This is a genomic window from Pseudomonas sp. MAFF 730105, assembly GCF_055380705.1.
Genome location: NZ_AP018438.1, coordinates 5,126,206 through 5,181,253 on the forward strand (window position 1 = coordinate 5,126,206; position 55,048 = coordinate 5,181,253).

Sequence of the window (55,048 nt, forward strand, 5' to 3'; positions counted from 1 at the left end):
TTATGCCAGCCTGAAAACTCCGACAAGCCTGGAGACGGACGCGTCGGAAGCGGATGACGGTCGGGAGGAACACTTTCCTTCGGAGCTGTTACTGACCGGGCGCGAGTATGTGCGCAAGCCTTCCAGACCGGCAGTGGCGGCGGACGTGACGCGCGATGAGCGAGTGCCTTCAGCCGCCAGACATGGCGAGCACACCAGCCGTGATTCGGCGCCGGACAAAACCAGTGTCTTCGCCCATCCGGTGGAGTGCTTTGTATCGAACTTCGCGGACAAGGACCTGCTCAAGCGCATGCCGCTGAAGATTGGCGAGCACACGGCGCCCTATGCATCGTTCTTCAAGAAGATCGAATACCTGCTGGACAACAAGGGGCTGATCTACTGGGGCAAGATCAAGAAGATCGAGGATTATCACAGCGCCAGTTTTCGTGTCGACTTCGAGCAAAAGGTCTGGGTCAAGTTACCGGGCGAAGCGAAGAAGCGGCCCTATTCGGTCAACGTTTACCTGAGCAAGAAGCTGATCGATCAGTACCGTAAGCGCAAAGCGTTTCTGGAAGAGATCAAGCATGCCGCCGAGAGCGAGCGGGATCTGTACTGCTTCTTCTATGGCGTGACGCCGGAGCTGAAACAGGTGCCAAGCAAGAAAAACCCCGAACAGACGTTCGGGGTGTTCAGCGCCCAGATCGAGAACCTGGATCACTTCATCATTCGTGAAGCGCCGGGGTTGGCCGATAGCTGATCTCGCCTTGGGCTGACAGCAACCCTGCACGCGTCGGTATTCTGTTCATAGTGCATCTTGGGCAAGTTGCCGCTCGAATGCCCACATTTCCCGTTTCACTTCCATACGTCGTGCACAGGCTTTCTGGAGGCTGGGCTCATCCAGGCCACCATAACGCCGCAACCAGTGAATGATCATTTCCTCATCGGGGAAGTAATAGTCCTTGTGCCCCTTGCTGCTTCTCGGCGTGTTGTTCATATCACCATCAAAGCGGCCTGCGGAGAATTCATCAGAAGGCAACGTTCCCCACTCTGCGGCGCAGTCCTCGAAAACCCAGGAGATTTCGTTGATGTGCTTTTGCGCACCGCGATGGCCGCGCTTGTAAAAAACGTACTCATGACAACTTTCCTGGAAGCGGGCCATCATTGGCTCGTCATCGATCCAGTGCAAAAGGTCATATTGCCCGGCGTGGCGCATCAAGCCATTGATCCAACGCTCGGAAAACCGATGAATAAAACCTTCCACGTCAGCTTTTTTGGCGTCAGCGAAGATCATGCAATAACGTGTATGCACGTGGATGACGAACAATACATGCTTGCGTTGCACAGTGATGGCATGGACCAGCCACTGTTCGGCGAATTCAACCACCTCATCGTCCTCGATAACGGGTGACGGTGGCTTCTCCATGGGAGTGATTTTCTTGCCTTTGTGCACGCGGCTAAAGAAGTTACAAGCCGCTTCGGTGCAATTGAAGATCAACATGCTGTTCTCTGCTTGAAAAGGACTATGCGTCTGTGACCCATTCGATTTCATAGGGCTGACGAACAGCGTCGGAAATCCGTTCTCGTAACTCGTCGCTCAGAACCATCAGCTCCTGATCGCTCAGCAGGTCATAGGCGACCATCAGCCTCAAAGATAGCGAAACTTCTTTGCGTCGACGCCCGTTGAAGGCCATCGCCAGGTCCTTGTCTCGATTGCGTATGAGGCCATACAGCGTTGCGTATCGAGCGTGGGCCGATAGAGTTTCGTTCTGAGCGATCGTCTGGGCATCAGCAAGAACTCCTTGGCAGAAGCGGTCCAGTGCCAGCTTGTAAAGCTCATTGTAATTTTTCCAGTCACTGTCGGAAATCGACATACCACCCTCCTTCGCTAGACACCAGGGTACACCGAGCGCTTGGCTGGAGCAGGCCACTGGTCACCCATCAAAAAAATGAGATTGATCCGGCTTCAAAACAACTGTACAAAAACACAGTATTTTTGAATCCACTGCTTTGGAGAATCCCATGGCCTCTCTCGCAATCAAAACCACCCTGGAACGCATCGCTGTCTATCAATTCACTCCTGCCCACAGCGCACAGGCCCGAGCCATGCTCGGCTGGAGCGTCGAGGAACTGTCCCGGCAGTCCGGGGTTTCGGTCAAGGCTATCCGGCGCTTCGAAGCGGGAGGCGAATTGCTCGATGTGACACGCCTGGCGCTCGCGTTCTGCCTTGAAGCCGAAGGCCTGGTGTTCTTCCCCGGCTTTGCACCGGGGCGTGGCATGAACATCAAAGGCGCCACACCGGATCCGGCGGGACGGCCCGACTACGCGATGATCGAATAGCGGGATCGTTGCATCAGGTATCAGGCCGCGTCAGCCTGGCTCTCATAGGCCGAGGCCTCCACATCCAGCCACCAGGCACAGCCGCGTTGGGGATGGGTCAGGGTGAAGGCTTCGCCCATTTGCGGCGTGGTAATGGACACGTTGCGCTCCCAGGCCAGGGCCAGGATGCGGTCGAAGGGTTCAAACCAGGCATGCATCGCCAGGTCGAAGGTGCCATTGTGAATCGGCAACAGCCAACGGCCCCTGAGGTCGATATGAGCCTGGAGGGTCTGCTCCGGCTGCATGTGGACATGGGGCCAATCGACGTTATAGGCGCCGGTTTCCATCAGCGTCAGGTCAAAGGGACCGTATCGCTCGCCGATGCGTTTGAAACCGTCGAAATAACCCGTGTCGCCGCTGAAGAAGATCCGCGTGCCGCCGTCGATCATCACCCATGACGCCCACAGCGTGCTGTTGCCATCGAACAGACCGCGACCGGAAAAATGCTGCGACGGCGTGGCTATGAACTCGATGCCGTCCACTTCGGTACCTTGCCACCAATCCAGCTGACGAACCTTGCTGGCCTCGATGCCCCATTTGACCAGGGTGTCACCCACGCCAAGGGGCGTCAGGAAGTGCCGGGTCTTGGCGGCAAGCTTGAGGATGGCCTGGTGGTCGAGGTGGTCGTAATGGTCATGGGAAAGGATCACCGCCTCGATCGGTGGCAGATCCTCCAGGCTGATGGGCGGTTGATGGAAACGCTTGGGACCGGCCCATTGCACGGGCGACGCACGGTCAGAGAAAACCGGGTCGGTGATCCAGAATTTGTCGCGCAGCTTGAGCAGAACCGTGGAATGGCCAAGACGGAACACACTCTGGTTCGGTGCTGCCAGCAACTCGGCGCGTGTCAGCGGCTGAACGGTGATGGCGCCCGCCGGACGGGTGGTGCGCGGTTTGTGGAGCAGCATGTTCCAGATGATACGCAGCATCTGGCCGAACCCTTCTCGCGGGGTATGGGCGTGATTGCGATACTTCCCTTGTTCGTGTCGGGAGGCAGGGCTGGCAGCCGTACTGTCGGTCGAGGAAGCAGGAATGCTCATGGTGCGATAACTCCAAGGGCGTCGCCGAAAGTGCGCTTCGCCGTTGCGGGACATGGGTGGCTGCGAGGTTTACGCTCAGCCGCTCACACTAAATCTACACCACTCGGTGTAGTTTCTAGATTGCATGAATCCTGGAGGCAAGTAAACTACCGAGTGTAACTCCCCCTTTTCAACCGACGAATGCCCATGACCGTACCGCAACGCCTTACCGAACGAAAACGCGAGGCCATTCTCCAGGCCGCGATTGCCGAGTTTCGCAGCAGCGGTTTCGAGATCACCAGTATGGACAGGATCGCGGCGACCGCCGGTGTGTCGAAGCGTACGGTGTACAACCACTTTCCCAGCAAGGAAGAGTTGTTCGCCGAAATCCTGAATCGTCTATGGAACAGCATCACCGCTGAGCAGGAGATGGCGTACAACCCGTTGGAGCCTTTGCGTGAGCAATTGCGCCGGTTACTGCAAGCCAAGCTGCGGCTGATGTCGGACGAGAACTTCCTCGATCTGGCACGAATCGCCATCGCTGCGACCATACATTCTCCCGAGCGGGCCCAGAACATGGTTTCGCGTATGGGGCAGCGTGAAGAAGGCCTCACCACCTGGATTCGCCAAGCCCAGATCGATGGACGACTGAAGCCCGTGGAGCCGATATTTGCTGCCCAGCAAATGCACGGGTTGATCAAGACGTTCGCATTCTGGCCACAGATCTCCATGGGGCAACCGAGCCTGAGCCTGGATGAACAAGTGCAGGTGATCGAATCGGCTCTCGATATGTTCCTGATTTGTTACCAGGCTTGAGCGCCCCGCCACGAACACGGTATGAGGATTACCGCCCCGGGGGCGTGTTGACAAATTTCTGGTGCATTTCTGTGGTCAGGCTGTCGATACGCTCGGTCAGTGCCTTGGTCATTTCCGTCAGGCGGGTGTTCTGCTCCAACAATTCGAGTAGTTGCGCCGTATTGTGCGCGGCCTGGGCTTGACGCTCAGTGTTGGCAATGGCCAGGGCTTCACGGTGTTGTGCATCGGCTTCCGCCTGGGCTTTGTCCCGAGCGGCCTGGCGGGTTTGCGCCAGCAGGATCAGCGGGGCGGCGTAGGCCGACTGCAGACTGAACGCCAGATTGAGCAATATGAACGGGTAAGCGTCGAAATGCACGACGCCCGACAGGTTCAAGCCTATCCAGATCAGCACGATCAGGGTTTGTGCGCCGAGGAACATCGGCGTGCCGAAAAAACGCGCGAACGCCTCCGCTCGCAACGCAAAACGATCATTGCCGAAGGTGGGTCCCAGATGCGCGTGAGGCCGATGAAAACGCAAGTGATCAACGGGAGCTGTGGGGGTGGGTTGGTAAGGGGTCGCCATGATGTTCTCCGCCTGGGACTGGTGCTAAAGGCACTATAACCGCTGGACGACCATCATCTAACCCAGCGCGCTCCGCTGTTGAAACATCAGCGCTGCCGCAAACTACGCCCCAACTCGTCGAACAGTGTCACCACCGAACGCAAGGCGCGGCAGTCTGGACGTGTCAGCAGCCAGAGCGCCGTGTCATATCCCTCCAGCGGTTCGCCGAAGGGGATCAGGCCCTGGTCTTCACCGATCAGAAAGTCCGGCAACGCGGCGACACCCAAACCGGCCCGCGCCAACTCGGCGACTGAGAGCATGCTGTTGCAGCGATAGGCTGGCATCACCGCGGGTAGATGTTGTCGGCGCCAGGCCACGGTGGGGTGATCGGGGAGGAAGTCGTCCGGCGCGATCCAGGTCAGGGACGCCAAGTCATCCAGATTCGCGCCGGGCAGGTAGGCCGGACTCCCGCAGACTCGGTAGACGACATCGCCCAGGTACCGACCCACCAAATGTTCCGGCGGCGTACGGGTCAGGCGCAAGGCGATGTCGGCATCGCGGCGACTCAGGTTGGCGAAGTCGTTCGAGGTACTCAATTCGAGGGTCAATGCTGGATAGGCCGGCATGAACCGCGCCAGCGCGGGCAGCAGCAACGCTTGCAGGACCGAATCGGTACAGGTCAGACGCACGGTGCCAGTGACCACCTCACCGCCCTGCTCCACACCGATACGTGCCGCCTCCAGAGCCTGTTCGGCGCGCTCGGCCTGTTCGGACAGCGTCTGGGCCAGGCTCGTGGGCAAATACCCGGCACGGCTTTTTTCGAACAAGGGTTGGCCCAGGGCCGCCTCAAGCCGGCGCACCGAGCGGAACACCGTAGACACATCCACGCTCAGCAACCGCGCCGCCCGAGCCAGCGAGCCGCCACGGACCAACGCCAGGATCAGGGAGAGATCGGGATAGTCCAGACGATAGTGCGTCGCTGCATTGATCACTTGGTTAAACGCCAATATTGAGTGCACGAACGCCAATCTATAGTGGCGGCCAGGAATCAACAAGCGGCGAGCCCTCCATGAAAATCCAGCGTCCTTTGCACATCGCCCTGATCGGCGACTACGATCCGCAGATAACGGCCCATCGGGCTATCCCCATTGCACTTGAGCTAGCCAGTAGGCAAACCGGCCATGACATTGGCCTTCAATGGTTGGCAACGGATCTGATCACCGACGCTACCTCTCTGGACGACTTCGACGGCATTTGGTGCGTACCCGGCAGCCCCTACCGAAACGAACATGGCGCCTTGCACGCCATTCGCTTTGCCCGCGAACAGCGCCGTCCGTTCCTCGGCACCTGCGGTGGGTTTCAGCACGCCGTGCTGGAATACGCGCGCCACGTGATGGGCTGGACCGATGCCGCTCACGGCGAAACCTCCCCCGAGGCAGAACGGGCGCTGCTGACGCCGCTGAGTTGTGCCTTGGTCGAAACCATCGACAGCCTTCAGCTGGATGCGCAGTCGTTGATGGCCGAAGCCTATGGCCGCCGGACAGTGTTCGAAGGTTACCGGTGCCGCTTTGGGGTCAACCCGGCGTTTGAGCGGGATCTGCTGAGCGACCGCCTGCATGCCGTCGCCCGGGACTCAGCCGGCGAGCTGCGGGCCGTGGAACTGCGGGATCATCCATTCTTTGTCGCAACCCTGTTCCAGCCCGAACGCGCAGCGCTGGAAGATCGCGTACCGCCGCTGGTCAAAGCCTTTGTCCAGGCATGTGCGAGGGAGATGCCATGAACGGTCAGTATTACGCCGTGATTTTCACCTCCCTGCGTACTGCGGGAGATCAGGGGTATGCCGAAGCGTCCGAGCGCATGGTGGCGCTGGCGAGAGAGCAGCCAGGATTTCTCGGCATCGAATCGGCCCGGGGCGAAGAAGGTCTGGGTATTACCGTGTCGTACTGGAGCAGCGAGGCGGCGATTCTGGCCTGGAAGCAATATCCCGAACACAGCGCAATCCGCGAGCGTGGCCGTTCTACCTGGTATGCCTATTGCCATACACGGGTGTGCAAGGTCGAACGGGACTACGCGTTCCAACGCCAGCCCTGACACCCACCACAAATCCCCTGTGGGAGCGAGCCTGCTCGCGATAGCGGTGGGCCTGCCTGCATCCATGCCGACGGTGCCGACGCCATCGCGAGCAGGCTCGCTCCCACACTTTTTTCAGCGTCGTGCACCCGAATCATGTCCCGCCACACATCCCCTGTGGGAGCGAGCCTGCTCGCGATAGCGGTGGGCCTGCCTGCATCCATGCCGACTGTGCCGACGCCATCGCGAGCAGGCTCGCTCCCACAGGATTTGCGGCAAGGAGTCAGCCCTCGACCAATTGCCGCATCGCCACGATTTCCGGCAGATCGCTGCGTGCCATGTATACCCGCAGAGGTTCGGTGAGGTTGATGCGGTCGTCGACGTTCTGGTCCAGCAGCAACTGGATTCGCTCGCGCTTGAGGGTCATGGTGCCGTCCGTGGCGGGCGTCCAGACGAATTCGCAGGTAGGAATGATGCCGTCGTCGGCCACGTCCATGCCGAAGGCGTCTTCGCTGAAGCGCACGATGTATTGGCCGGTCTTGCGGTTCAGACCGACAAAACCCTTGAGTTGGTCGGCGGCCTGGCAGATGAAGGTTGAAGTGGTGCGCATGGTAAACCTCATGGATGCGTCCCGCGGGACGTCTGATCGATGGTTTACACGCAGGGCAGGCAAATGTTGGTTCCGGTTTCCCTCTGCCGGGGAAACTGCTACGACCAAGGGTACTGCAAACCTGCCCGCAAAGGCGTGGGAAAAATCTGTTTCCCACGGTTTTATATCGGTTTGGCGATAGCGCTCAGAGCATTCAGTTGTTAAAAGATAGGTTTTGCACAACGACGAAAGGATCTCGAGCATGCCCGTCACCTTCACCCGTAGCGCGTTGATGCTGAGCCTGTTGCTCGGCTTCGGTCAGACACAGGCCGCCGAGGCGCCGAACCCCAAGGCCTTGGCCGCCCGCCAAGGTATCCCCCATCCGGCGGTGATCGCTCACCGTGGTGCTTCGTTCGATGCACCGGAATCCACCGCCGCGTCCTACAAGCTGGCCCGCGACCTCGGCGCCGATTACCTGGAGCTGGACCTTCAACGCAGCAAGGACGGTGTGCTGTTCGTCCTGCACGATGACAGCCTGCTGCGCACCACGGACGTCGCGACCAAGTTCCCCGAGCGCAAGGACAGCAGCGCCAACGCATTCACCATGGCCGAGCTCAAGACCCTCGATGCCGGCAGCTGGTTCAACACCGCCTACCCGGACCGCGCGCGCCCCGGGTTCGCGGGGCTGAAGATCCTGACCCTCGATGAAGTCATCGACATCGCCGAGAGTAATCCGCAACACAAACCGGGCCTGTACATCGAAACCAAGGAGCCGAAACTGTTCCCCGGCATCGAACGCGACCTCAAGGACAAATTGCAGGACCGCGGCTGGCTGAGTCCGGCCGGTTCCAAGTTGGCCAAAAGCGCTACCGGCGTAGGCCAAGGCAAGGGCAAAGTGGTCTTGCAGACCTTCGAGAAGAGCAGCCTGGAACTGCTGCACAAAGAAATGCCGAAGGTGCCAAAGGTCCTGCTGTTGTGGGTGGGCGAAGGCAACATCGAGCCCAAGTCCAAGGTGACATTTGCCGAGTCCGGAGAAACCGACAAGGCGGCCTACTACGCCAAGCAGCAACCCAAGGACCGCGCCGAGTTCGAGAAATGGGTCCAGTACGCCAAGGCCCAGGGCGCCATCGGCACCGGACCGTCCGCCGCGCTGACCCATGGCGGCAGCCAGAGCTATGCAGACCTGGTGCAGCCATGGATGAACCAGTACACCCACGACCAGGGTTTGCTGGTGCATGTCTACACTGTGGATGAGCCGGTGGACTTCAAGAAAGTGATGGATGCCGGCGTGGATGGCATTTTCACCAACCGGGCCAGTGAATTGCTCAAGTACTTCAAGCGTCCCGAAACTGGCAGTGTGACGCAGTTGCTGGAAAAGAACGGTTATTGATCAACTGTGGGAGCAATGCTTGCTCGCGACGAAGGATAATGCGGCTGTACTGAAGCCACACTGCCCGCATCGCGAGCAAGCTTTGCTCCCACAGGCGTTCACTGTTCTTGTCCCAACGAACCTTGCTTCAGCAGTCCCGGGCAAAGGTTTTTTCGAATTAAGGGTGAATTAAGTTGCCACAGTTAATCTGGTCCCACTTAAACGACACACCCAAGGAAAGACCTTATGAAAACTTTGACTGCCCTGTTTACCGCCGCCGCCCTGACCCTGACTGCCGGCCTTGCCCAAGCCGACGTGCGGATCGACCAGATTCCCCAGTTGGTCAAGGAAGGCAAAATCAAATCCCTTGAGTCGATGAATGCAGAAGCCCTGAAGTTGCACCCGGGCGCGACCATCACCGATACCGACCTGGACAATCACTTCAACGGTTATGAGTATGAAGTTGAACTGAAGACCGCTGACGGCAAAGAGTTCGATGTCGACTTCGACGCCACCACCGGTAAAGTCCTGAGCAACAAGCAGGATACTTGATTCATCGGCCAAAAAAGAGCCGCGCAACTTTCTCGTTGCGCGGCTCTTTTTTTTACCTGGAAGAAATCCGCTGGCCACCCACAACTGTCACAAAACCATCAAGAAAGCTTGCGATGATGCCACTCAAGTGAACCTGTAGCCGCGACAGGCACTTCCCGCCAGCGAGACTGCATGAACCACAGCATTGACCAAAGCCACCGCGACCCGGACCTGTTCGGCCTGCTCTACGGATTTCGCTTCCGTCCTGGCGAGCGTGGACAGGAGCTCGATTCAGCCCAGGCCTTGCGACGCCTGCAACAGCCGCAAGATGAAGATGAATTTCTCTGGCTCCACTTGAATCTGGCCCATGCCGCCTGCGAGCGCTGGATGAAAAGTCAGCTGGCCTTGCCACAGGAGTTTTTCGAAGCACTGCACGAAGGCTCGCGTTCGACCCGCATCGAGCATGTGGACTCGGCATTGCTGGCGGTGGTGAACGACGTCGTGTTCAACCTGAGCAACATGGTGTCTTCGGACGTCTCCACCTTATGGGTCTGCGTCCACAGTCGATTGATTGTCAGCGCACGGCTGCAACCCCTGCACTCGGTCGACAAGCTGCGCTCATCGGTCAAGGCCGGCGAGTGCTTTCGCTCCCCATTGGAATTGCTCGTCCATCTGCTGCGCGACCAAGGGGAAGTGCTGACCCAGATCGTGCGCAAGACCAGCCTCAGCGTCGACCAGATCGAGGATCAGTTGCTCTCTTCGCGACTGTCTACCAATCGCGCCGAGCTCGGCGCCCAACGTCGGGTGCTGGTGCGCCTGCAACGCCTGTTGGCGCTGGAGCCGGGCTCATTACTGCGTCTGCTCAACCGCCCGCCGCAATGGCTGCAAAAAGAGGACGTCAAGGAGTTGCGCAAGTCCACCGAGGAATTCGCCCTGATCATCAACGACCTGACCGCGCTGGGCGAACGGATCAAGCTGTTGCAGGAAGAAATCGCCGCCAACCTCAACGAACAGACCAACCGCACCTTGTTCACCCTGACGGTGGTCACGGTACTGGCCTTGCCCATCAACATCATTGCCGGTTTCTTTGGCATGAACGTCGGCGGCGTACCATTGGCCACTGATCCCGAGGGTTTCTGGATCCTCGTGGCCCTGGTGGCGACCTTCACCCTGATCGCCGGCCGCTGGGCATTTCGCAAGCGACGCGATTATTGAGCCTGTGGCGAGGGAGCAAGCGCCCTCGCCACGATGCATCAGGCACTCAGCCGCGCCGTCACTTCATTCAACTGTCCCGACAGGCTGTGCAAGTTCCCGCTGGCCGCTTCGGTGCGTTGCACGTTGTCCTGATTGGTGCTGGCGATACAGGTGATTTCAGTCAGATTGCGCGAAATGTCTTCAGCCACCGACGTCTGTTCTTCCGCCGCCGTCGCGATCTGGCGGTTCATGTCCCGGATCGCCTCGACTGCCTGGGTGATGCGTTCGAGCATCGCGCCGGCCTGGGTCACCTGCTCCACGCTCTCTTCGCTGCGCGACTGTCCGCTCTCGATGGCCTGAGCCGCGTCCACTGCACCGGTTTGCACCGTCTGGATGATCTGGTTGATCTCGATGATGGACGAGGCCGTGCGCTGGGCCAGGCTGCGCACTTCATCGGCAACCACTGCGAAACCGCGTCCGGCCTCACCGGCACGAGCCGCTTCAATGGCAGCGTTGAGGGCCAACAGGTTGGTCTGCTCGGCGATTCCGCGGATGACTTCCAGCACCTTGCCGATGCGTCCGCTGTCGGCTTCCAGACGGCGAATCACCGTGGCCGTGTTAGCGATTTCCCCCCGCATCCGGGTGATGGTGTGGATGGTTCCCTGCATGACCTTCTCACCCTGTTGTGCCGACTGGTCGGCATCGTCGGCCGCCCGCGCCGCATCGGCGGCATGGCGAGCGACTTCCTGGGCCGTGGCGGACATTTCGTTCATCGCCGTCGCCACTTGATCGGTCCGTTCGAACTGCTCGTGGGTGCCCTGGCTCATCAGGCTGGCGATGGCATTGAGTTCACCGCTGGCGCTGTCCAGTTCCGTGGCACTGCGTTGCAGGCGAGTGAAAGTCTCGGCCAGAAAGTCACGCAGGGTATTGGCCGCGAGGGCCAGGTCACCCAACTCGTCCCGGCGGTTGCTCACCACCCGATCGGCGAAACGCCCGCGACTCAGCTGGGTAACGTATTCGATCAGGCTGCGGATCGGCTGCACCAGATTGCGGTTGACCAGCCAAAGGCTGAGCAACCCAATCAACAGGCCAGAAACCAGCATGACCGCGATGCCCAACAGAATCGTACGATCGGCACCGGCACTGATCAGCACCGATTGCTCGTTGCCCAACTTGTGCAACTCCACCACCAGCTCGCTCATCTGGTCGCTGGCCGCGCGGTCCACACCCTTGACCGCCGCATCGCCCACCGAGGCATCGCCGCCTGCCGCCACGAATGCATCACGTCCTTTCTGGTAGGCCGCCCCCAGTTGAAGATGTTCGTTGCGCAGTTGCTCGATACGCGTCCTGATGTTCGCGGGGACACCCTCTTCACGCGCGATCAATGTACCCAGGATGCCCTGGACTTCACGCTGGCGCTCCTCGAACTGCTTCCAGTATTTCTCCAGATCCGCCGGTTGCTTGCCGCGAAGCAGGACGTTTTTCCACTCCTGGACCTGCACCTTGAATTGCAGGTTGGCTTCGTCGATCAACTGCGAGGCATGCAAAGGCCCATCGATCAGGCGCCGATAGTCCTGCAGGCCATTGGAAAGGAAATGAAAGGAGGCCAGGGCGATCAGCAGCATCGCCAACAGGCTGCCACCTAGCAAAGCCAGGATCTGGGCTCTCAGGGATTTTTGCAGGAACATGGAAGTAAATCTCCGGGAATGATAAAGCCGGGCCCACGGCCCAGTACGTCTAGACCGTCCATGTCTCAAGCAACCGGCGTCACGGCATGCATGCGGGAATACTGTCTTTCGCATCGGCCTGCTGGCCCCGTTCTTGAGCCTTCGCGAGCGCCGTTTATCCGATTATCGACAGCTTTCGCAGGGCCATCGATGAGCTTGCCTTGACCTGTCCAGACAATCCCATTTGTCGGTGCAACGGGATTTAAAAGTCTTTTTGTCATCTCTCCTGCGGTATCCTGCCCGGGCTTTACAAAAGCGAGGATCTACCAGATCTACCAACAGACTTTGCGAGGAGCGCGATATGCACGAGATTCCTAATCTCCCCTTCCCAAGCCTGCACGACACTGAGCAGACGACCACGCTACAGGCCGGAGGGCAACCAGACGCCCGGCAGCCCGAGCCCAAAGAAGCCACTGAACGCCGCCAGGCCGACAGCGAAGACTGATCCACCCGCACCACCAGACCGTGTGGAAAGCGCAGGCTCTGGACGAAAAGCCTTGATACTCGTTCATGCTGCGTTGAAAACAGCCTCGGAATGCTCATGTACTCCAGTACACTGCGCTTCCTCGGCTGTTTTCGCCTTGCCTGACCTTCGTCTCAAGACTTTTCGTACAGAGCCTAAGATGCGCTTTCCACACTGCCTGAATCCCGAGCCCCGACCATGACCGATGACACCTCCAACTTCAGCGAAGCCCAGGCCAGTGTGCTGATCGGCACCACTGAAAAAATGGTCGAGATCTGGATGCGCCTTTCACCCGAGAAACAAGCCGCGCTGCTCGCCCGTTTCGGCACCGAGGAAAATGCCCTCGCCGCGCTGGTCACCACACACCTGGTCGCTGGGCAAAACGACGGCTGACCGGCAAATAGTTTTACTTTCCCACGCCTCATCCCCGCGCGCGCCGTTATCATAAGCAGCCTATCTATCCTGCTGCTCCGTGGACCTTTTCCCATGTCAGATTCCCAGCGCCCCCTGGCGGTCACGCTGCAAGTCGTTTCCATCGTCCTCTTCACCTTCATCGGCTACCTGAATATCGGCATCCCCCTGGCCGTGCTGCCCGGGTTCGTCCACAGCGAATTGGGTTTTGGCGCGGTGATCGCCGGGCTGGTGATCAGCGTCCAGTACCTGGCCACCCTCCTCAGCCGCCCTTACGCAGGCAAGATCATCGACAACCTGGGCAGCAAGCGCGCCGTCATCTTCGGCCTCGCCGGATGTGGGTTGAGCGGCGTGTTCATGCTGGCGTCCGCCTGGACCCATGAGCTGCCGACCCTGAGCCTGATCAGCCTGTTGATCGGTCGCCTGGTGCTGGGCAGCGCTGAAAGCCTGGTGGGTTCGGGTTCGATTGGCTGGGGCATTGGCCGGGTCGGCGCAGCGAATACGGCCAAGGTGATTTCCTGGAACGGCATTGCCAGTTACGGCGCGCTGGCGATTGGCGCGCCGCTGGGGGTATGGCTGGTCAAGTCCCTGGGACTATGGAGCATGGGCGTCAGCATCATCCTGCTGGCCGTGCTGGGGGTCGCGCTGGCCTGGCCAAAAACCGCCGCCCCCATCGTTGTCGGCGAACGCCTGCCATTCATGCATGTGCTGGGGCGCGTCCTGCCCCATGGCTGCGGCCTGGCTCTGGGCTCTATCGGTTTCGGCACCATCGCCACCTTCATTACCCTGTACTACGCGACCCGGCATTGGGACAACGCGGTGCTGTGCCTGAGCCTGTTCGGTGCCTGCTTCATCGGCGCGCGCTTGCTGTTCGGCAATCTGATCAATCGCCTGGGGGGCTTTCGGGTCGCGATTGCCTGCCTGTCGGTGGAAACCCTTGGCTTGTTGCTCTTATGGCTGGCACCGGATGCGCAGTGGGCATTGGCGGGCGCAGCGTTGAGCGGCTTCGGTTTTTCGCTGGTATTCCCGGCACTGGGTGTCGAGGCCGTCAACCTGGTGCCGGCTTCCAGCCGTGGGGCGGCGGTGGGCGCCTATTCGCTGTTCATTGATTTGTCGCTGGGGATCACCGGACCGTTGGCCGGTGCGATTGCGGCAGGGTTTGGCTTTGCCTCGATCTTCCTGTTCGCGGCCTTGGCAGCGATCGGCGGCTTGGGGTTGAGCATCTACCTGTACCGGCAGGCGCCGAGGTATCGCGAGGAAAGGAGCAGAAGCTAGTGGCCTGTACGGTTAATTCGAGTACGCGAATTAGCCACACAGGCCACTAGAAGTCTACTTTGCCCCGCCCGGCCTTGATCGAGCCACGCTTGCTCTTGGATTCCAGGCGACGCGTCTTCGACCCCAGGGTCGGTTTGGTCGGGCGGCGCTTCTTCTCAACCTTGGTGGCACTGAGGATCAGTTCGACCAGGCGCTCCAATGCATCGGCCCGGTTCTGTTCCTGTGTCCGATACTGCTGGGCCTTGATGATCAACACGCCGTCGCTGGTGATGCGGCTGTCACGCAGGGCCAGCAACCGCTCCTTATAGAACTCGGGCAATGACGAAGCCGGGATGTCGAAGCGCAGGTGCACGGCGCTGGACACCTTGTTGACATTCTGCCCCCCGGCACCCTGGGCGCGGATGGCCGTCAGCTCGATCTCGGCATCGGGGATGTGCACGTTGTTGGAAATCGCCAGCATGAAAAGTGTCCGGTATCAGGCCCCACAGAATACTCCGAATCCCAGGGACAACGCTCAATCCCTGTGGGAGCGAGCCTGCTCGCGATTGCGGTGTGCCAGCCACCATTGACGCTTATGACCCGACGCCATCGCGAGCAGGCTCGCTCCCACAGAGGGTGAATCAGAAAAAACAAACCCGGCACTCGGCCGGGTTTGGGGTATTTCAAGGATGCTTACTTGGCAGCCGCCACGGCCAACTCATGCTGGGCACTACGCTTGTTCTTGATCACGTAGCACACCCACATGAACACCAGCCACACCGGAATCGCGTAAACCGAAACCTGGATGCCGGGAATCATCAACATCACGCCCAGGATGAACACCACGAACGCCAGGCAGATGTAGTTGCCATAGGGGTACCACAACGCCTTGAACAGCGGCACCTGGCGCGTCTGGTTCATGTGCTGGCGGAACTTGAAATGCGAGTAGCTGATCATCGCCCAGTTGATCACCAGGGTCGCGACCACCAGCGACATCAACAGCTCCAGCGCATGTTGCGGGATCAGGTAGTTCAGCAAGACCGCCACCAGCGTCACCGCCGCCGAAGCGAGGATCGAACGCACCGGCACGCCACGCTTGTCGATCCGGGCCAGGGCCTTGGGCGCATCGCCCTGCTCGGCCATGCCCAGCAGCATGCGGCTGTTGCAGTAGGTACCGCTGTTGTACACCGACAGCGCGGCGGTCAGCACCACGAAGTTGAGGATGTGCGCCGCCGTGTTGCTACCCAGCATCGAGAACACCTGCACGAACGGACTGCCGCTGTAGGCATCGCCGGAGGCATTGAGGGTGGCCAGCAGGCTGTCCCAAGGAGTCAGGGACAACAGCACCACCAAGGCACCGATGTAGAAAATCAGGATCCGGTAGATCACCTGGTTGATGGCCTTGGGGATCACGGTTTTCGGCTTGTCGGCCTCGGCGGCGGTGAAGCCGAGCATTTCCAGACCACCAAAGGAGAACATGATGATCGCCATCGCCATCACCAGGCCGCTCACGCCATTGGGGAAGAACCCGCCATGGGACCACAGGTTGGTCAACGACGCTTGCGGGCCGCCGTGACCACTGACCAGCAGGAAGCTACCCAAGGCAATCATGCCGACAATCGCCACGACCTTGATGATCGCGAACCAGAACTCGGCTTCACCGAAGACTTTGACGTTGGCCAGGTTGATGGCGTTGATCAGGATGAAAAACGCCGCCGCCGAAGCCCAGCTCGGAATGTCCGGCGCCCAGTAATGGATGTACTTGCCCACCGCCGTCAGCTCGGACATGCCCACCAGGATATACAGAATCCAGCAATTCCAACCCGACAGGAACCCGGCGAAACCGCCCCAGTACTTGTGGGCAAAATGGCTGAAAGAACCGGCCACCGGCTCTTCGACGATCATTTCGCCCAACTGGCGCATGATCATGAAGGCGATGAAACCGCAGATGGCGTAGCCCAGGATCATCGACGGGCCGGCTGATTTCAGCACCCCTGCCGAGCCCAGGAAAAGGCCGGTACCGATCGCGCCGCCGAGGGCGATCAATTGAATATGTCGATTTTTCAGGCCGCGTTTCAGCTCGCCTGTATTTACACCGGTCATGCGTCACCTGTTTGTTTTTATCTGTGACGAAATCGAACCCGACACGCTTGTGACGTGGCGGAATGAGCAAGGCGGATAACCTTGAAGGTGCGTGGGTACGCGAAGGGTCACAGTAAAACGCGGCGCATTGTACACCGCCGACCCTTGGCTGCCAGACACCCTGACAAGGTATGAGGCGCATCTGACCCTCCTCATCGATTGGAAACAAGCCGGCCAACACCCTCTGACACAACGCGTGGAAGGCCGGCTGGAAGGTTTTTCTTACATTCACATGAAGGAGAATTTCTAACCGGGCGCCCGCCTCCTTTTCGTCAGCTTTTCTTTACGATGCGTAACGAATTTTTTCCATGTAGGAATTTTCTGTAAGCCGTCTGCAAATTGACGGTAGGAAGCTTCCTATTCAATAAACCTTGCAGGTGGCTGTTTTAAATAGGTAAAAAAATCCGCTAAAAATAGAACAAAAAGTTCATATCAAAAAAATAAAATTATTTTTTGCATTCCAAAAACCCGTCGACTAGGTTTTAGCGACTTGCCCAGGCATCGTGCCGGCAAGCCTCTGCGGTGCTATCTACGGTCAGCTTTCACTCACCGGATTGCCCGCAACTTTCCGTAAAAGTCATCTAGGAGATTCACTATGCAAGCACTGGACAAAGACTTGGAAACCGAACTGCAACTGGACGAATGGTTTGAAGCGCCAACCCATGAAGCCGCCGTAGAAATGATGCAAGCCGATGCCGTCGTTCCATTCGGCACGGCGATGTGGCCTCTGTAAGCGCAACCCGGCGGAGTTGATCCGGCCGGTCGGCTCCGCCACTTTTAGCAGGTTGTCCGGGACGCTAATCGATCAGGGAAGAAAACAAGTATGGACACACAACGAGCCATCTCTCATTTCCTTTACTACCTCGAACACCACCCTGCCCTGGCCGGTATCCAGCCCGCCAAGGTACTGCTCGGCCATACCGCCGACTACGAAGCACTGACCGGCGCCATCGCCGAACAGGCAGGCAGCGGCTCGCCCTTCCGGTTCAGCGCCATGCGCCTGGACCTTGAACCCACCGAGCGCTTGTCCAAGGCCATCGCCGACAGCGATCTGTATATTTTCTTCTACGACTCTTCCACCCTGCCTAATCCACGGCCTGACGGCCCGGACTTTGTCCGCGCCCTGCAAGGCGTGATGGCGGACAACTGGAAGAAATCGCTGCTGTTCAAGGACTACGGCGATTATTTCTACGATACCTTCAGCGTCATCCCGCAACGTATCGCCGGGCTCAACAGCCATCTCATCCAGCGCATGTCCCAAGCCAGCACATTGAGCTTCCAGGACCAGCACGGCTCGTACTTCGACACGTCCCTGGACAGCGTCAAGAAATGGACCGACATCAACGGCCTCGGCAACTACGACCTGGCCCCCGGCGAAATCGCGACCCACAGCGACACCATCAATGGTCGGGTGAGTTTCGTCGGCACATTCCTGAGCACCATCCCGTTCGCCCGCAAATATGGCGTGCTGCAGTCGCCGCTGGAACTGTGGATCGAAGACTCCACCATCCAGAAAATCGCCACCGAAGTGCCGGGCCTGGAACATGACTTCAACCGATACCTGGACGCCAACCCATCCAACCGGCGCATCGAGGAGTTGGGGATTGGCACCAACGAAGGGGTCAAGAGCCTGTATGCGCGAAACGCCGGGTTCGAGGAGCGCCATTGCGGCCTGCACCTGGGACTGGGTGGCGGCGCCAAGGGCAGTCATCACCTGGATCTGATTTTCGAGAGCGGTGTGCTGGCGCTGGATAATGAGCCGATGTTTGATGGGCGGTTTGTGCTTTAGTCCGCTGGGGATTGTGGTTGGTGATGCCGGCCTCTTCGCGAGCAGGCTCGCTCCCACAACTGAATGGAAAACTTGTGCTCGTCACCATTCCCCTGTGGGAGCGAGCCTGCTCGCGATGGCGGTCTCAGCTACACCCCATCACTAAAGCCAGACCAAAAAAAACGCCAACCCTAGGGTTGGCGTTTTTTCTTGCCGCTTGCCGCTAGAAACTCAAAGCGGCCTCATTCCGGCTTACGACGACCAAACCCCGGACGCTGCCCCGAGCCCGCCGGTGCACCACGACGCTTGCCCGACGGCGCATCGCGATCCACCAAGGTAATGGCCGGGCGTTTCTTCGAGGTCGGCTTGGCCGGACGCTTGACGTCGGCCGGACGTTCAGCCACCGGCGTACCGCGACCGTCGCCACGCTCAGTCCGGCCGTTGGCCGGGCGTGGCGTGCGTGGGCCGCGTTCGCCATCCTGACGTGGGCCCGGCTTGCGGGCCGGACGTTCGCCTTCGATCTGCGGCTGGCGGGGAGCTCGTGGACCAGGCGCCGCGCCCTCAGCCGCTGGACGCAAAGTCCGCACGCGCTCGGTCTTGCCCATCGGACGCGAGGATTTACGCTGCATCCGCTCCAGCTTGTCCTTGCTCTTGGCGGTCATCTGCGGCATTGCCACAGGCGCAAGGCCCACCTCGGCCGACAGGATGTCGACTTCCTGCTGGCTCATTTCGCGCCAGCGGCCCATCGGCAGGTCGGAGTTGAGGAACACCGGGCCGAAACGCACGCGCTTCAGACGGCTGACCACCAACCCCTGGGATTCCCACAGACGACGCACTTCACGGTTACGGCCTTCCATCACCACGCAGTGGTACCAGTGGTTGAAACCTTCACCACCCGGCGCCTGCTTGATGTCGGTGAAACGCGCCGGGCCGTCTTCCAGTACGACGCCGGCCTTCAGGCGCTCGATCATCTCGTCGTCGACTTCACCGCGTACACGCACGGCGTACTCACGGTCCATCTCGTAGGACGGGTGCATCAGGCGGTTGGCCAGTTCACCGTCGGTGGTGAACATCAGCAGACCGGTGGTGTTGATGTCCAGGCGACCGATGTTGATCCAGCGACCTTCTTTCGGACGCGGCATCTTGTCGAACACGGTCGGACGGCCTTCCGGGTCGTCACGGGTGCAGATCTCGCCATCGGGCTTGTTGTACATGATCACGCGGCGCACCGTTTCGGCGGCCTCTTCGCGCTTGATCACCTTGCCATCGATGGTGATGGCGTCGTGCATGTCGACGCGCAGGCCCAAGGTGGCATCTTTGCCGTTGACCTTGATCCGGCCCTGAGTGATCCAGGCTTCCACGTCACGGCGCGAGCCGACGCCGATACGGGCGAGGACTTTCTGCAGTTTCTCGCCTGCGGGGCCGATTTCGTGGCTGTCGTTCTGGTCTTGGTCTTTCATGCTGGGCACCTCCCGGTGTGGTCTTGAAAAGGGTCGTTTGGCGAAGGGTTCGCCAAAGGGTCGCGAATCATACGCCCGTTGAGGGGTTTGCGCATCAGAGACTAGTTGATCGATGGGTGCTCAGTGGTTTTTCCGCCGATCGGTGGTCTACCGTCCCTGCATTCTCCTGTGGGAGCGAGCCTGCTCGCGCTGGCGGCTGCATGTCCAACGTTGATGCAAGCTTAACGACCGCAATCGCGAGCAGGCTCGCTCCCACATGGGGGGCGATGTCAGCTGGATCAATCCTCAAACTGGCGACGTTCGTTTTCGATCGCTTCAGCCAGCGCCCGGGCTTCGGCTTCTTCGTCGCTCAACTCAGGCTCGGGTACGTGCGGCTCAAGGGCAGCAACAGCAGCCAACAGTTTTTCCCGGGCTTCGGCAACCCCGAGAATGTCCTCTTCGGGTTCAGCCTCGGCCGCGGGTTCAACTGCATGATCAGGCGCCTCGCCTTCAGGTTCCGGACCGTCACGCAGCAAGTCGTCGAAATCGGTCTTGAGCCCCTCCTCCATGGTGTCCAGTTCCAGCAGCAACGAATGAAAGCTGGTTTCTTCCTTGGGCTCCTCCGGTTCGGCACTGGCGTCGGCCAGGTCTTGCAACCCCTGGGGCACCGGGGCGTCGTCGAACTCGAGCATCGGCTCGGGCTCCAACTCCCGCAGTTCGGCCAGCGGCGGCAGGTCATCGAGGTTTTTCAAGTTGAAATGATCGAGGAAAGCCTTGGTGGTGGCGAACATCGCCGGTTTACCCGGCACGTCGCGGTAGCCGACGACTCGGATCCACTCGCGCTCCAGCAACGTCTTGACGATGTGGCTGTTCACCGCCACGCCCCGCACGTCCTCGATCTCGCCACGGGTGATCGGTTGGCGGTAGGCAATCAAGGCCATGGTTTCGAGCATGGCGCGGGAGTAACGCTGGGGCCGCTCTTCCCACAGACGCCCGACCCAGGGCGCGAATTTCTCGCGGATCTGCAGGCGATAACCGGAAGCCACTTCCTTGAGTTCGAAAGCCCGCCCCTCGCAGGACTTACCCAATAGGGTCAGGGCTTTCTTGAACACGGCCGGCTCCGGCCGCTCGCCTTCTTCGAAAAGCTCGAACAGACGCTCCATCGATTGCGGCTTTCCCGAGGCCAACAGGAAAGCTTCAAGCAAGGGGGCCAGCTCGCGGGGTTCAGTCAGATTCATTGATTTGCTCGTTATTCGGCTCGTGCCCGCACGTGAATCGCTGCGAACGGCTCATTCTGCACCAGCTCGACCAAGGATTCCTTGACCAGCTCCAGGATCGCCATAAACGTGACGACCACCCCCAACCGCCCTTCCTCGGCGGTGAACAGCTCGACGAACGGTACAAAACCGCCGCCCTTGAGCCGTTCCAGCACATCGCTCATGCGCTCGCGGGTGGACAGCGCTTCGCGGCTGACCTGATGGCTTTCGAACATGTCGCCCCGGCGCAGGACTTCAGCCATGGACATCAGCAACTCTTCCAGGCTCACGTCCGGCAGCAACTTGCGTGCCCGAGCCTCGGGAGCATCGAGCTTGGGCACCACCACGTCGCGCCCGACCCGGCTCAAGCCATCGATGCCTTCGGCAGCACCCTTGAAGCGCTCGTACTCCTGCAAGCGACGGATCAGTTCGGCGCGGGGATCGTCCTCTTCCGCCTCGACCTCGGCCGAACGCGGCAACAGCATCCGTGACTTGATCTCGGCCAGCATGGCCGCCATCACCAGGTATTCGGCCGCCAGCTCAAGGCGCACCGACTGCATCAGCTCGACATAGCCCATGTACTGACGGGTGATTTCCGCCACGGGGATGTCGAGGATATTGATGTTCTGCTTGCGGATCAGGTACAGCAGCAGGTCGAGCGGGCCCTCGAAAGCTTCGAGGAACACTTCCAGGGCGTCCGGCGGAATGTACAGGTCCAGGGGCATTTCGGTGACCGCCTGGCCATAGACCATGGCGAACGGCAGCTCCTGCTGGGCGCCGGCCTGACTGTCCACACTGTCCACCACGGTTTCCACGGCGGACATTCAGGCCTCGACCAGGAACGGCGCCGGATCGCCGCAACCGACGCGCACCACCTGCGGTTCGCCGTCGGCCAGGTTGATCACGGTGGAGGCCTTCATACCGCCGTAACCACCATCGATGATCAGGTCGACTTGATGTTCGAGCAACTGACGCATTTCGTAGGGATCGGTCAGGGGATCGGTTTCACCGGGCATGATCAGCGTCACGCTCATCAGTGGCTCACCCAGTTCCGCCAACAGCGCCAGGGCAATCGGATGGCTCGGCACCCGCAGGCCGATGGTGCGTTTCTTCGGGTGCAGCAACAGTCGCGGCACTTCGCGGGTGGCGTTGAGAATAAAGGTGTAGGGGCCCGGCAAATGGGCCTTGAGCAGCCGGAAGGTGCCGGTGTCGATCTTGGCGAACAGGCCCAGTTGCGACAGGTCACTGCAGATCAGCGCGAAGTTGTGCTTGTCGTCCAACTGGCGCAGGCGCCTGACCCGCTCCACGGCATTCTTGTCGCCGATCTGGCAGCCGATGGCGTAGGAGGAGTCGGTGGGATAGACCACCACACCACCACCTCGAATGATTTCCACCGCCTGTTTGATCAGGCGCGCTTGCGGGTTTTCCGGATGAATCTGGAAAAATTGACTCACGTGTTCTACCTGTTCAGACGGCGTCGGTAACAAGATCATGTTTGAATCTACACCAAAGCGGTGGCAGATCTTCGGGCAACGGGCGGTACTCGCCGATCTCGGACCAGCCTCCAGGGCCATGGAAATCACTGCCGGCCGTAACCAGCAGGCCAAACTCCCGGGCCAGAATCGCCAGGCTGCCGACCTGCTCGGCCGGCTGATGGCCATTGACCACCTCAATGGCGTGGCCCCCTGCTTGAATATAGTCGGCTATCAGGCGGCGACGTTTGCTGCGGGTGAAATCATAGTGCCACGGATGCGCCAGGCTGACCCAGGCCCCGGCGGCCCGCAGGGTTTCAACCGTCTGCTCCAGCGTAGGCCAATGCTGCTTGACGTCCCCCAGCTTGCCGGCCCCCAGCCATTTGCGAAACGCTTCAGCACGGTCCTTGACGAAACCTTCGCGCACCATCCAGTCGGCGAAGTGCGGCCGGGCCGGCGCATTGCCGCTGTCTCCCAGCTCCTGCTGGATCTGCCGGGCGCCCTCCAGCGCACCGGGCATGCCCTTGAGGGCCAGCTTGCGGCTGATTTCCTCGGCACGCAGCCAGCGACCGTCGCGCAATTCGGCGATGGCCTGGACCAGCGGCGGCGCATCGACATCGAAACCGTAGCCCAGCACATGGATGGTTGCCCCACCCCAAGTGCAGGACAACTCGACCCCATTGACCAGTTGCACGCCCAACGCCGTCGCCGCGCAGCGGGCCTCGTCGAGGCCTTCGAGGGTGTCGTGATCGGTCAGGGCCAGGACTCGCACGCCGTGCTCGAACGCCCGCGCCACCACAATTGCAGGCGCCAGGGCGCCATCGGAGGCCGTGCTATGGCAGTGCAAATCAACATTCACGGGGGTTTGTTACCTCAAATCAGCTGGCCCTATCGCGGCCTGGGATGTTTGTTATTATGCCGTCACATCCTGCTTCTGGCTGCCATTGTGAAACAATTCATCGACTTCATCCCGCTTCTGCTGTTTTTCATCACCTATAAACTTGACCCTCGCACCGTCGACATTGCCGGTCAGACCCTCACAGTAGGTGGTATCTACAGCGCCACCGCGGTGCTCATCATCAGTTCCCTGGTGGTCTACGGCGCGTTGTTCATCTCCCAGCGCAAGCTGGAAAAAAGCCAGTGGCTGACCCTGATTGCCTGCCTTGTGTTCGGCAGCCTGACCCTGGCCTTCCACAGCGACACCTTCCTCAAATGGAAAGCGCCGGTGGTCAACTGGCTGTTCGCCCTGGCCTTTATCGGCAGTCATTTCATCGGCGACAGCCTGCTGATCAAGCGCATCATGGGTCATGCCGTCAGTCTGCCGGACGTGATCTGGACCCGCCTGAACATCGCCTGGATCGCTTTTTTCCTGTTCTGCGGCGGCGCCAACCTGTTCGTCGCGTTCACGTTCCAGGACTACTGGGTCGACTTCAAGGTCTTCGGCAGCCTGGGCATGACGCTGCTGTTCCTGATCGGCCAGGGCATCTACCTGTCCCGTCATCTGCACGATGCCGACACCCCCACGCAAAAAACCGAGGACTGACATGCTCTACGCAATCATTGCCACCGACGTCGCCAACTCCCTGGAAAAACGCCTGGCCGCCCGCCCCGAACACCTGGCGCGCCTGCAGCAGCTCAAGGCCGAAGGCCGTATCGTGCTGGCCGGCCCGCACCCTGCGGTGGACAGCAATGACCCTGGCGCCGCAGGGTTCAGCGGCAGCCTGATCGTCGCCGAGTTCGACTCCCTGGGCGCCGCACAAGCCTGGGCCGAGGCCGATCCGTTCGTGACCGCCGGCGTCTACGCCAATGTCGTGGTCAAGCCGTTCAAGCAAGTCCTGCCGTAACCCGCGGAGCAATGAGCCTTCATGGCTCATTGCTCTCAACTGCTCATTGTTCCCGTTTGCCTGCCGACAACCTGTCTAATCTGTCTAGTCTCGATTGGAATTCAGGAGTGACAATGCGCAAAGGTCCGTTGTGCCTGTTATGGGTCATGTTGTCGATCGGGGCACCTGCCCATGGCGAAGAAAGCACCGAGGGCAGTCATTCGACCCCCTTGTCCCTGAGCGCAGGCGGCCAGATCACCGAGCTGCAGCAACGTTTGAAAGACAGCGAACGCCTGCGCGAAGAACTGACCCAACAATTGCAGAACGCCAACGGCGAGCGTGAAACCGCACTGGTGAGCCGGTTGCGCCAGGAGAACCAGCGCCTGAAGCTGCAACTCAAGGAAGCCCAGTCAAGCCCGCTGCCGCGCCTGTTGACTGATCAACAGCAATGGTTCGTCATTGGCGCCGGGGTAGCGCTATTGGCCCTACTCTGCGGTATCTTTGCCAGCGGTGGACGTAGACAGCGTCGGCAATGGCTAAATTGAGTGATTCATGAGCGAGCTGTTACTGATTGATGATGACCAGGAGCTGTGTGAGCTCCTCGGCAGTTGGCTGGGTCAGGAAGGTTTCCAGGTACGGGCCTGCCACGATGGCCAAAGTGCCCGCAAAGCCCTGACCGAAACCGCTCCGGCGGCGGTGGTGCTGGATGTGATGCTGCCCGACGGCAGTGGCCTGGAATTGCTCAAGCAATTGCGCAACGACCATCCGGAACTGCCGGTGGTGATGCTGTCGGCCCGCGGCGAGCCGCTGGACCGCATCCTTGGCCTGGAACTGGGCGCCGACGACTACTTGGCCAAACCCTGCGACCCACGGGAACTGACCGCCCGCCTGCGCGCCGTGCTGCGCCGCAGTCATCCGACGGCGGTGTCCAGCCAGATCGAACTGGGCGACCTGACCTTCAGCCCGGTACGTGGTGTGGTCAGCATCGATGAACAGGAACAGACCCTCACCGTGTCCGAGAGCCGCCTGCTCGAAGCGCTGCTCAAGCAGCCGGGCGAGCCGCTGGACAAGCAGGAGCTGGCGCAGATCGCCCTGGGCCGCAAGCTGACCTTGTACGACCGCAGCCTCGATATGCACGTGAGCAACCTGCGCAAGAAAATCGGCCCCCATCCCGACGGCCGCCCGCGCATCGTGGCGTTGCGCAGCCGGGGTTACTACTACAGCCTCTAACCCCCTGTGGCGAGGGGATTTATCCCCGCTGGGGTGCGCAGCAGCCCCCTTAAGATCTATCTGATGTCACGCGGTGGCAGACAGACTTGGGGGCGCTTCGCACCCCAACGGGGCGGTGCGACGTTTCGCTAAATCCCCTCGCCACAAAGAAACCATTCACTTCACTGACTTTTTGTCAGGATCGCGCCAAAACCTCTTTACCCAAGCTTTACCCACCCCTGACCGCCGCTGACCTTGATCTCCGTAATCTGCACACATCCGGAATGACCGGGAACGAGACAAGGAGACACACCATGCGCAAGACCCTTACCGCTCTGATGTTCGCTGCCGCCCTGCCAACCGTGGCCATGGCCATGCCGGAAGGCGCTGGTCCGATGGGGCCGATGGACGGCCCGCGTCACGGCGGCCAGATGCACGACAGAGGCCCGTACAGCCAACTGGACCTGACCCACGAACAACGTCAGCAGATCCGCAGGATCATGGGCGAACAGCGCCATGAACGTCAGGAGCTGGTAGAAAAATACCTGGCGAAACTGTCGCCGGCCGACCAGAAGGCCATGCAGGATGAAATGGAAGCCCGCCATCAGAAAGTCGACGCCCAGATCCGTGGTCTGTTGAAACCCGAGCAGCAAAAAGAGTTCGACGCGATCCAGAAGAAACAGGCCGAGCGTCGCGCCGAGTGGGCGGAGTTCAAGGCCTGGAAGGCGCAACAGCCGCAAAAAGCGCAATAATGCGCTGATCCCCCCAGCCCAGCGGCTGCGCGCCGCTGGGCTTTCCCTGTTTTCGAGGATTTACCGTGCGTTCATTGTTCTGGCGCATCCTGGCCAGTTTCTGGCTGGCCATCACGCTGGTTGCTGGGCTCTCCATCCTGCTGGGGCACATGCTGAACCAGGACGCCTGGATTCTCAGCCGCCATCCGGGGCTCAACACCCTGCCCGAAGAGTGGACGCAAACCTACGAAAGCCAGGGCGAAGACGCCGCCCAGGATATTCTGCAGCAGCGCAAACGCCAGTATCACATCGACGTTCAGGTGTTCAACGAGAGTGGCGACCCGGTGGTGCGCGGCACGTTTCCCCATCGCGCAGCCGCCTTCGAGGCACGACAGAACAACGACGACCGACGCCTGCCCTGGCGGCGCCTGACCGACGAGTTCACCAGCGCCAAGACCGGCGACACTTACCTGTTCATCTACCGCATCCCCCATCCCGAGCTGGACGCCTGGCACCGTGACAGCCTGCTCTGGCCCCTCAGTGCCCTGGGGATCGCCCTGGTGGTACTGACCGTGTTCAGTCTGCTGGTGACCCTATCCATCACTCGCCCGTTGAACCGACTGCGCGGCGCCGTGCATGACCTGGGACAGACCACCTACCAACAGAACAGCCTCGCCAAACTGGCCAACCGCCGCGACGAATTCGGTGTACTGGCGACAGACTTCAACCGCATGGGCGCGCGCTTGCAAAGCCTGATCGGCAGCCAGCGACAGTTGCTGCGGGACGTGTCCCATGAACTGCGCTCGCCCCTGGCCCGCCTGCGCATCGCCCTGGCATTGGCGGAGCGGGCCGGCCCCCAGGAGCGCGAAGCGCTATGGCCGCGCCTGACCCGCGAATGCGATCGCCTGGAAGCGTTGATCAGTGAAATCCTGGTACTGGCCCGGGTCGATGCCGACAACGCCAGCGCCGAAGACGTGGACCTCAATGGCTTGCTGGTCACCCTGCAAAAAGATGCGCAATTGGCCTCTCCCGAGCAAAGCGTACAACTGAACGCCGAGCCGAACCTGACCCTAAAGGGCTGGCCGACCATGATCGAGCGAGCAGTAGACAACCTGCTGCGCAACGCCCAGCGCTTCAATCCCGCCGGACAACCCATCGAAATGCGCGCGGTGCGCCAGGGCGAACGAGTCATGGTGAGTGTGCGCGACCATGGCCCGGGCGTGGAAGCCGAACACTTGGGCCAATTGGGCGAGCCGTTCTATCGTGCGCCGGGCCAGACTGCCGCCGGTCATGGCCTTGGTCTGGCCATTGCGCGCCGTGCCGCCGAACGCCACGGTGGTACGTTGATACTGGCCAATCATCCCGGGGGCGGGTTCATCGCAAGCCTGGAACTGCCGTTGGTGCCGGGGGCCGTTGTCCAACCTTAAGCCCATGCCCGCAGTCACCGCAAAACAATTGTGGGAGCGAGCCTGCTCGCGAAAGGGTCGTGTCAGTCAACATCATCATCGACTGAACCATCGTCTCGCGAGCAGGCTCGCTCCCACAGGGATTGTGGCGACAGGACTGCCGCCCCAAAACCAAACGATAATTCCTCTTATTCAAAGTCCCCCATCCTGTTAGACTTTGCGCCCTCGTTTCACTCGTCTTCCGGGATGCTCGATGCCGTCGTTGCCTCTTCTATGCGCGCTGTTCATGGCACTGGCCACGGCCATGGGCCTGAGTGCCTGCGACGATGCGCCGCGCTTTACCCAGGCCGAGCCCGGTGAAGCCCGGTCTGGCGGCGCCGCGACGGTACGCAAGGCCGACCAGAACGCATTCTCCCTGCCCTCGGCCAACCTCCCGCCTTCGCGGCGCGTGGACTTCAGCGTCGGCAACAGTTTTTTCCGCAGCCCCTGGGTGATCGCACCGTCGACCACCACTGCCCGGGATGGCCTCGGGCCGCTGTTCAATACCAATGCCTGCCAGAACTGCCATATCAAGGACGGTCGCGGCCATCCGCCAATGCCGGACGCGGCCAATGCGGTGTCGATGCTGGTGCGCCTGTCGATCCCCGATGCGCCGCCCTACGCCAAGGTCATCGAGCACCTGGGCGTGGTGCCGGAGCCGGTCTACGGCGGGCAGCTACAGGATATGTCCGTCCCCGGCGTCGCCCCGGAAGGCAAGGTGCGGGTTGACTACGCGCCTGTCCCGGTGCGTTTCAACGACGGCACGGTGGTGGAACTGCGCAAGCCGAGCCTGCAGATCAGCCAGTTGGGCTACGGTCCGATGCACCCTGACACACGATTATCCGCCCGGGTCGCGCCGCCGATGATCGGCCTGGGATTGCTGGAAGCCATTCCCGATGAAGCCATCCTGGCGAACGCCGCGGCCCAGGCGCGGGAGAAGAACGGCATTGCCGGTCGACCGAATCAGGTCTGGGACGATGCCCAGCAGAAAACCGTCATGGGACGTTTCGGTTGGAAAGCCGGACAACCCAACCTCAACCAGCAGAACGTCCACGCGTTCTCCGGCGACATGGGCCTGACGACAAGCCTGCGGCCGTTCGACGACTGCACCGAGGCCCAGGTCGATTGCAAGCGCGCGCCCAATGGCAACGGCCCGGACGGCGAACCAGAGGTGAGCGACAACATCCTGCGGCTGGTGCTGTTCTATAGTCGCAACCTGGCCGTACCGGCGCGCCGGGACGTGGGTTCACCCCAGGTGCTGGCCGGCAAGAATCTGTTTTTCCAGGTCGGTTGCCAGTCCTGCCATACACCGAAATACACCACGTCCCCGAACGCCGCCGAGCCGGAGCTGGCGAACCAGGTCATCCGTCCTTACACCGACCTGTTGTTGCATGACATGGGCGAAGGCCTGGCCGACAACCGCAGCGAATTCAAGGCCGGTGGCCGTGACTGGCGGACCCCGCCGCTGTGGGGTATCGGCTTGACCGAAACCGTCAGCGGCCACACCCAATTCCTGCACGACGGGCGCGCCCGCAACCTGCTCGAAGCCGTGCTGTGGCATGGCGGTGAAGCGCAAGCGGCACAGCGCCAGGTTTTAGCATTCAATGCCGAGCAACGCGCCGCGTTGCTGGCTTTCCTGAATTCCCTTTAAACAATTTTCCGAAACGGGAGTCCGACATGTTCCGTCCCAAGCTGTTGTTCACCAGCCTCGCCGCCATCGCCCTCGGCGCCTGCTCGCCGCAGGACCCGCAAGCCGTCACGTCGGCCGCCATCGCCAAGCAAGTGATCCTGCCGACCTACAGCCGTTGGGTCGATGCCGACCGGCAACTGGCGAGCAGCGCCCTGGCGTTCTGCCAAGGCAAGGAAAACCTGGACACCGCCCGCGCCGACTTCCTCAAGGCACAAAAGGCCTGGGCCGAGCTACAACCGCTGCTGATCGGTCCGCTGGCCGAGGGCAACCGCGCCTGGCAGGTACAGTTCTGGCCGGACAAGAAAAACCTGGTGGGCCGTCAGGTCGAGCAACTGGTCGAAAGCCAGCCACAGATCGACGCCGCCGCCCTGGCCAAATCCAGCGTCGTGGTCCAAGGCCTCTCGGCCTACGAATACCTGCTGTTCGACGCCAAGATCGACATGGCCGACAGCGCGCAGAAAGCCAAGTATTGCCCACTGCTGATGGCCATCGGTGAACGTCAGAAGCAACTGGCCGAAGAGATCCTGTCGCGCTGGAACACCAACGACGGCATGCTCGCCCAGATGAGCAAGTTCCCGAACCAGCGCTACGCCGACTCCCACGAAGCGATCGCCGATCTGCTGCGGGTCCAGGTCACTGCTCTCGACACATTGAAGAAGAAACTCGGCACCCCGATGGGCCGTCAGACCAAAGGCGTGCCGCAACCTTTCCAGGCCGACGCCTGGCGCAGCCAGTCGTCGCTGCAAGGCCTGGAAGCCAGCCTCAGCGCGGCGAAGACGGTCTGGGTCGGCGTGGATAACAAGGGCCTGCGCGGTCTGTTGCCAAGCGACCAGAAGCCCTTGGCCGACAAGATCGACGCCGCCTATGACGCCTCATTGAAGCTGTTCGCCAGCACCCAGCGTTCGCTGACCGAAATGCTCAACGACGACGCCGGGCGTCAGCAGCTCAATGATTTGTACGACAGCCTCAACGTCGTCCATCGCCTGCATGAAGGCGAACTGGCCAAGGCGCTGGGCATCCAACTGGGCTTCAATGCCAACGACGGTGACTGATCATGTTTCGACGTCAGGCTCTGGCACTGGGCAGCTTGCTGCTCGGCGCCGTTACCCTGGGTGGCTGGACGCTGTTCAAGCAAAAGGACACCCCTGCGCTGCTGCTTTCGGCACGGGACGATGGCGATGGCAAGCACTACGCCGTGGGATATCGACTGGACGGCACACGGGTGTTCGCCACCCAGGTCGACCAGCGTTGCCATGACATCGTCAATCATCCATCGCAGCCGGTTGCGCTGTTCGTTGCCCGTCGCCCGGGCACCGAAAGCTACCTGATCGATCTGCGCGACGGGACATTGCTGCAGACCATCACGTCCTTGCCGAACCGGCATTTCTACGGCCATGCGGTGATCCACCGCAGCGGCGAGTGGTTGTACGCCACTGAGAATGACACCTCGGATCCCGGACGCGGCCTGCTGGGCGTGTACCGCTTCGAAGGCGATCGGCTGGTGCACAGCGGCGAAATCCCCACCCACGGCATCGGCCCGCACCAGGTGTCGTGGATGCCCGACGGCGAAACCCTGGTAGTGGCCAACGGCGGCATCCGCACCGAAGCCGAGAGCCGGGTCGAGATGAACCTCGACGCCATGGAGCCCAGCCTGGTGCTCATGCAGCGCGATGGCACGCTGTTGAGCAAGGAGACCCTCCCCCAGCAGATGAACAGCGTGCGCCACCTGGGCATCGCCAGTGACGGCACCATCGTTTCCGGCCAGCAGTTCATGGGGGACGCCCACGAATCCTCGGAGCTGGTGGCGATCAAGCGTCCGGGCCAGCCCTTCAAGGCGTTTCCGGTGGCCGAACAGCAATTGCAAGCCATGGGGCACTACACCGCCAGCGTCGCCGTGCACAGCGACCTGCGCCTGGTCGCCCTGACGGCCCCTCGTGGCAATCGCTTTTTCATCTGGGACCTGGACAGTGGTGAAGTCCGCCTGGATGCCCCTCTGCCGGATTGCGCCGGGGTGGGTGCGGTGGCGGATGGCTTCGTCGTGACCTCGGGTCAGGGGCGTTGCCGCTATTACGATTGCCGACAGGCCCAACTGGTTGCAAAACCATTGGACCTGCCGGCGGGGCTCTGGGACAACCATTTGCATCTGGCCTGATTGAATGGGGGCGAAGCTATCGATGCAGCCCCCTGTATTTCAGGAATATTCCTACGCGACGTAGGCCTTGCAGGATCTGGAATCACCCGCACACTCAGAGTAATGTGCCGGCCTGAATGTCTTTTTAAACGCCTGTCCAAGGAAGTGGAACATGCTGCGACGCCGCATGCTGATCATGTTGGGTGTTGTCCTGTTGGTGGTGCTGTTATTGGGCGGCTACAAGGCCTTCTCCATCTACCAGCAGATCCAGTCGTTTTCTGTACCGAAACCACCCATCGGTGTTGCCGTGGCCAGTGCCGCCGAGCAGCCCTGGCAGAGCCGGCTGCCTACCGTTGGCAGTCTCAAGGCGTTGCAAGGCGTGGACCTGAGCCTGGAGATTGCCGGGACCGTGCAGAAGGTGCTGTTCCAGTCCGGACAGAAGGTCAAGGCCGGACAGCCGCTCCTGCAACTGGACAGCGAGGTCGAAAGTGCCCTGCTGGAAACCGCCGAGGCCGACCTGGGCCTGTCACAACTGGACTTCGGCCGCGGCCGGCAACTGGTGGGCAGCCAGGCGATCTCCAAGGGTGAATTCGACCGACTTTCGGCGCAGTTGAAAAAGAACCAGGCCACGGTCAATCAGCTCAAGGCTTCTCTGGACAAGAAACGCATCGTCGCGCCGTTCAGCGGCACCATCGGCATTCGCCAGGTGGATGTCGGCGACTACCTTGCCAGCGGCACGGTCATCGCCACCCTGCAAGACCTCAGCAGCCTCTACGTCGACTTCTACGTCCCCGAGCAAACGGTGCCAAGGCTGGCTGTTGCCCAATCGGTCAACGTCGGCGTCTCGGCCTACCCCGGCCAGACGTTCGTCGGCGCCATCAGTGCCATCAACCCCAAGGTCGAGGACAGCACCCGCAATGTGCTGGTACGCGCCACCCTCGCCAACCCCGATGGCAAGCTGTTGCCCGGCATGTTCGCCAACCTGCAGGTGATCCTGCCGGACGTGGCGGCCGGAATTGTCGTGCCGGAGAGTGCCGTGACCTACACCCTCTATGGCAACTCCATGTACGTGGTCACACAGAAAAAAGCCGCCGACGGCAGTGTCGAGAAGGACGACAAGGGCCAGCCGGTCCTGATTGTCGAACGGCGCTTCGTCGAGACCGGCGAACGTCGTGACGGGCTGGTGCTGGTTACCAAGGGCATACAGAGCGGCGAGCAGGTCGTGATCGCCGGCCAGATCAGACTGGATAACGGTACCCACATCGCCATCAGCGACGACAAGACCCTGACCGAACAGAACAGCCCGCGCCGCGCGGACTGATCAAGGAATCCCCATGGCTTTTACCGATCCGTTCATCCGCCGTCCGGTGCTCGCCACCGTGGTCAGCCTGTTGATCGTGCTGTTGGGCTTCCAGGCCTGGAGCAAGCTGCCCCTGCGCCAGTACCCACAGATGGAAAACGCCCTGATCACGGTGACCACCGCTTACCCGGGGGCCAACGCCGAGACCATCCAGGGCTACATCACCCAGCCGATGCAGCAGAGCCTGGCCAGCGCCGAGGGCATCGACTACATGACTTCGGTCAGCCGCCAGAACTTCTCGGTGATATCAGTCCACGCCCGCATCGGCTCCAACAGCGACCGGCTCTTCACCGAACTGCTGGCCAAGGCCAACGAGGTCAAGAACCAACTGCCCCAGGATGCCGAGGACCCGGTGCTCAGCCGGGAAGCCGCCGATGCCTCGGCCCTGATGTACATCAGCTTTTTCAGCAAGGAACTGAACAACCCGCAGATCACCGACTACCTGTCACGGGTGATCCAGCCCAAGCTGGCGACACTCCCGGGCATGGCTGAAGCGGAAATCCTTGGCAACCAGGACTTTGCCATGCGCCTGTGGCTCGACCCCGCCAAGCTCGCCGGATTCGGCCTGACCGCCGCCGACGTGACCAACGCCGTGCGCCAATACAACTTTCTCTCGGCGGCTGGCGAGGTGAAGGGCGAATACGTGGTCACCAGCATCAATGCCAACACCGAACTCAAATCCGCCGAGGCCTTTGCCGCGATACCGCTCAAGACCGACGGTGATAGCCGGGTCTTGCTGCGGGATGTGGCCCGGGTGGAAATGGGTGCCGAGAACTACGACACCATCAGCTCCTTCGGTGGCACGCCCTCGGTGTACATCGGGATCAAGGCCACGCCCGGCGCAAACCCGCTGGATGTGATCCGGGAAGTGCGCAAGATCATGCCGGAAATGGAGGCCCAGTTGCCGGTGAACCTCAAGGCCGAGATTGCCTACGATGCGACCCTGTTCATCCAGGCATCCATCGATGAGGTGGTGAAAACCCTGTTCGAAGCGGTGCTGATCGTCATCGTCGTGGTGTTCCTGTTTCTCGGCGCCCTGCGTTCGGTACTCATCCCGGTGGTGACCATCCCGCTGTCGATGATCGGCGTGATGTTCTTCATGCAGTTGATGGGCTACTCGATGAACCTGCTGACGCTGCTCGCCATGGTGTTGGCCATCGGCCTGGTGGTGGACGACGCCATCGTCGTCGTGGAGAACATCCACCGGCATATCGAGGAAGGCAAAAGCCCGTTCGATGCTGCGTTGGAAGGTGCTCGGGAAATCGCCATGCCGGTGGTCTCGATGACCATCACGCTGGCGGCGGTGTATGCGCCGATCGGCCTGCTCGAAGGCCTGACCGGCGCCCTGTTCAAGGAGTTCGCCCTGACCCTGGCCGGGGCCGTGGTGATCTCCGGGATCGTCGCCCTGACCCTGTCGCCCATGATGTGCGCCATGCTGCTGCGCCACGACGAGAACCCTTCGGGGCTGGCCCATCGACTGGACATGGTTTTCGAACGCTTGAAGACCCGTTACCAGCGCATGCTTCATGGCACGCTCAATACCCGGCCGGTGGTGCTGGTGTTCGCCGTGATCGTTCTGTTGCTGATTCCGGTACTGCTCATGTTTACCAAGTCCGAACTGGCTCCCGACGAAGACCAGGGCATCATTTTCATGATGGCTACGGCGCCGCAGCCGACCAACCTCGACTACCTGAACACCTACACGGGCCACTTCCTCGAAATCTTCAAGGAATTCCCGGAGTACTACTCTTCGTTCCAGATCAACGGCTACAACGGCGTGCAATCCGGCATCGGCGGTTTCCTGCTCAAGCCCTGGAACGAACGCAGCCGCACCCAGATGGAAATCCTGCCTGATGTCCAGGCCAAGCTGGAAAGCATCCCGGGCCTGCAGATCTTCGGTTTCAACCTCCCTTCCCTGCCCGGCACCGGTGAAGGCCTGCCCTTTGACTTCGTGATCAACTCCCCGAAGGAGTACGCGACGCTTCTGGAAGTGGCCGAGAGGATCAAGAAACGCGCAGTGGAAACCGGAAAGTTCGCGTTCATGGACATTGACCTGGCCTTCGACAAGCCCGAAGTCGTCGTCGACATCGATCGTGACAAGGCAGCCCAGATGGGCGTCTCGATGCAGGACCTGGGCGGAACCCTCGCCACCTTGCTGGGGGAGTCGGAGATCAACCGCTTCACCCTCGAAGGGCGCAGCTACAAGGTCATTGCCCAGGTCGAACGGCCATTCCGGGACAATCCTGCCTGGTTGAACAATTACTACGTGAAAAATGCCAAGGGTGAATCGCTACCGCTATCGACGCTGATCAAGGTCAGCGACCGGGCCCGCCCGCGGCAACTCAATCAGTTCCAGCAACTCAATGCGGTGAGAATTTCCGGCTTCCCCATCGTGAGCATGGGCGAGGCCATCCAGACCGTCCGCCAGATCGCCCATGAAGAAGCACCGGTAGGGTTTGCCTTCGATTACGCCGGGGCCTCGCGTCAGTTCGTCCAGGAAGGCAGTGCCTTGTGGGTCACTTTTACCCTGGCGCTGGCGATCATTTTCCTGGTGCTGGCTGCCCAGTTCGAGAGCTTTCGTGCCCCCCTGGTGATCCTGGTGACGGTACCGCTGTCCATTTGCGGCGCACTGATTCCGCTGTTCCTCGGCTGGTCGAGCATGAACATATACACCCAGGTGGGATTGGTGACGCTGATCGGCCTGATCAGCAAGCACGGGATTCTGATCGTTGAGTTTGCCAACCAGTTGCGCAAGGAACAGGGCCTGACGCCACGGGAAGCCGTGGAGCAAGCCGCGTCGATTCGTTTGCGGCCGGTGCTGATGACCACTGCCGCAATGGTGTTTGGTATGGTGCCGCTGATCCTGGCCACCGGCGCCGGAGCGGTGAGCCGCTTCGACATCGGCATGGTCATCGCCACCGGCATGTCGATTGGCACCCTGTTCACGCTGTTCGTATTGCCTTGCATCTACACGCTGCTGGCCAAGCCGGATAAAGCCTGACCCCTATTGAAGAGGATCCCCTCGCCACATCACCACAATTGCCTTCCCAATAAGTAACCAGACATAAAAAAGGCTACCCGAAGGCAGCCTTTATTTGGGCTCCGTAACTCTCAACTCTGTGGCCTCACGCCTTGGGAAAGACTGAACATGAACAGCAACAGGTCATTATCCGGCCGGATGACCTCGCTGGCCTTGGCCACCCGTGGTAAGGGGCAGTGAGCGTCAGAGTTGGAGGCACTGAGTACCTGAGAACGGGGCTGTTCCCACACAGCCACCGCCATCGATGCAACTGCCAGGGCTCCAACCAAAAACACACCTCTAGCAATTTCAAGTTTCATCGTTATAAGCCTTTGATAGCGCTGCCAAACGCCGTCTCATAAAAGTAGACGAGTTTTTTCCAGTCAGAATCGCTGAACGACGAATGGCGCCGTAGCTGCTTCATGTCATGGGATGCAGCCCGTCGGGCAGTCAGGCGCTGGCGACACTTCTCCAGATCCAACAGGGCAACTTCGGGTTTCGCCGCTTCGCCTTCCCCGGTCACACGCACAAAAACATGCTTGATGTAGATGCAGCTGTGTTGCCATCGGCCCTTGTGCATGCGGGCCAGGTTTTCGGCCAGGTCCCGAAGGATCTGGTCATGCACCGCTTCGCCATGACGCTCGCGACCGCCGCCGGCATACCAGTGCTCGATCTCCTCGAAACCTTCAAGCGCACGAGTCACCAGCAACGCCCGCCATTTATGGTCCGGGTCCGGTTGGGCCGCACAGAAAACCAGCTCGGGTACCCGGACGTTGAGTCGAGGCAACGCCAGGAGCGCGTCCTGTTCACGCAGCACGGTCGGACGACCGAACGGATGCAGCCAACTGCGATAAATGTGTCCAGTCTGGCGCTTGGCGTAAAGCAGCTCGCCGTCCTTGCCGATGATCCGCTGTACACCACTTTCGCCGCCACGGCGCACATTGGGCTCCTCTACCCACTCACCTTGCATGCTCCAGAAATGGTCGAAACTGTTGCGGGAAATCTCCTGGGTGTTTGCTACCTGCGCAACCATGCTGTTACCTCTTGCGTAATACATAAACTCGCCACATGGCATAGAGCGGTATGAAGTCCAGTTGTTCCTGGATACGAAACCCAGCCTGCCGAAACTCTTCTTCTACTGTAGCGACCGGTAACACAAATCGATTCTGGTAGTCTTTCTGCCCACGGTTACGCTCCTGACGCTTGCGTTTCCAGGCCTTGAAATTGCCATCGACCCACAATGAAATAATCACGCTGTCGCGGCTGACACGCGCGAACTCCTTCAGAATGGCCAGTCGATGCGCGGGTTCACCAATGTGATGAAGCAGACGCATGCAAAAAATGCTGTCGACGGCGTTATCAGGCAAGGCGATGTCGAACGCAGATGTGTGCAAGGGTTGTACCCGTTTTACGACATCAGCGGGTTGAGACTCCATTGCAGTCTTGATCATCGCCTCGGAATTGTCCGCGCCGATGATAACGCGATTCGGTTTTTCGGCCAGCAAGGACCAGAAGCGCCCGGCACCGCAAGGCAGATCCAATACGAGCCCCGGGTCACCGGCAAGTGCCAATGCACGCTTGGCCAGTTGTTGATCTCGCCAATTGGAGAGACGGCGACTCAAGCCGCTTCGATGCTTATGGAAGTATTTCTGGGCATGCTGCTCGTCGTACTTTTCGGAAAAATCGAGCTTGACGGGTTTGGACATTAAGGAGACCTCCATTTCAGACAGGTCCAACCTTATGAATCGGTGTGTCATCGCTTTGTGAAAAAAAAGTCATGCAACCTTCTTAATGATTACAAGATTTTTCAGGACGCACTCACTCCTTCGGATTCAACTCAACTTCGAAACGGCAACCGTTGGGCTCCATCGTGCTGAGGCTTACCACCCAGCCCTGGTTCTCGCAAATCCGCTGCACCAGCGACAACCCCAACCCAAGCCCCTCGCCGCGCTTTTCATTGCCGCGCACGAACGGTTCGAACATCGCCTCGCGCTTCTCCTCGGGAATGCCCACACCGCTGTCCTCCACCACGAATCCAGTCCCACAGAGCGTGAGGCGAATGAAGCCCTGGTCGGTGTAGTGCAAGGCATTGCGCAGCAGGTTGCCCATGACCGCCGTCAGGAACGTGGCGTTATAGGGCGTATCCACAGGCTGGCCCGGCTCGAAAATCAGCGTCAGGCCTTTGGATTCGATGGCCGCACGCCATGCGCCGAGGAGATTTTCCGCCACCTGACCAAGGGTCAGGCGAGGCGACATGCCGCTATCTTCGCGCTGAGCCCTGGCCAGCATCAGGAAGGTTTGCACCAGCTCACGCATCTCTTCACTGGCGCGGCTGATGCGCTCGACCTGGGTACGACCACGTTGATCCAGCGCCGGGTTTTCCAGCAACAGTTCGCAGGAGGTCGCCAAGACCATCAACGGCGTGCGCAATTCATGGCTGACATCACTGGTAAACAACCGCTCGCGGGTCAAGGCCTGGCGTAAACGCCCCAGTGTCGCGTCGAACGCCACCGCCAGTTCACCCACTTCATCGGCGGCATAATCAGGCGCCAACGGAGGGGCGAGTCCGAGGAGCTGGTCGCGGTGCCGCACTTGCCGGGCCAGGCGCACCACCGGCGCCATCACCCGGCGTGCCAGGATCCAGCCGAGGAACACCGCCAGGGCCAGGCTGAGCACGAAGCCCACCAGCACCACGGCGAACAGCACCCGCTCGCGTTCTTCGAAGTCGCTCTGGTCTTGCAGCAACACGTAATGCCGGCCGTCAACGATCTCCACCATGGCGTGATAGGACAATTGTTCGCGAAACACCTCGTGGAAGCCGGGCTCCAGATGGCGCAGATCCTTGGGCAATTCGAAGTCACCCTGGCCGCCGCTGAAATAGAACAACTGGTCAGGTTCCGGACGATGATTCCAGTCCGAGACACTGTCCATCAGCAACAGGCGTTGCAGATCGCCGCCCAACCCGGAGGAAATCAACTTCTCCTCCACCAGGTGCACCGTTGCCACGATTCCCATGGCGAACGCTCCGGCCACCAATGCGCTCATCAAGGCAAACGCGATGATGATCCGTTGGGCAAGGCTCTGCTTAAACTCCATCGCGGCCCTCGGCCAGGCGATAACCGACACCGTGCACGGTATGCAGCAATGGTTTTTCGAACGGTTTGTCGATCACCTGGCGCAGTTGGTGGACATGGCTGCGCAGGCTGTCGCTGTCCGGGCAGTCATCGCCCCACAAGGCTTCTTCAAGGATTTCCCGACGCAACACGTGAGGACTCTTCTGCATCAGTACCGCCAGCAACTTCAGGCCGACCGGGTTGAGCTTGAGCAGCTTGCCCTCGCGGGTCACCTCCAGGGTATCGAGGTCATAGCTCAGGTCGCCGACCTGCAACGCACGCCGCCCGCCCCCCTGGGCCCGGCGCATGACCGCTTCGATCCGCGCCGCCAGCTCCGACAGGGCGAAGGGTTTGATCAGATAATCATCGGCCCCGGACTTGAAGCCTTGCAGGCGGTCGTCCAGTTGATCCCGGGCGGTGAGCATGATCACCGGCGTATCGCGCCGGGCATCTTCGCGCAGGCGTTTGCACAAGGTGTAGCCGTCGATGCCCGGCAGCATGATATCGAGCACGATCAGGTCGTAATGCTCGGTCGCAGCCAGGTGAAGGCCCGACAGACCGTCCTGGGCGCAATCGACGGTATAGCCCTTGAGGCCCAGGTAATCGGCCAGATTGGCCAGGATGTCACGGTTGTCTTCGACCAATAGAATTCGCATGGGCACCTCTGCGTATACGGTTAACGGCCGTCTTGGCCCGCGCAGCTTACGGCCAATGAAGACTCAGGACCAGTGATGTGGCTAATTCGTGCGCCCACTCGGCACACGGACCGGAAACGACATGCGTCAACGGCTTCGGACGACCACATTATTGATGAAGTTTTCACTATCGGTTCACAACCTGACTACAGTGAGGGCGCAACACTTTCGCGCTATCGATTTGATCTATAGGGAATGTAGTAAATGGACTTTTTGAAAATGGCGCCCATGCGCTTTTTGCTGCTGATCACCGGCGCCTGGCTGGTGGTGTTTCTGCTGACCCGAACCGTTTTGCTGTTGGCACACCTGGATGAATCCGGTGGTGGCGCCCTTTCGGTCTTCGGCATTGGCCTGTTGTATGACTTGGGCTTCCTCGCCTACGCAATCCTGCCGCTGGGCCTGTATCTATTGCTTTGTCCTGCGGCCTTGTGGCGCCGTCGCGGCCATCGCTGGTTTCTCCAGGGACTGTTGACGGTCAGTTTGTTCGCCATGCTGTTCACCTCGGTGGCCGAATGGCTGTTCTGGGATGAGTTCGGCGTGCGCTTCAACTTCATCGCCGTCGACTACCTGGTCTATTCCGATGAGGTGTTGAACAACGTACTGGAGTCCTACCCGATCGGCACCCTGCTGACGATTCTCGCCGTACTGGCGGTGGGTTTGAGCCTGGTCTTGCGCAAACCGCTCAAGGCCGCGCTGGACGCCCCATTGCCCGCTGTTCGCGGACGCCTGGTCAATGCCTTGGGCCTGCTCGCCGTCGCCGGCCTGAGCCTGCAATTACTCAGCCAGGATGCGCCACGCGCCCAGGGCGGCAACGCCTATCAGAACGAGTTGGCGAGCAACGGGCCATACCAGTTCTTCGCTGCGTTCCGTAACAACGAACTGGACTACGGACAGTTCTACAGCAGCTTGGCCCCGGCGACCGTCGCCCAACATATTCGCGCCGAACTGAACGAGCCCAATGCACGTTTCATCGGTGAAGACCCACAAGACATCCGGCGGATGATCGACAATCCCGGCACCCTTCGCAAACCGAACATTGTGCTGGTGACCATCGAAAGCCTCAGCGCCAAGTACCTGGGCAGCAACGGTGACAAACGCGACCTGACCCCCAACCTGGATGCCTTGCGCAAGCAAAGCCTGTATTTCAGTAATTTCTACGCCACCGGTACCCGTACCGACCGTGGCCTGGAAGCCATTACCCTGGCCATTCCGCCGACGCCAGGACGTTCGATCGTCAAGCGGATCGGCCGGGAAAGCGGCTTTGCCAGCCTGGGGCAACAATTGAGCGCGATCGGTTACGACAGCGTGTTCGTCTACGGTGGCCGCGGCTACTTCGACAACATGAACGCTTTTTTCAGCGGCAACGGTTATCGTGTCGTCGATCAGAGCAGCGTCGAGGAGTCCGAAATCCACTTCAAGAATGCCTGGGGCATGGCCGATGAGGACTTGTACACGCAGACGTTGAAACTGGCCGACGCCAACTATGCCAAGCAGCAGCCGTTTCTATTGCAATTGATGACGACCTCCAACCATCGCCCCTACACCTACCCGGATAACCGGATCGATATCAAATCCGGCAACGGACGGGATGGAGCGGTCAAGTACACCGACTATGCCATTGGTCAGTTCCTGGAACAGGCACGGCAGAAACCGTGGTTCGATAATACGATTTTCGTCTTCGTGGCCGACCACACCGCTGGCAGCGCCGGCAAGGAAGACCTGCCCATCAGTAACTATCAGATCCCGCTGTTCATTTACGCGCCAAAGCTGATCGAGCCACGGGAAAACGCCCAACTCGCCAGTCAGATTGACCTGGCTCCGACCTTGCTCGGGTTGCTGAATCTGGACTACAGATCGACCTTCTTCGGTCTCAACCTGTTACAGGACAATCCGTTACCGCCCCGCGTCGTCGTCGGCAATTACCAGCATCTGGGCTTGTTCGACGGCAAGGATCTGGCGATCCTCAGCCCGCGTCAGGGCCTGCGTCGGCATGATGATGCACTGACCGAAAGCCGCGAGTCCCGGGCAACCAGTGACGATCCTTTGATCGGCCGCGCCATTACGTATTACCAAACCGCCAGTTATGGCTTCAAGCAACAGCTGCTTGGCTGGAGAGCACCCATGGAGGGTGCCGAGCAAGTCAGCGAACGTTAACCAAACTGCCCCGGGAGGATGGCCTGGGGCGCTTTCTTTGTGCAGGATCCGTCATGCCGTCAAGCGTTCCACGCTCTTCCCCTCGCCCCCTGAATTTCTGGCTATATCTGGGCATTCCCGTCGTTACGGCGATCATTCTGATCTTGCTGGAATGGACCGACCTGGACATGAACCTTGCCCAGCTGTTCTATGACCCGGCCGCTGGCGACTTCATTGGACGACACAGTTTTTTCCTGGAAGACATCCTCCATGACCGGGCGAAACAAGTGGTTATCGCCTTTTCGGTGTTTTCCGTCATCGGCTTCATCAGCGCTTTTTTTGTCACCCGACTTAAACCCTTCAAACGTGAGTTGGGCTGCCTGGTGCTCTCCCTGGCGCTGGCGACATCTTTCGTCACACCGATGAAAGCGGTGACGGCGGTGCAATGCCCCTGGAGCCTGAAGGAGTTCGGTGGCAAGGAAACCTACAGTGAACTGCTGAGCCCGCGGCCAGACACCCACAAACCGGGCAGATGCTGGCCCGGCGGCCATGCGGCCACCGGATTTACACTGTTCGCATTGTTCTTCGTACTGCGCGACCGCAAGCCGCGCCTGGCCCGACGGGCCTTCATACTTGCCTTCACCCTGGGAACGGTGTTCTCCGTGGGCCGGATGATGCAAGGGGCACACTTCTTCTCGCACAACGTGTGGACAGCGGTGTTCTGCTGGCTGATTAGCCTGGGGTGTTATTACTTCGTCCTCTACCGGCCGGCCACGAGGGCAGAGCCCCTGGCCGAAGCACAACCGGTCAATGCCTGAGCAGCATCGGACCTGTGGGAGCCAAGCTTGCTCGCGATGACAGCGGGATGTCCGACATCATTGCAAACGGATCCACCGCTATCGCGAGCAAGCTCGGCTCCCACAGAAGTTGGCTGAATAACGAAAGTACTTCCAACGCCAGCCAATAAAAAACCCCGCCTGCTTGCGCAGGCGGGGTTTTTCAGTGCAGGGGTAAGGCTGGCTTACATCATGCCGCCCATGCCACCCATGCCGCCCATGTCTGGCATGCCGCCGCCAGCTGGAGCGTCTTCCTTGATTTCAGCGATCATCGCCTCGGTGGTGATCATCAGGCTGGCAACGGAGGCCGCAGCCTGCAGAGCCGAACGAGTCACTTTGGCCGGGTCCAGGATACCCATTTCGATCATGTCGCCGTATTCGCCGGTAGCAGCGTTGTAACCGTAGTTACCCGAACCCTGCTTGACCTTGTCGACCACGACGCTTGGCTCGTCACCGGAGTTGGCAACGATCTGGCGCAGCGGTGCTTCAACAGCGCGACGCAGCAGGGTGATACCTACGTTCTGGTCGGCGTTGTCGCCTTTCAGCTCGCTGATGGCCTGCAGAGCACGAACCAGCGCCACGCCACCGCCAGGTACCACGCCCTCTTCGACGGCTGCACGAGTGGCGTGCAGGGCGTCTTCAACGCGGGCTTTCTTCTCTTTCATTTCAACTTCGGAACCGGCGCCAACCTTGATGACAGCAACACCGCCGGACAGCTTGGCCAGACGCTCTTGCAGTTTTTCACGGTCGTAGTCGGAGGAAGTCTCGGCTACTTGTGCACGGATCTGGGCAACGCGAGCCTGGATGTCAGCCTCAACGCCGGCACCGTCGATCACGGTGGTGTTTTCCTTGGACAGGATGACGCGCTTGGCGTTACCCAGGTGCTCCAGGGTGGTGCTTTCCAGGCTCAGGCCGATTTCTTCGGAAATCACGGTACCGCCGGTCAGGACGGCGATGTCCTGCAGCATGGCCTTGCGACGGTCGCCGAAGCCTGGTGCCTTGACGGCAGCCACCTTGACGATACCGCGCATGTTGTTCACAACCAGGGTCGCCAGGGCTTCGCCTTCAACGTCTTCGGCCACGATCAGCAGTGGGCGGCCGGCTTTGGCAACGGCTTCCAGCACTGGCAGCATTTCACGGATGTTGGAGATCTTCTTGTCGACCAGCAGGATCAGCGGGCCGTCGAGCTCGGCAACCATGGTGTCCGGCTTGTTGACGAAGTATGGCGACAGGTAGCCACGGTCGAACTGCATGCCTTCCACGACAGACAGTTCGTTTTCCAGGCCCGAACCCTCTTCAACGGTGATCACGCCTTCTTTACCGACTTTTTCCATGGCTTCGGCAATGATGTCGCCGATGGAGTTGTCGGAGTTGGCCGAGATGGTGCCTACCTGGGCGATGGCCTTGGAGTCGGCGCACGGCTTGGACAGGGCCTTGAGCTCTTTGACGATGGCGATGGTCGCCTTGTCGATACCGCGCTTGAGGTCCATCGGGTTCATGCCGGCAGCGACGGCTTTCAGGCCTTCGTTGACGATCGATTGAGCCAGGACGGTGGCGGTGGTGGTGCCGTCACCGGCGTCGTCGTTGGCACGGGAAGCAACGTCTTTGACCAGCTGCGCGCCCATGTTTTCGAAACGGTCCTTGAGCTCGATTTCCTTGGCTACGGAAACGCCGTCCTTGGTGATGGTCGGAGCGCCGAAGCTCTTCTCGATGATCACGTTACGGCCTTTCGGGCCCAGGGTCGCTTTTACTGCGTCAGCCAGGACGTTGACACCGGCGAGCATTTTCTTGCGGGCGGAATCGCCGAATTTAACTTCTTTAGCAGCCATGATCGATATTCCTTAAATACTGTGTAGTAGCGGGAAGATGAGCGGGGAAATCAGCCTTCGAGAACAGCGAGGATTTCGCTCTCGCCCATGACCAGCAGTTCTTCGCCGTCGACTTTTACTGTGTTGCTGCCGGAGTAAGGGCCGAACACGACCTTGTCACCCACTTTCACGGCCAGCGCACGCACTTCACCGTTGTCCAGCACACGGCCGGTACCTACAGCGAGAACTTCACCGTGGTTGGCTTTCTCGGCAGCCGAACCTGGCAGGACAATACCGCCAAGGGATTTCTTCTCTTCTTCGCTGCGACGGATGACGACGCGGTCATGCAGAGGACGAAGCTTCATTGTCGATCTCTCCTAATTTTGGTTTTCATCGGCCGGTGTAGTCCCGGCGGGTTTAACAAAAGCCGGCAGAGCCGGGTGCGGTTCGTCAGTCGAACCGCGGAAGTCTGTCCGGTGTTGCCACCGGAAACCTTGCGGTGACCGATACATAAGGGCGTACAAGGGGATTACAAGGGCCGGACCGAAAAAAATTTCTTCATCGCACAAACGAACACGGCACCCGAAGGTGCCGTGTGGTGGGTTTTATTTGGAGTCGCGGTGCTCGAATTCGCCTTCGATCACATTGGGCTCGCGGCCCAGGGGTTCTCGCGGCGCCGGGCCACCACGGGGCTGCAGGTCGTCGGCAAACGCCCGCTGGCGCATCGCCTGTTCCTCGGCTCGCTGGCGCATCTTGTTGGCCAGCAACCGACGGGTGAAAGGCAACAACATGATCAGGCCCACCACGTCGCTGATGAAGCCAGGCAGGATCAACAGACCGCCGCCCAGGGCCAGCATCAGGCCTTCGAGCATGGTCTGGGCAGGCAGCTCGCCGCGGCTCAGGCTTTCACGGGCACGCAAGGCCGTAGCGAGGCCGGCGATGCGCAACACGAACACGCCGAGCATCGAGCCGAGAATGACCAGCAGCAGGGCCGGGAAAAAGCCGATCGCACCGCTGACCTTGACGAATACGAACAGCTCCAACACCGGGAACAGCAGAAAGAGCAATAAAAAAGGGCGCATCAAATGGTTTCCTCAACGCAAGAATGCCTAGTGGCCTGTACGGTTAATTCGAGTACTCAAATTCGAGTGTCAGGGCTTGCCAGGCAAGGCGCCATGACGAGTCGTAGCCCCGCTACGGCGAGGAATGGCAACGCAGGCTGACAAACCCTGGCGCCGAAGTTGAGTGCACGAATTAGCCACACAGGCCACTAGCTATGAAAACCTAAATGACGTCGGCCTTTCGTGAATTCAAGCGTCGGCCTCTGCATTTTTCGGCCATTCTTCGGCGTGGGCCAGATAAACCAAGGCTTCGCGAACTTGTGTCGGCGTATTGCAGGGTGCTGGAAATGCCAACCAATGCAGCCCCTGACCAATGCGCAGATGCATGCCTTCGCTGTCGATGCCCACCAGTTGCGCCGCTTCGGTCCTGGGCAGGCCGGCCAGATCGACGTAATGGGCGATGGCCTTGGCGTGATCCGCATTCATGTGCTCGATCATGCTCGCCTCGGCTTTGCCGGCAAAGGGGTTGGCCAAGGTGATCCGGTCGATCCAGTGGATGGCGCCAAAACCGCCGATGTAGCGATGGCGCACCGGATCGAGCACCCAGAAATCGAAATCGTGGGCCTTGTGGTAGTTCTGCGACTCAGGGAAGTAGCGGTAGTAACGCTCGGCGGCAGCGTCGATGGCGGCGCTGTCTTCAAGTTTCCGTGCCTCGGCCAGGTAGGTCAGGCGCCCCACGGCCTGTACGTCTTCGGCGCCCCGTTCGCCCACCAGCATGGAACACTTGGGATCTTTCTGCAGGTTGTGGGTGTGCTGGGCGATGCGGCTGATCAGGATCAGCGGCCGGCCCTGCTCGTCCAGGCAATATGGCACCACGGAGCCGAACGGAAATCCAGGCATGGATTTGGAATGGGTGGAGAGCATTCCACGGTATTCCTTGAGCAGCAATTCTCGGGCATGCTTGGCAGCATCAACGCTCAATTTATGACTCCCTTGATAAAATTCGTCTAAAAACGCTCAGACACCTGGATATACGCATGCAACTCACTGACAAAGTAATCATTATCACCGGCGGTTGCCAGGGTCTGGGCCGCTCCATGGCCGAGTATTTTGCCGACAAAGGCGCGAAGCTCGCCCTGGTGGACCTCAACCAGGAGAAACTCGACCAGGCCGTTGCCGCCTGCGTGGCCAAGGGCGTCGAAGCCCGGGCATACCTGTGCAACGTCGCCAATGAAGAACAGGTGAGCGACATGGTCGCCCGGGTTGCCGAAGATTTCGGCGCGATCCACGGGTTGATCAACAATGCCGGGATCCTGCGCGACGGCCTGTTGCTCAAGGTCAAGGACGGCGAAATGACCAAGATGAGCCTGGCCCAGTGGCAGGCCGTGATCGACGTCAACCTCACCGGTGTGTTCCTCTGCACCCGTGAAGTGGCGGCGAAAATGGTCGAGCTGAAGAACAGCGGCACCATCATCAATATCTCGTCGATCTCCCGGGCCGGCAACATCGGCCAGACCAACTACTCGGCCGCCAAGGCCGGTGTGGCAGCCGCCACCGTGACCTGGGCCAAGGAACTGGCGCGCTACGGCATTCGTGTCGCCGGCATCGCACCGGGCTTCATCGAAACCGAGATGACCCTGGGCATGAAGCCTGAGGCCCTGGAGAAAATGACCTCCGGGATTCCACTCAAGCGCATGGGCCGGCCCGAAGAGATCGCTCATTCAGCAGCCTATATCTTCGAGAACGACTATTACACCGGGCGGATCCTGGAGATGGATGGCGGGTTGCGGATGTAAAACCGCCGCAAAAGCCAGTGTGGGAGCGAGCCTGCTCGCGTTGGCGGTGTGTCAGTCAACGCGAGGTTGAATGTAATTCCGCTATCGCGAACAGGCTCGCTCCCACAGGATTTGCCTCCGGCTTGTCAGTCGTCGCTGACAGTAATATTCGGCATCGCCGGTGCAGCCGCTTCCTGCAACACGATCCGCGCGCCCACATGACGGGCCAGTTCCTGGTAGACCATGGCGATCTGGCTGTCCGGCTCGGCGATCACCGTCGGCTTGCCATCGTCGGCCTGCTCGCGGATCAGCATCGACAGTGGCAGCGAAGCCAGCAATTCGACGCCGTACTGGGTGGCCAGTTTTTCGCCGCCGCCTTCGCCGAACAGATGTTCAGCGTGCCCGCAGTTCGAACAGATGTGCACCGCCATGTTTTCCACCACGCCCAGCACCGGGATGTTCACCTTGCGGAACATCTCCACCCCCTTGCGGGCATCCAGCAGGGCCAGGTCCTGGGGCGTGGTGACAATGACCGCGCCGGCCACCGGGACTTTCTGCGCCAGGGTCAGCTGGATATCGCCGGTGCCCGGCGGCATGTCGATCACCAGGTAATCCAGGTCGCCCCAGGCGGTCTGCGTCACCAGTTGCAGCAAGGCACCGGACACCATCGGCCCGCGCCAGACCATCGGCGTGTTGTCGTCGGTGAGGAAGGCCATGGACATGACCTCCACGCCATGGGACTGGATCGGCACGAACCACTTCTGGTCCTTGACCTGCGGCCGGGTGCCTTCGGCAATGCCGAACATGATGCCCTGGCTCGGACCGTAGATGTCCGCATCGAGCATCCCGACCTTCGCCCCTTCACGGGCCAGGGCCAGGGCCAGGTTGGCTGCGGTGGTGGACTTGCCCACACCGCCTTTGCCCGAGGCCACAGCGATCACGTTCTTGACGTTCGCCAAACCCGGCACCTGCGCCTGGGCCTTGTGGGGGACGATCACGCTGGTGACATCGACCTTGGCGGTGGTCACACCGTCCAGGGCCTCGATTGCCATCTGCAGCATCTGCGCCCAACCGCTCTTGAACAGATCGGCGGCGTAGCCGATTTCCAGCTGGACACTGACATGCTCACCCTGGATGTCGATGGCGCGTACACATCCAGCGCTGACCGGATCCTGGTTCAGGTAGGGGTCGGTGTATTGGCGAAGGACGGCTTCCACCGTTGCGCGATTGACGGCGCTCATGGGCAACTCCGATAGCAGGACTTGAAAAACAGGTCGCTATCCTAGACCCGATTACCGATATGTGAATACTTTTGTGCTCATAGTTCGCGCATGACGCAATATTTTCCGCAGCCCCGAAACCGGCCCGAAGGGTGAAAAAAAGCCGCCGGCGCTTTATAGTGGCCGACCTCCGTTTCATCTAAGTAGCCGAGCCCCATGTCCGAGCCACGCAAGATTCTCGTCACCAGCGCCCTGCCCTATGCCAATGGTTCGATTCACCTCGGCCATATGCTGGAGTACATCCAGACCGATATGTGGGTGCGCTTCCAGAAACATCGCGGCAACCAATGCATTTATGTCTGCGCCGACGACGCCCACGGTTCGGCCATCATGTTGCGCGCGGAAAAGGAAGGCATCACCCCGGAACAACTGATCGCCAATGTCCAGGCTGAACACAGCGCCGACTTTGCCGAGTTCCTGGTGGACTTCGACAATTTCCACTCCACTCACGCCGAAGAAAACCGTGAGCTGTCGAGCCAGATCTACCTGAAACTGCGTGACGCCGGGCACATCGCAACCCGTTCGATCACCCAGTATTTCGACCCGGAAAAGAAAATGTTCCTGGCCGACCGCTTCATCAAGGGTACCTGTCCGAAATGCGGCACCGAGGACCAGTACGGCGACAACTGCGAAAAATGCGGCGCGACCTACGCGCCGACCGACCTGAAAGATCCGAAATCGGCGATTTCCGGTGCGACGCCGGTGCTCAAGGACTCCCAGCATTTCTTCTTCAAGCTGCCGGACTTCCAGCAGATGCTGCAGGGCTGGACCCGCAGCGGCACCCTGCAGGACGCGGTCGCCAACAAGATCGCCGAATGGCTCGACGCCGGCCTGCAGCAGTGGGACATCTCCCGTGATGCGCCGTACTTCGGCTTTGAGATCCCCGACGAGCCGGGCAAGTACTTCTACGTCTGGCTGGACGCCCCCATCGGCTACATGGCCAGCTTCAAGAACCTCTGCAACCGCACGCCGGAGCTGGACTTCGACGCGTTCTGGGGCAAGGACTCCACCGCCGAGCTGTATCACTTCATCGGCAAGGACATCGTCAACTTTCACGCCCTGTTCTGGCCCGCGATGCTCGAAGGCGCCGGTTTCCGCAAGCCGACCGGCATCAATGTCCACGGCTACCTGACCGTCAATGGTCAGAAAATGTCCAAGTCCCGCGGCACGTTCATCAAGGCCCGCACCTACCTGGACCACCTGTCGCCGGAATACCTGCGCTACTACTACGCGGCCAAGCTTGGCCGTGGCGTCGACGACCTGGACCTGAACCTCGAGGACTTCGTCCAGAAGGTCAACTCCGACCTGGTGGGCAAGGTCGTCAACATCGCCAGCCGTTGCGCCGGTTTTATCCACAAGGGCAACGCCGGTGTGCTGGTGGCGGGTAACGCCGCACCGGAGCTGACGGACGCGTTCCTGGCCGCAGCGCCAAGCATCGCCGAAGCCTACGAGGCCCGCGACTTTGCCCGCGCCATGCGCGAGATCATGGCCCTGGCCGACCGTGCCAATGCCTGGATCGCCGACAAGGCACCGTGGTCGCTGAACAAACAGGAAGGCAAGCAGGACGAGGTCCAGGCGATCTGTGCACTGGGCGTCAACCTGTTCCGCCAACTGGTGATTTTCCTCAAGCCGGTGCTGCCGCTGCTGGCCGCCGATGCCGAGGCGTTCCTGAACGTCGCGCCGCTGACCTGGAACGATCACCAGACCCTGTTGAGCAATCATCAGTTGAACGAGTTCAAGCCACTGATGACCCGCATCGATGCTGCCAAGGTGCAAGCCATGACCGACGCCTCCAAGGAAGACCTGGCCGCCAGCCAGACCGACACCGGCGCTGCAACCGGCAACGGCGAACTGGTCAAGGACCCACTGTCACCGGAAATCGAGTTCGACGCATTTGCCGCCGTTGACCTGCGCGTGGCACTGATCGTCAAGGCCGAGGCCGTCGAGGGCGCCGACAAACTGCTGCGCCTGACCCTGGACATCGGTGACGAGCAACGCAACGTGTTCTCCGGCATCAAGAGCGCCTACCCGGATCCGGCCAAGCTCGAAGGCCGGTTGACGATGATGATCGCCAACCTCAAGCCTCGCAAAATGCGCTTCGGCATCTCTGAAGGCATGGTGATGGCGGCAGGCCCCGGCGGTGAGGAAATCTATCTGCTGAGCCCCGACAGCGGCGCCAAGCCGGGTCAGCGGATCAAGTAAGACGATTGCACGCTGCACCGATCCCACAGACGCTTTGCAAGCGGCTGTGGGATTTTCATATCTGGCCTGCCGGATAATGCCTAATCTTGTAACAGGTCCTTTTGTCACCTAATACATCATGTCCGACATCCTTCTCACATTGCTCGGCACTGCCCTGATCAACAACCTGGTGTTGCATTCGCCGCTGGGCGTCGATCCGCTGCTGAAGGCCGGTGGAAGACAGCAGGTCCATGCCCTGGGCCTGGCCTCGACATGCCTGATGCTGGTGGTCGGCACCCTGGGTTACCTGATCGACCATTGGCTGCTGGTCCCGGTAAACCTGACGTCGCTGCGCCTGTTCGCCTGGCTGCCCTTGAGCGTCCTGTTGATCGGGCCATTGCTGCGCCTGCTGGCGCGTTGGCTGCCGGCACTGCCGTTCGAGGGATTGTGGCCGCTGTTGCTTGGCAACGCCGGCATACTGGGCGTCGCGCTGCTCAATAGCCAGGACGATCGAGGGCTGGCCCACGCCATCGCCTTGAGCCTGGGTGCCGGGCTGGGCTTGTGGCTGGTGTTGAGCCTGTTCGAAGATTTGCGCCAACGCACCCTCAATAACGATATTCCCCTGCCCTTTCGAGGCCTGCCTGTTCAGTTGATTGCCGTCGGGTTGATGGCGGTGGCGTTCCTTGGATTACGCGGGCTGGTCAAAACATGAACCTGATTCAACGTATCGACGCCCTGCTACCGCAAACCCAATGCGGAAAGTGCGGCCATCCAGGGTGCAAGCCCTACGCCGAAGGCATCGCCGAGGGCGAGCCGATCAACAAATGCCCGCCCGGCGCAAGCGAAACCATCGCCGCGCTGGCCGACCTGCTGAAAATACCGGTGCTGGAACTGGATACCAGCCGTGGCTCGGCCCCTGCGCAAATAGCCTTCATCCGCGAGGCCGAATGCATCGGCTGCACCAAGTGCATCCAGGCCTGCCCGGTGGACGCGATTGTCGGCGCAGCAAAGCTGATGCACACCGTCCTCATCGACGAATGTACGGGCTGCGATCTCTGCGTGGCCCCCTGCCCGGTCGACTGTATCGAAATGCGGCCCTTGCCGATGGCGACCGTGCTGCCGGTTGTCGGAGGCCTGGCCTTCAGCCCCGAGGAACAACAAGCACGTACCGCCAAGCGCAACCATGCCCGGCGGCGCTTCGAACAACGCAATGCGCGCTTGCGTCGCGAAGAAGAGCAGCGTCAGGCGGAGCGCTTGGCACGTACCCAGCACGCCGCCAAAACCCCAGCCCAGCCCCAGGCAATGGATCCGGTGCAGGCCGCACTGGAACGGGTACGTGCGCAAAAAGCCGCCAGCGTCGATGCCGCACTGAAAAAGGCCAAGGTCGACCTGGCCATGAGCCGGGCACAACTGAACAAATCCTTGAAAGCCTTCGGTCATCCACCGACCTTTGAGCAGCAGTCGCAATTGATTGTGCTGCAACACCAGTACGAAGCGGCGGAGCAGGCCCTGGCACAGCTGGAAAGCAGCGTACCGCCGGCCGCACCAACTGCCGCACCGGCGCAGGATGCCGAACTGAAGCGGGCGAAGATCCAACTGGCGATGCGGCGCGCCGAACTCAGCAAAGCCCGGGCGGCGGCAGCCCCGGACGCAGACGTACAGGCGTTGGAGCAGGCGGTAAGAAACGCCGAACGCCAGGTGGACGCCCATGCCACTTCCTGAGGCCCCGGATGAGCGCCTACGGCAAGCGATGATGCGCGTGCTGCTGGCCACGCTACCCGGTGCGCTGGCATTGATGTGGTTTTATGGCTGGGGCGTGGTACTCAACCTGCTGCTGTCCGGGATCACCGCATTGGCGGTCGAAGCACTGGTGCTGCGTTTGCGGCATCGACCGCTCAAACCCGAGCTGAACGACGGCAGCGCGCTGGTCAGCGCCACATTGCTGGCCCTCGCCTTGCCAGCCTATTGTCCATGGTGGCTGACGGTTACCGCGGCCGCTTGCGCCTTGTTGTTCGGCAAGCACCTGTGGGGCGGCGTCGGCAACAATCCGTTCAACCCGGCCATGCTCGGTTACGCCCTGGTGCTGGTGGCGTTCCCCGTCCACATGAGTCAATGGCCAATGCCCCACGGCGTCGGCTTGCTTGAAGGCCTGCAACAGGTGGCTGGCGTTCATCCCACTCCCGATGCCTGGGCCGGCGCGACAGCGCTGGACAGCTTGCGCATCAACAAGAGCCTGACCATCGATGAGTTGTTCGCCAGCAATCCGGCGTTCGGACGTTTCGGCGGTCGCGGGGCCGAGTGGATCAACCTGGCATTCCTGACGGGCGGCCTGTTCCTGCTGCAGCAACGCGTATTCAGCTGGCACGCGCCGGTGGGCATGCTGGCCGGCCTGTTCACCATCAGCCTGTTGTGCTGGAACGGCTCCGGCTCGGACTCCCACGGTTCACCGCTGTTTCATCTGCTGACGGGAGCGACCCTGCTGGGGGCGTTTTTCATCGTGACCGAACCGGTTTCGGGGCCCAAGGCGCCGCTCGCTCGCCTGCTGTTCGGCGTCGGAGTGGGGCTGCTGGTCTACCTGATCCGCATCTGGGGTAGCTACCCGGACGGCGTGGCGTTTGCGGTGCTGCTGATGAACCTCGGGGTGCCGGCGCTGGAGCGTTTCGTCGAAGCACGGCAAGGACGGCAAGCGCCATGAGAAATCCCGGCGGCGTTGCCCTCCTGGCGCTGTTGACCGCACTCGGCCTCGGTGCCACGTACCTCATGCAAATCGGCACCGCCGAGCGCATTGAGGGCCAGCAACAGACCCTCGCGAATAGAACCCTGCTCGAGGTCTTGCCCACCGACCTGTACGACAACCGGCCATTGGCACAGCCGGTTTTGACGGACCCGGTACCCCTGGCCCATAGCACGTTGCTGGGTGGCTACCTCGCGACCCGTACCGGCCAGCCCGCCGCCGTACTGCTACGCAGCCAGGCATTGGGCTACGAAGGCAGCATCGAATTGCTGATCGCCATCGACCCGTCGGGCCGTCTGTTGGGGGTGAAAACCCTGCGCCAGACCGAAACACCGGGCCTGGGCGCGGCCATTGCCGGTTGGCCTAACGCCTGGCTGCAAGGCTTCAACGGCAAATCCCGTGAGGCCCCCAGCGACAGCGGTTGGGCCTTGAAAAAGGACCAAGGGCAATTCGATCAACTGGCCGGCGCAACGGTGACCTCCCGGGCAGTGCTCCAGGCCGTACACGATGCGCTGCGCTATTTCGACGAACACAAGGCATCCTTGACCGGAGGCGTTGCCCATGAATAAACAGTCACTGACCCGCGGCCTGCTGCTCGTGCCTTTGGTTGGCGCCAGCAACTCATTGGTCAATGCGCTGGGCCTATGGGTGGCGTGGACGTTGATCAGCGGCGGCCATGGCTTGGCGATGGGCCTTGTGCGGCCGCGCCTGAGCGCTTATCAGCGCTTGCTGAGCTCTGTCGTCCTGGCCGCGACCCTGACCGCCTGCGCCAGTCTCGCCGCCCAGGCCTGGTGGCTGGAAGGGTATCGGTCGTTGAACCTTTACATCGGCTGGATAGCCTTGAGTTGTGTGGCGCTGGAACACGACAGTTCTTTCATCGAGCCACGCCTGCCAGGCTATCTCAAGCTGACGGGGCTGTTCGGTCTGTTGATGATCAGCTTGGGCACCCTGCGCGAACTGATCGGCAATGGCACCCCATTGGCCTTGCTTGCCCCCGGAGGGTTCCTGCTGCTGGGCCTGCTGCTGGGGGCCTACCAGGCTTGGATGCCTGCCAAAACCCAATCAACCCTCGAGGAAACGCCGCGCCCATGAACGCCGCAAAACGCCTGGAAATATTTCGTCGCTTTCACGAAGACAACCCCGAGCCGAAAACCGAACTGGCCTACTCCTCGCCGTTCGAGTTGTTGATCGCGGTGATCCTCTCGGCACAATCCACCGATATCGGCGTCAACAAGGCCACGGCCAAGCTGTTTCCGGTGGCCAACACCCCGGAGGCGATCCATGCACTGGGCGTAGAGGGACTGTCCGAGTACATCAAGACCATCGGCCTGTTCAACAGCAAGGCAAAGAACGTGATCGAAACCTGCCGTCTGCTGATCGAGCGCCATGGCAGTGTCGTTCCCCAGACCCGCGAGGCGCTGGAAGCCCTTCCCGGCGTAGGTCGCAAGACCGCCAACGTGGTGCTCAATACTGCATTCCGCCAGTTGACCATGGCAGTGGACACCCACATTTTCCGCGTCAGCAACCGAACCGGCCTGGCGCCGGGCAAGAACGTGGTGGAGGTGGAGAAGAAGCTGATGAGGTTCGTGCCCAAGGAGTATCTTCTCG

The 55,048-nt window shown here is 60.6% G+C and carries 58 protein-coding genes and 1 pseudogene (2 of these 59 running past the window's edge); 34 read left to right on the top strand and 25 right to left on the bottom strand.

Going from position 1 to position 55,048, the window contains the following annotated elements; all coding sequences use genetic code 11:
- Positions 1 to 736 carry the 3' portion of a hypothetical protein gene (locus PCOSP_RS22350; protein WP_464709538.1) on the top strand. 251 nt of this gene lie to the left of the window's left edge, so only the last 736 of its 987 coding nucleotides appear in the window; the start codon falls outside the window, past its left edge; the stop codon is at positions 734 to 736.
- A gap of 45 nt (positions 737 to 781) precedes the next feature.
- Here the strand turns inward: PCOSP_RS22350 and PCOSP_RS22355 are convergent, their stop codons facing one another.
- Both PCOSP_RS22355 and PCOSP_RS22360 read right to left on the bottom strand, forming a co-directional pair.
- The gene (locus tag PCOSP_RS22355) at positions 782 to 1,477 is read right to left on the bottom strand and encodes a DUF6933 domain-containing protein (protein WP_139647825.1); all 696 of its coding nucleotides are present in this window, start codon (positions 1,475 to 1,477) and stop codon (positions 782 to 784) included.
- A gap of 22 nt (positions 1,478 to 1,499) precedes the next feature.
- Positions 1,500 to 1,850, bottom strand: coding sequence for a hypothetical protein (locus PCOSP_RS22360; RefSeq protein ID WP_055135840.1), 351 nt, complete (start codon positions 1,848 to 1,850; stop codon positions 1,500 to 1,502).
- A 148-nt stretch (positions 1,851 to 1,998) separates the two neighbouring features.
- Here PCOSP_RS22360 and PCOSP_RS22365 point away from each other — a divergent pair, with 148 nt between their 5' ends.
- The gene (locus PCOSP_RS22365) at positions 1,999 to 2,316 is read left to right on the top strand and encodes a helix-turn-helix domain-containing protein (RefSeq protein ID WP_024779566.1); all 318 of its coding nucleotides are present in this window, start codon (positions 1,999 to 2,001) and stop codon (positions 2,314 to 2,316) included.
- Between the two features lie 20 nt (positions 2,317 to 2,336).
- On the opposite strand, the gene PCOSP_RS22370 is transcribed toward PCOSP_RS22365, so the two are convergent.
- Positions 2,337 to 3,395, bottom strand: a complete 1,059-nt coding sequence (locus tag PCOSP_RS22370; RefSeq protein WP_175363323.1) for an MBL fold metallo-hydrolase — start codon at positions 3,393 to 3,395, stop codon at positions 2,337 to 2,339.
- A 186-nt stretch (positions 3,396 to 3,581) separates the two neighbouring features.
- On the opposite strand from PCOSP_RS22370, the gene PCOSP_RS22375 reads away from it, so the two are divergent.
- Entirely contained in the window at positions 3,582 to 4,190 is a 609-nt protein-coding gene (locus PCOSP_RS22375) for a TetR/AcrR family transcriptional regulator (RefSeq protein ID WP_139647822.1), read from the top strand.
- A 28-nt stretch (positions 4,191 to 4,218) separates the two neighbouring features.
- Here the strand turns inward: PCOSP_RS22375 and PCOSP_RS22380 are convergent, their stop codons facing one another.
- Positions 4,219 to 4,752 carry a DUF1003 domain-containing protein gene (locus PCOSP_RS22380; RefSeq protein WP_139647821.1) on the bottom strand — a complete coding sequence of 178 codons (534 nt, stop codon included), beginning with the start codon at positions 4,750 to 4,752 and terminating at the stop codon, positions 4,219 to 4,221.
- Positions 4,753 to 4,838: 86 nt separating this feature from the next.
- On the bottom strand, positions 4,839 to 5,786 hold the full coding sequence (locus tag PCOSP_RS22385; protein WP_464709539.1) for a LysR family transcriptional regulator: 948 nt from the start codon (positions 5,784 to 5,786) through the stop codon (positions 4,839 to 4,841).
- 14 nt (positions 5,787 to 5,800) lie between these two features.
- On the opposite strand from PCOSP_RS22385, the gene PCOSP_RS22390 reads away from it, so the two are divergent.
- Both PCOSP_RS22390 and PCOSP_RS22395 read left to right on the top strand, forming a co-directional pair.
- Positions 5,801 to 6,511: a CTP synthase C-terminal region-related (seleno)protein gene (locus PCOSP_RS22390; protein ID WP_139647819.1), complete on the top strand. Its 711-nt coding sequence runs from the start codon at positions 5,801 to 5,803 to the stop codon at positions 6,509 to 6,511.
- A complete protein-coding gene (locus PCOSP_RS22395) occupies positions 6,508 to 6,822 on the top strand; it encodes an antibiotic biosynthesis monooxygenase family protein (protein ID WP_464709540.1) in 315 nt (104 codons plus the stop codon). Before PCOSP_RS22390 ends, PCOSP_RS22395 begins: the two co-directional genes overlap by 4 nt.
- Positions 6,823 to 7,084: 262 nt before the next feature.
- On the opposite strand, the gene PCOSP_RS22400 is transcribed toward PCOSP_RS22395, so the two are convergent.
- The gene (locus PCOSP_RS22400; protein WP_175384713.1) at positions 7,085 to 7,411 is read right to left on the bottom strand and encodes a DUF2025 family protein; all 327 of its coding nucleotides are present in this window, start codon (positions 7,409 to 7,411) and stop codon (positions 7,085 to 7,087) included.
- Positions 7,412 to 7,652: 241 nt separating this feature from the next.
- On the opposite strand from PCOSP_RS22400, the gene PCOSP_RS22405 reads away from it, so the two are divergent.
- The 3 genes from PCOSP_RS22405 (at position 7,653) to PCOSP_RS22415 (ending at position 10,505) form a co-directional block, all read left to right on the top strand.
- Positions 7,653 to 8,780: a glycerophosphodiester phosphodiesterase gene (locus tag PCOSP_RS22405; RefSeq protein ID WP_139647815.1), complete on the top strand. Its 1,128-nt coding sequence runs from the start codon at positions 7,653 to 7,655 to the stop codon at positions 8,778 to 8,780.
- A gap of 225 nt (positions 8,781 to 9,005) precedes the next feature.
- Positions 9,006 to 9,311 (top strand): PepSY domain-containing protein, encoded by a 306-nt coding sequence (locus PCOSP_RS22410; RefSeq protein WP_053148111.1) that lies wholly within the window; start codon positions 9,006 to 9,008, stop codon positions 9,309 to 9,311.
- A 171-nt stretch (positions 9,312 to 9,482) separates the two neighbouring features.
- On the top strand, positions 9,483 to 10,505 hold the full coding sequence (locus PCOSP_RS22415; RefSeq protein ID WP_139647814.1) for a transporter: 1,023 nt from the start codon (positions 9,483 to 9,485) through the stop codon (positions 10,503 to 10,505).
- Positions 10,506 to 10,543: 38 nt separating this feature from the next.
- Here the strand turns inward: PCOSP_RS22415 and PCOSP_RS22420 are convergent, their stop codons facing one another.
- Positions 10,544 to 11,311 (bottom strand): methyl-accepting chemotaxis protein, encoded by a 768-nt coding sequence (locus PCOSP_RS22420; protein WP_434007043.1) that lies wholly within the window; start codon positions 11,309 to 11,311, stop codon positions 10,544 to 10,546.
- A 117-nt stretch (positions 11,312 to 11,428) separates the two neighbouring features.
- Positions 11,429 to 12,286: pseudogene (locus tag PCOSP_RS22425) on the bottom strand (hypothetical protein); the annotation flags it as partial.
- A gap of 226 nt (positions 12,287 to 12,512) precedes the next feature.
- Here PCOSP_RS22425 and PCOSP_RS22430 point away from each other — a divergent pair.
- The 3 genes from PCOSP_RS22430 to PCOSP_RS22440 all read left to right on the top strand — a co-directional run bounded on the left by PCOSP_RS22430 (position 12,513) and on the right by PCOSP_RS22440 (position 14,360).
- The gene (locus tag PCOSP_RS22430) at positions 12,513 to 12,656 is read left to right on the top strand and encodes a hypothetical protein (RefSeq protein WP_162843596.1); all 144 of its coding nucleotides are present in this window, start codon (positions 12,513 to 12,515) and stop codon (positions 12,654 to 12,656) included.
- A gap of 216 nt (positions 12,657 to 12,872) precedes the next feature.
- On the top strand, positions 12,873 to 13,067 hold the full coding sequence (locus PCOSP_RS22435) for a hypothetical protein (RefSeq protein ID WP_175384711.1): 195 nt from the start codon (positions 12,873 to 12,875) through the stop codon (positions 13,065 to 13,067).
- Between the two features lie 93 nt (positions 13,068 to 13,160).
- The gene (locus PCOSP_RS22440; protein ID WP_464709542.1) at positions 13,161 to 14,360 is read left to right on the top strand and encodes an MFS transporter; all 1,200 of its coding nucleotides are present in this window, start codon (positions 13,161 to 13,163) and stop codon (positions 14,358 to 14,360) included.
- Between the two features lie 46 nt (positions 14,361 to 14,406).
- Here the strand turns inward: PCOSP_RS22440 and arfB are convergent, their stop codons facing one another.
- On the bottom strand, positions 14,407 to 14,820 hold the full coding sequence (arfB, locus tag PCOSP_RS22445; RefSeq protein WP_024779552.1) for an alternative ribosome rescue aminoacyl-tRNA hydrolase ArfB: 414 nt from the start codon (positions 14,818 to 14,820) through the stop codon (positions 14,407 to 14,409).
- Positions 14,821 to 15,032: 212 nt separating this feature from the next.
- Positions 15,033 to 16,442, bottom strand: a complete 1,410-nt coding sequence (locus PCOSP_RS22450) for an amino acid permease (protein ID WP_464709544.1) — start codon at positions 16,440 to 16,442, stop codon at positions 15,033 to 15,035.
- Between the two features lie 634 nt (positions 16,443 to 17,076).
- On the opposite strand from PCOSP_RS22450, the gene PCOSP_RS22455 reads away from it, so the two are divergent.
- Positions 17,077 to 17,214, top strand: coding sequence for a hypothetical protein (locus PCOSP_RS22455; RefSeq protein ID WP_003178782.1), 138 nt, complete (start codon positions 17,077 to 17,079; stop codon positions 17,212 to 17,214).
- A gap of 90 nt (positions 17,215 to 17,304) precedes the next feature.
- Entirely contained in the window at positions 17,305 to 18,270 is a 966-nt protein-coding gene (locus tag PCOSP_RS22460; RefSeq protein ID WP_175363315.1) for a M29 family metallopeptidase, read from the top strand.
- Positions 18,271 to 18,491: 221 nt separating this feature from the next.
- On the opposite strand, the gene rluB is transcribed toward PCOSP_RS22460, so the two are convergent.
- From rluB to PCOSP_RS22485, 5 genes are all read right to left on the bottom strand, one after another.
- Positions 18,492 to 19,709, bottom strand: a complete 1,218-nt coding sequence (rluB, locus tag PCOSP_RS22465) for a 23S rRNA pseudouridine(2605) synthase RluB (protein WP_139647804.1) — start codon at positions 19,707 to 19,709, stop codon at positions 18,492 to 18,494.
- A gap of 278 nt (positions 19,710 to 19,987) precedes the next feature.
- On the bottom strand, positions 19,988 to 20,926 hold the full coding sequence (gene scpB / locus PCOSP_RS22470) for an SMC-Scp complex subunit ScpB (RefSeq protein WP_139647800.1): 939 nt from the start codon (positions 20,924 to 20,926) through the stop codon (positions 19,988 to 19,990).
- A gap of 11 nt (positions 20,927 to 20,937) precedes the next feature.
- Positions 20,938 to 21,636 (bottom strand): segregation and condensation protein A, encoded by a 699-nt coding sequence (locus PCOSP_RS22475; RefSeq protein ID WP_173668659.1) that lies wholly within the window; start codon positions 21,634 to 21,636, stop codon positions 20,938 to 20,940.
- 132 nt (positions 21,637 to 21,768) lie between these two features.
- Positions 21,769 to 22,398, bottom strand: a complete 630-nt coding sequence (locus PCOSP_RS22480) for an L-threonylcarbamoyladenylate synthase (protein WP_024779546.1) — start codon at positions 22,396 to 22,398, stop codon at positions 21,769 to 21,771.
- A 13-nt stretch (positions 22,399 to 22,411) separates the two neighbouring features.
- A complete protein-coding gene (locus tag PCOSP_RS22485) occupies positions 22,412 to 23,275 on the bottom strand; it encodes a PHP domain-containing protein (RefSeq protein WP_139647798.1) in 864 nt (287 codons plus the stop codon).
- Positions 23,276 to 23,362: 87 nt separating this feature from the next.
- Between PCOSP_RS22485 and PCOSP_RS22490 the strand changes: the two genes are divergently transcribed.
- From PCOSP_RS22490 to PCOSP_RS22540, 11 genes are all read left to right on the top strand, one after another.
- Entirely contained in the window at positions 23,363 to 23,959 is a 597-nt protein-coding gene (locus PCOSP_RS22490) for a septation protein A (protein ID WP_139647796.1), read from the top strand.
- Position 23,960: 1 nt separating this feature from the next.
- Positions 23,961 to 24,260 (top strand): YciI family protein, encoded by a 300-nt coding sequence (locus PCOSP_RS22495; protein WP_139647795.1) that lies wholly within the window; start codon positions 23,961 to 23,963, stop codon positions 24,258 to 24,260.
- 113 nt (positions 24,261 to 24,373) lie between these two features.
- The gene (locus tag PCOSP_RS22500; RefSeq protein ID WP_055137744.1) at positions 24,374 to 24,784 is read left to right on the top strand and encodes an SH3 domain-containing protein; all 411 of its coding nucleotides are present in this window, start codon (positions 24,374 to 24,376) and stop codon (positions 24,782 to 24,784) included.
- Between the two features lie 7 nt (positions 24,785 to 24,791).
- Positions 24,792 to 25,469 (top strand): response regulator transcription factor, encoded by a 678-nt coding sequence (locus tag PCOSP_RS22505; RefSeq protein WP_139647792.1) that lies wholly within the window; start codon positions 24,792 to 24,794, stop codon positions 25,467 to 25,469.
- Positions 25,470 to 25,762: 293 nt separating this feature from the next.
- Positions 25,763 to 26,200, top strand: a complete 438-nt coding sequence (locus PCOSP_RS22510; RefSeq protein ID WP_139647790.1) for a Spy/CpxP family protein refolding chaperone — start codon at positions 25,763 to 25,765, stop codon at positions 26,198 to 26,200.
- A 65-nt stretch (positions 26,201 to 26,265) separates the two neighbouring features.
- Entirely contained in the window at positions 26,266 to 27,606 is a 1,341-nt protein-coding gene (locus PCOSP_RS22515; protein ID WP_139647788.1) for a sensor histidine kinase, read from the top strand.
- A 232-nt stretch (positions 27,607 to 27,838) separates the two neighbouring features.
- Positions 27,839 to 29,275, top strand: coding sequence for a di-heme oxidoreductase family protein (locus PCOSP_RS22520; RefSeq protein ID WP_175384708.1), 1,437 nt, complete (start codon positions 27,839 to 27,841; stop codon positions 29,273 to 29,275).
- 26 nt (positions 29,276 to 29,301) lie between these two features.
- Positions 29,302 to 30,366, top strand: coding sequence for an imelysin family protein (locus PCOSP_RS22525; protein ID WP_464709546.1), 1,065 nt, complete (start codon positions 29,302 to 29,304; stop codon positions 30,364 to 30,366).
- 2 nt (positions 30,367 to 30,368) lie between these two features.
- Positions 30,369 to 31,466, top strand: a complete 1,098-nt coding sequence (locus tag PCOSP_RS22530) for a DUF1513 domain-containing protein (RefSeq protein ID WP_175384707.1) — start codon at positions 30,369 to 30,371, stop codon at positions 31,464 to 31,466.
- Positions 31,467 to 31,617: 151 nt separating this feature from the next.
- Complete coding sequence (locus PCOSP_RS22535) at positions 31,618 to 32,766, top strand: efflux RND transporter periplasmic adaptor subunit (RefSeq protein ID WP_139647780.1); 1,149 nt, start codon at positions 31,618 to 31,620, stop codon at positions 32,764 to 32,766.
- 13 nt (positions 32,767 to 32,779) lie between these two features.
- A complete protein-coding gene (locus PCOSP_RS22540; RefSeq protein ID WP_464709548.1) occupies positions 32,780 to 35,806 on the top strand; it encodes a multidrug efflux RND transporter permease subunit in 3,027 nt (1,008 codons plus the stop codon).
- Between the two features lie 110 nt (positions 35,807 to 35,916).
- On the opposite strand, the gene PCOSP_RS22545 is transcribed toward PCOSP_RS22540, so the two are convergent.
- The 5 genes from PCOSP_RS22545 to colR all read right to left on the bottom strand — a co-directional run bounded on the left by PCOSP_RS22545 (position 35,917) and on the right by colR (position 39,593).
- Positions 35,917 to 36,144, bottom strand: coding sequence for a hypothetical protein (locus PCOSP_RS22545; RefSeq protein ID WP_139647776.1), 228 nt, complete (start codon positions 36,142 to 36,144; stop codon positions 35,917 to 35,919).
- 2 nt (positions 36,145 to 36,146) lie between these two features.
- The gene (locus PCOSP_RS22550) at positions 36,147 to 36,857 is read right to left on the bottom strand and encodes a lipopolysaccharide kinase InaA family protein (RefSeq protein ID WP_139647774.1); all 711 of its coding nucleotides are present in this window, start codon (positions 36,855 to 36,857) and stop codon (positions 36,147 to 36,149) included.
- A gap of 4 nt (positions 36,858 to 36,861) precedes the next feature.
- The gene (locus tag PCOSP_RS22555; RefSeq protein ID WP_139647772.1) at positions 36,862 to 37,530 is read right to left on the bottom strand and encodes a class I SAM-dependent methyltransferase; all 669 of its coding nucleotides are present in this window, start codon (positions 37,528 to 37,530) and stop codon (positions 36,862 to 36,864) included.
- A 112-nt stretch (positions 37,531 to 37,642) separates the two neighbouring features.
- A complete protein-coding gene (locus tag PCOSP_RS22560; protein WP_464709549.1) occupies positions 37,643 to 38,920 on the bottom strand; it encodes a sensor histidine kinase in 1,278 nt (425 codons plus the stop codon).
- Positions 38,910 to 39,593 carry a two-component system response regulator ColR gene (colR, locus tag PCOSP_RS22565; RefSeq protein ID WP_024779529.1) on the bottom strand — a complete coding sequence of 228 codons (684 nt, stop codon included), beginning with the start codon at positions 39,591 to 39,593 and terminating at the stop codon, positions 38,910 to 38,912. The genes PCOSP_RS22560 and colR overlap by 11 nt, the downstream gene beginning before the upstream one ends.
- Positions 39,594 to 39,836: 243 nt before the next feature.
- Between colR and PCOSP_RS22570 the strand changes: the two genes are divergently transcribed.
- Together PCOSP_RS22570 and PCOSP_RS22575 are read left to right on the top strand one after the other, a co-directional pair.
- Entirely contained in the window at positions 39,837 to 41,786 is a 1,950-nt protein-coding gene (locus PCOSP_RS22570; RefSeq protein ID WP_464709550.1) for an LTA synthase family protein, read from the top strand.
- A gap of 53 nt (positions 41,787 to 41,839) precedes the next feature.
- Complete coding sequence (locus tag PCOSP_RS22575) at positions 41,840 to 42,583, top strand: phosphatase PAP2 family protein (RefSeq protein ID WP_139647767.1); 744 nt, start codon at positions 41,840 to 41,842, stop codon at positions 42,581 to 42,583.
- A 203-nt stretch (positions 42,584 to 42,786) separates the two neighbouring features.
- Here PCOSP_RS22575 and groL read toward each other — a convergent pair whose 3' ends face one another.
- The 4 genes from groL to PCOSP_RS22595 form a co-directional block, all read right to left on the bottom strand.
- Positions 42,787 to 44,430 carry a chaperonin GroEL gene (gene groL, locus PCOSP_RS22580; RefSeq protein ID WP_313923046.1) on the bottom strand — a complete coding sequence of 548 codons (1,644 nt, stop codon included), beginning with the start codon at positions 44,428 to 44,430 and terminating at the stop codon, positions 42,787 to 42,789.
- Positions 44,431 to 44,480: 50 nt separating this feature from the next.
- Positions 44,481 to 44,774, bottom strand: a complete 294-nt coding sequence (locus PCOSP_RS22585) for a co-chaperone GroES (RefSeq protein WP_024779525.1) — start codon at positions 44,772 to 44,774, stop codon at positions 44,481 to 44,483.
- Positions 44,775 to 45,014: 240 nt separating this feature from the next.
- Positions 45,015 to 45,491, bottom strand: a complete 477-nt coding sequence (locus PCOSP_RS22590; protein WP_047701142.1) for an FxsA family protein — start codon at positions 45,489 to 45,491, stop codon at positions 45,015 to 45,017.
- A 228-nt stretch (positions 45,492 to 45,719) separates the two neighbouring features.
- Positions 45,720 to 46,451, bottom strand: coding sequence for a HugZ family pyridoxamine 5'-phosphate oxidase (locus tag PCOSP_RS22595; RefSeq protein ID WP_175384702.1), 732 nt, complete (start codon positions 46,449 to 46,451; stop codon positions 45,720 to 45,722).
- Positions 46,452 to 46,507: 56 nt separating this feature from the next.
- Between PCOSP_RS22595 and PCOSP_RS22600 the strand changes: the two genes are divergently transcribed.
- A complete protein-coding gene (locus PCOSP_RS22600; protein ID WP_139647763.1) occupies positions 46,508 to 47,266 on the top strand; it encodes an SDR family oxidoreductase in 759 nt (252 codons plus the stop codon).
- 125 nt (positions 47,267 to 47,391) lie between these two features.
- Here the strand turns inward: PCOSP_RS22600 and apbC are convergent, their stop codons facing one another.
- Positions 47,392 to 48,486: an iron-sulfur cluster carrier protein ApbC gene (gene apbC / locus PCOSP_RS22605; RefSeq protein ID WP_139647761.1), complete on the bottom strand. Its 1,095-nt coding sequence runs from the start codon at positions 48,484 to 48,486 to the stop codon at positions 47,392 to 47,394.
- Positions 48,487 to 48,681: 195 nt separating this feature from the next.
- Between apbC and metG the strand changes: the two genes are divergently transcribed.
- The 7 genes from metG to nth all read left to right on the top strand — a co-directional run.
- The gene (metG, locus tag PCOSP_RS22610; RefSeq protein ID WP_139647759.1) at positions 48,682 to 50,727 is read left to right on the top strand and encodes a methionine--tRNA ligase; all 2,046 of its coding nucleotides are present in this window, start codon (positions 48,682 to 48,684) and stop codon (positions 50,725 to 50,727) included.
- Positions 50,728 to 50,845: 118 nt separating this feature from the next.
- On the top strand, positions 50,846 to 51,418 hold the full coding sequence (locus PCOSP_RS22615; RefSeq protein WP_175363301.1) for an Rnf-Nqr domain containing protein: 573 nt from the start codon (positions 50,846 to 50,848) through the stop codon (positions 51,416 to 51,418).
- Positions 51,415 to 52,428 carry an electron transport complex subunit RsxB gene (gene rsxB, locus PCOSP_RS22620; protein ID WP_139647755.1) on the top strand — a complete coding sequence of 338 codons (1,014 nt, stop codon included), beginning with the start codon at positions 51,415 to 51,417 and terminating at the stop codon, positions 52,426 to 52,428. The genes PCOSP_RS22615 and rsxB overlap by 4 nt, the downstream gene beginning before the upstream one ends.
- Positions 52,415 to 53,401, top strand: a complete 987-nt coding sequence (locus PCOSP_RS22625) for an RnfABCDGE type electron transport complex subunit D (protein WP_139647753.1) — start codon at positions 52,415 to 52,417, stop codon at positions 53,399 to 53,401. The genes rsxB and PCOSP_RS22625 overlap by 14 nt, the downstream gene beginning before the upstream one ends.
- Positions 53,398 to 54,009, top strand: coding sequence for an RnfABCDGE type electron transport complex subunit G (locus PCOSP_RS22630; RefSeq protein WP_464709551.1), 612 nt, complete (start codon positions 53,398 to 53,400; stop codon positions 54,007 to 54,009). The genes PCOSP_RS22625 and PCOSP_RS22630 overlap by 4 nt, the downstream gene beginning before the upstream one ends.
- On the top strand, positions 54,002 to 54,532 hold the full coding sequence (locus PCOSP_RS22635; RefSeq protein ID WP_464709553.1) for an Rnf-Nqr domain containing protein: 531 nt from the start codon (positions 54,002 to 54,004) through the stop codon (positions 54,530 to 54,532). Before PCOSP_RS22630 ends, PCOSP_RS22635 begins: the two co-directional genes overlap by 8 nt.
- Positions 54,529 to 55,048, top strand: the 5' portion of a protein-coding gene (gene nth, locus PCOSP_RS22640; RefSeq protein ID WP_464709554.1) for an endonuclease III. Its footprint extends 119 nt past the window's final position; 520 of the gene's 639 nt are visible here — the first part of the coding sequence; the start codon lies at positions 54,529 to 54,531; the stop codon falls past the right edge of the window. The genes PCOSP_RS22635 and nth overlap by 4 nt, the downstream gene beginning before the upstream one ends.

What these genes read in the sequence shown, in the direction of transcription:
- PCOSP_RS22355 (WP_139647825.1), bottom strand. Translation starts at nt 1,477, where the DNA reads ATGTTGATCTTCAATTGCACCGAAGCGGCTTGTAACTTCTTTAGCCGC.
- PCOSP_RS22360 (WP_055135840.1), bottom strand. Translation starts at nt 1,850, where the DNA reads ATGTCGATTTCCGACAGTGACTGGAAAAATTACAATGAGCTTTACAAG.
- PCOSP_RS22365 (WP_024779566.1), top strand. Translation starts at nt 1,999, where the DNA reads ATGGCCTCTCTCGCAATCAAAACCACCCTGGAACGCATCGCTGTCTAT.
- PCOSP_RS22370 (WP_175363323.1), bottom strand. Translation starts at nt 3,395, where the DNA reads ATGAGCATTCCTGCTTCCTCGACCGACAGTACGGCTGCCAGCCCTGCC.
- PCOSP_RS22375 (WP_139647822.1), top strand. Translation starts at nt 3,582, where the DNA reads ATGACCGTACCGCAACGCCTTACCGAACGAAAACGCGAGGCCATTCTC.
- PCOSP_RS22380 (WP_139647821.1), bottom strand. Translation starts at nt 4,752, where the DNA reads ATGGCGACCCCTTACCAACCCACCCCCACAGCTCCCGTTGATCACTTG.
- PCOSP_RS22390 (WP_139647819.1), top strand. Translation starts at nt 5,801, where the DNA reads ATGAAAATCCAGCGTCCTTTGCACATCGCCCTGATCGGCGACTACGAT.
- PCOSP_RS22395 (WP_464709540.1), top strand. Translation starts at nt 6,508, where the DNA reads ATGAACGGTCAGTATTACGCCGTGATTTTCACCTCCCTGCGTACTGCG.
- PCOSP_RS22400 (WP_175384713.1), bottom strand. Translation starts at nt 7,411, where the DNA reads ATGCGCACCACTTCAACCTTCATCTGCCAGGCCGCCGACCAACTCAAG.
- PCOSP_RS22405 (WP_139647815.1), top strand. Translation starts at nt 7,653, where the DNA reads ATGCCCGTCACCTTCACCCGTAGCGCGTTGATGCTGAGCCTGTTGCTC.
- PCOSP_RS22410 (WP_053148111.1), top strand. Translation starts at nt 9,006, where the DNA reads ATGAAAACTTTGACTGCCCTGTTTACCGCCGCCGCCCTGACCCTGACT.
- PCOSP_RS22415 (WP_139647814.1), top strand. Translation starts at nt 9,483, where the DNA reads ATGAACCACAGCATTGACCAAAGCCACCGCGACCCGGACCTGTTCGGC.
- PCOSP_RS22420 (WP_434007043.1), bottom strand. Translation starts at nt 11,311, where the DNA reads ATGAGCCAGGGCACCCACGAGCAGTTCGAACGGACCGATCAAGTGGCG.
- PCOSP_RS22430 (WP_162843596.1), top strand. Translation starts at nt 12,513, where the DNA reads ATGCACGAGATTCCTAATCTCCCCTTCCCAAGCCTGCACGACACTGAG.
- PCOSP_RS22435 (WP_175384711.1), top strand. Translation starts at nt 12,873, where the DNA reads ATGACCGATGACACCTCCAACTTCAGCGAAGCCCAGGCCAGTGTGCTG.
- PCOSP_RS22440 (WP_464709542.1), top strand. Translation starts at nt 13,161, where the DNA reads ATGTCAGATTCCCAGCGCCCCCTGGCGGTCACGCTGCAAGTCGTTTCC.
- arfB (WP_024779552.1), bottom strand. Translation starts at nt 14,820, where the DNA reads ATGCTGGCGATTTCCAACAACGTGCACATCCCCGATGCCGAGATCGAG.
- PCOSP_RS22450 (WP_464709544.1), bottom strand. Translation starts at nt 16,442, where the DNA reads ATGACCGGTGTAAATACAGGCGAGCTGAAACGCGGCCTGAAAAATCGA.
- PCOSP_RS22455 (WP_003178782.1), top strand. Translation starts at nt 17,077, where the DNA reads ATGCAAGCACTGGACAAAGACTTGGAAACCGAACTGCAACTGGACGAA.
- PCOSP_RS22460 (WP_175363315.1), top strand. Translation starts at nt 17,305, where the DNA reads ATGGACACACAACGAGCCATCTCTCATTTCCTTTACTACCTCGAACAC.
- rluB (WP_139647804.1), bottom strand. Translation starts at nt 19,709, where the DNA reads ATGAAAGACCAAGACCAGAACGACAGCCACGAAATCGGCCCCGCAGGC.
- scpB (WP_139647800.1), bottom strand. Translation starts at nt 20,926, where the DNA reads ATGAATCTGACTGAACCCCGCGAGCTGGCCCCCTTGCTTGAAGCTTTC.
- PCOSP_RS22495 (WP_139647795.1), top strand. Translation starts at nt 23,961, where the DNA reads ATGCTCTACGCAATCATTGCCACCGACGTCGCCAACTCCCTGGAAAAA.
- PCOSP_RS22500 (WP_055137744.1), top strand. Translation starts at nt 24,374, where the DNA reads ATGCGCAAAGGTCCGTTGTGCCTGTTATGGGTCATGTTGTCGATCGGG.
- PCOSP_RS22505 (WP_139647792.1), top strand. Translation starts at nt 24,792, where the DNA reads ATGAGCGAGCTGTTACTGATTGATGATGACCAGGAGCTGTGTGAGCTC.
- PCOSP_RS22510 (WP_139647790.1), top strand. Translation starts at nt 25,763, where the DNA reads ATGCGCAAGACCCTTACCGCTCTGATGTTCGCTGCCGCCCTGCCAACC.
- PCOSP_RS22520 (WP_175384708.1), top strand. Translation starts at nt 27,839, where the DNA reads ATGCCGTCGTTGCCTCTTCTATGCGCGCTGTTCATGGCACTGGCCACG.
- PCOSP_RS22525 (WP_464709546.1), top strand. Translation starts at nt 29,302, where the DNA reads ATGTTCCGTCCCAAGCTGTTGTTCACCAGCCTCGCCGCCATCGCCCTC.
- PCOSP_RS22530 (WP_175384707.1), top strand. Translation starts at nt 30,369, where the DNA reads ATGTTTCGACGTCAGGCTCTGGCACTGGGCAGCTTGCTGCTCGGCGCC.
- PCOSP_RS22535 (WP_139647780.1), top strand. Translation starts at nt 31,618, where the DNA reads ATGCTGCGACGCCGCATGCTGATCATGTTGGGTGTTGTCCTGTTGGTG.
- PCOSP_RS22540 (WP_464709548.1), top strand. Translation starts at nt 32,780, where the DNA reads ATGGCTTTTACCGATCCGTTCATCCGCCGTCCGGTGCTCGCCACCGTG.
- PCOSP_RS22545 (WP_139647776.1), bottom strand. Translation starts at nt 36,144, where the DNA reads ATGAAACTTGAAATTGCTAGAGGTGTGTTTTTGGTTGGAGCCCTGGCA.
- PCOSP_RS22550 (WP_139647774.1), bottom strand. Translation starts at nt 36,857, where the DNA reads ATGGTTGCGCAGGTAGCAAACACCCAGGAGATTTCCCGCAACAGTTTC.
- PCOSP_RS22555 (WP_139647772.1), bottom strand. Translation starts at nt 37,530, where the DNA reads ATGTCCAAACCCGTCAAGCTCGATTTTTCCGAAAAGTACGACGAGCAG.
- PCOSP_RS22560 (WP_464709549.1), bottom strand. Translation starts at nt 38,920, where the DNA reads ATGGAGTTTAAGCAGAGCCTTGCCCAACGGATCATCATCGCGTTTGCC.
- colR (WP_024779529.1), bottom strand. Translation starts at nt 39,593, where the DNA reads ATGCGAATTCTATTGGTCGAAGACAACCGTGACATCCTGGCCAATCTG.
- PCOSP_RS22570 (WP_464709550.1), top strand. Translation starts at nt 39,837, where the DNA reads ATGGACTTTTTGAAAATGGCGCCCATGCGCTTTTTGCTGCTGATCACC.
- PCOSP_RS22575 (WP_139647767.1), top strand. Translation starts at nt 41,840, where the DNA reads ATGCCGTCAAGCGTTCCACGCTCTTCCCCTCGCCCCCTGAATTTCTGG.
- groL (WP_313923046.1), bottom strand. Translation starts at nt 44,430, where the DNA reads ATGGCTGCTAAAGAAGTTAAATTCGGCGATTCCGCCCGCAAGAAAATG.
- PCOSP_RS22585 (WP_024779525.1), bottom strand. Translation starts at nt 44,774, where the DNA reads ATGAAGCTTCGTCCTCTGCATGACCGCGTCGTCATCCGTCGCAGCGAA.
- PCOSP_RS22590 (WP_047701142.1), bottom strand. Translation starts at nt 45,491, where the DNA reads ATGCGCCCTTTTTTATTGCTCTTTCTGCTGTTCCCGGTGTTGGAGCTG.
- PCOSP_RS22600 (WP_139647763.1), top strand. Translation starts at nt 46,508, where the DNA reads ATGCAACTCACTGACAAAGTAATCATTATCACCGGCGGTTGCCAGGGT.
- apbC (WP_139647761.1), bottom strand. Translation starts at nt 48,486, where the DNA reads ATGAGCGCCGTCAATCGCGCAACGGTGGAAGCCGTCCTTCGCCAATAC.
- metG (WP_139647759.1), top strand. Translation starts at nt 48,682, where the DNA reads ATGTCCGAGCCACGCAAGATTCTCGTCACCAGCGCCCTGCCCTATGCC.
- PCOSP_RS22615 (WP_175363301.1), top strand. Translation starts at nt 50,846, where the DNA reads ATGTCCGACATCCTTCTCACATTGCTCGGCACTGCCCTGATCAACAAC.
- rsxB (WP_139647755.1), top strand. Translation starts at nt 51,415, where the DNA reads ATGAACCTGATTCAACGTATCGACGCCCTGCTACCGCAAACCCAATGC.
- PCOSP_RS22625 (WP_139647753.1), top strand. Translation starts at nt 52,415, where the DNA reads ATGCCACTTCCTGAGGCCCCGGATGAGCGCCTACGGCAAGCGATGATG.
- PCOSP_RS22630 (WP_464709551.1), top strand. Translation starts at nt 53,398, where the DNA reads ATGAGAAATCCCGGCGGCGTTGCCCTCCTGGCGCTGTTGACCGCACTC.
- PCOSP_RS22635 (WP_464709553.1), top strand. Translation starts at nt 54,002, where the DNA reads ATGAATAAACAGTCACTGACCCGCGGCCTGCTGCTCGTGCCTTTGGTT.